Raw genomic sequence first — 57011 nt, 5'->3', positions numbered from 1 at the left:
GCATAAGTGCCTCCAAAACTGCCGCCAGCATTGAGATAATTGACCGGATCGGCCGTAGGCATGTCATAGCCTTCGAGTTTTTGGTCCATTATTTTTTGAAGTAAGAATGGGTCTGATTCCATTTCGGATTTATTAACGGTAATAACGCCATCATCACCGATGGTATATTGCCTTTTAATATCTAGAGTTGACTGAAACGAAGCGTCATCGATCAGATTCATGCCCTTCGCGGCAAGTATAATAGTGTTCTTTAATTCATCAGCGGAGATCATGCCTTCACTAATGCGCTGAGCTGATGTCCCATCCTTTGAAACCAGGAAAATTGTAGGTACCTCTCGAATTTTAAATTGATCAATAATTTGTGCATTGGGGATGTTAAAATCCTGAAAAAGGCCATTATGCAATGGCCTTCCATCCATACTGATTGGAAGAATATCTACCGAATAATAGTTCTGCATAAATTGAAGTATTTGGCTCTCTTCGTGGCAAAACTGGCAAGTACTCTGGAAAAAGAAAAATAAACCTGACTTAGTAAAGATATCTTTCATTACCGTTTGCTGATTTTTTTCAACAACAGTGCGGTGAGCATCCAGTGCCACCTTTTCCACTGGTTGCCTGCGTTTTTCAGACATCATCGGGTTTTTAAGAAAATAATCTTTTGATTTGTCAGAAAAACGCGTACTGATATCCAGCATTAACCTTTGCGCCGTGTAATAACGTGATAGATTTTCTGCGGTAGGGTTATCCATTGCCTGCGTTAACAGTCGAGGCATATTCTCTTTTAGCCATTTTGAATTTAAATCTACCTTTTCCTCTTTTGAAGGCGAGCTAGCAGCACCGGTTGGTGGCAAAACCTTTTCTTCTTCAGCTTCGCTTTTTTTAGCAGGATCGTCATACCAGAAGAAACCCTTCTTATAAGCCTGGCCTGATACAAAGGGCGTATCTTTTATTAGGGGTTGCTCAGGGCTGGCGTGGGCACCAGTAATTACCAAAGACATAAGCAAAACCATCTTTGAAGGCGCTAATGCAATACGAGTCATAGACCGTTCTCCTTTTCTGATGCGGTTATGATGGCATACAAAAAAAAGGTTAGAGCTCGTATAGCATGGTCGTTTTTATGTTGAAAAGGACGGAAAAGGAGTGCTGACTAAGAAGATAGTCTCGGTGATGGAAAGATCATCCATCTTGCACATTGTGAAAAATCCGGTGTAACAAAAACATGGTTTTATCGAATATCTAAAAGCAAATATTGCTTTGAAAACAGGTGTATTAAGAGCTGAAAAAAATCATCACCAGTAACGCTGTTTCTATATTTCAAAGAAGGAATAGCTAAGGATCAAAGAAGCGAACTTAGGCAAGAATATAAAATATATTAATTGAAAGCGATTAAGAAGTCGTCATGCATAGAAGGTTTTAGAGAACCTAAGTAGTTTTACGTTTTCAACAGAAAAAAAGGTGAACATTTTTTGGAACGAAGAAAGACTGTATAAAGAAAAATCAAATTATATCTTTACTTGTCAAGAGTTAATATTTAAGTTGTAACTAATATTTGATTGTAAAGCAAACAACAGAATTTGACTTAAGTCAATATTTAGATTCAGACAAGGCAAGTTTCGCGATATCTTTTTTAAATTTAATCTAATTCTTCTTGAGAATACCTCTCTATGGCTGAAGCAGTTGAAGATAATCTGCAACGTGGACAATAAGCATCATTTGTCACTGGCACAATGTATGGGCGTTTACATTTTTCGCAGGCACCTAGTTCTTCAATTTCTTTCATAGAAGTAAGGATTTCTATTATTTTATTAACTTCCGGTGCGCATACAAAGTATCCCAGATTATGAAGGACACTCATTATTCGGTTGAAGTCAATTTGCCGAAAACTCGCTTCCGGATTTATTGGATCAAAACCAAAATAGTTAACTGCGACATCAATAACAGCAGAAAAAGCTCGGCGGTTATCTGTGCGTTTGCTCCAGCCCCGGATACCTTTTTTGAGTTTTGTTTTTGCACCAGGCTCAAAATCGATATTTTCAGCAACATGATTACCGTACAAAATTCGTATTGTATTTTTATTTGCCCCAAGCGACATAGTCCTTGCTGCTCGCAATAGAGCATTAGCTTTTGTTTGATCGACCTTTGCCATATTAATAATCCTTTAACATAACTTTATTTGTTAAAGTGTTGAACACATCCTGACGGTGACTGGTGAACATAGTGTCATAACGTAATAGTTCCATCAAATCATCACTAACTTTTCCTAACCGGATGTCAGCAGACAATTCATAAGCCCAGGCAAAAACTTTCGTTTTAAGTGAAACACTCTCTTCAATATGCCCTTGTGAGAAAGCAATTGTACGTGGGAAAAGAACGACATCGTTAATTGTTTTTAACGATGAATAACCAATGTCTTTAATAGCATCAGCTGTAGTTGGTTTTAAACCAAAGAAAACACTTACAAACTCTGGTGCGAGCATTGAGATAAAGAACACCTGCATAAAGTAGTCATTCTGTATATCAACACATTTAGAACGCAACTCATGAATCTTCTTGGGATTATAGATATCCACTGTACCATTCAGAAAAGTCACTTTTTCACCGGCATCGTAAATACCATAGTCAATATCATTTGTATCATATTCACGAATTACATTGGAATCACCGTCCAAGACCGCAGAAAAAAACCTCTCCCATGTAATTTCCTTTCCGAGTGTACGCGGAACCAAAAAACTACCTGGACGTGTTTCCACTTCAAAAGCTAAATCAGCGGCTGTACTAAATCCTTTCCCAAATAGGCGACGCTGGAGAAGAGGAGTCCCAGTTTGATATGCAGAAGATCCATGCACAGGCAATAACATTAAAAATGCACGGTAACTACGAATAAGCGAAATCTCAGTGCGGAAAAGTTTACCGAGTAAGCTACGAGTTAAATTATCAGATTCTGACATGTGCTGATTGTCCTTGCGCCATTACAATTGTTCAAATCTTCAACATGGATTTTTTGTTAGGTGTTCGGTAGGGTGAAAAGTAACTTTTAGTATTTTCTTAAGGCTTGAATAAGCCTTAAATCTATCCCTTCAACCACACCGCTTACTTGTAACACTTTTTAACCAAACTGACCAGAATTTTATCAAAATTTCTTCGCATGCTAACGAAATGTGAAGCGATTAAAAAAAAACCTAAATCCAGCCCCTCCCAACGTTGGATTAGAATAACGACGTCTTTCACTGACCGTCATAAACTGACATTTTTACTTTTCATCAACCTCATGCTTACATAGGATCACTAAACAAAGAAAAGTGACCCTATGAATACCTCACATAGGGTCACTTATGTTTGAAAAGTGACCCTATGTAATGTCGTCATAGGGTCACTTTTTATAAAAGTGTCACTATGGACAAAGTTCCATAGGGTCATTTTTTTTGGAAAAGTGGCACTAGATATATGTATAACTTTAATAGAGCAATGCACATTATCAAAAGCAATAATCCACAATGGTCATTCCCTCAAAAGTAACTTTAGAGGGTAGCGATGGAAGTGAGGCTAAACTCGCTGTTACTGTTTCTGAAGGCCCCTCCCGAATGGGGGAAACAGCGAGTGCATTACATCTGTTCAATTCCCTCATCAAAGAGCATTCAAAAATCTTCTGTTCGTGAAAAAAAACGGAAATTTCCTCCGGTATAGTAATTTCACATCAGGAGGCGTCATGAGTAATTCGAATCTTATAAGTTCTATAGAGCTAACACGTAAAAATTTACGTGCTCAGATTGAAGGTTTGCGTGTTGAGGCTGAAGATCTCATTACAAAATACTGGATCAAGTGGAAGGAACGAAACCACCAAGAGATTAACCTTACCCGACATAGCAAAGTTCCAAAGAGGGAGTATCTGGGTTCTTACGCACCAAAAGTTGAGCTAATTGGTAATGCCAGAAAAGTAACGATCACTTGGCATCAGTTCAGCCCTTATAAAACAAGAGCGCCTAGTCACATGTCAAAACGGGTGCAACCAATGAAAAGTGGAAAATATTCTAAGAACTGTTTTGTAAACCATGCCAGCTGGGAATACGAAATGATTTCTGAAACGGAAGCATTGCTGGAGCCTTACAGAGAAATGCTTGAGCTCTATCATTCAGCATATATCGAACTTGGACGAAAAATCCGTCAATACTCAAAAACTAAGGTGGCACAATGACCGACGCAATTATCACGGACAATGAGCGTATTAACATTGAACCAAAAGATGTAATGGTAAAAGGTTCAAATAAAAAGCAAGGCGTAAACGCTCAAACTTCTACTCAACGTAGACCAGAGCACCAGGGTATGGCCAAAGTTATTATTAACCCCGGCACCCCAGATTTTAACCGGTTTTTAACTGCCAGAAATGGAGCAGTCATCAGAGGTTTTGATGATGTGAGTATCGCTATTTCCTCTCTCTTTAAAACGGTTGATGCAGTTAAACATCCTGACCTTGTTCAGGCTATTCAGGATTGGTTCAACGAGCTGCATGAAGAAAACAATAAGATGAAAGAAAATCTTGTTGCTTATATTAAGTCAATTGAGTTCGACAAGAATGACTCATTCATGTCATCAACTCAGTTTGTACCTTTCAGTTTTGAACCAGTACAACTCAACTTCAATAACCACAACACCATGAGGTTTTACAAGTACATCTTCGAGATGAACCAGCTCATGAACACAATGTATGAGTACAACTCATTGGGTTTACTGGCTGTAAGCGACTATCCGGTTATGTCTCACAACATTATAAAGAGTATTAATTTATATGTTGAGAATGTGAAAAAGACTCTGAATGTTTCTCGCCGTAAGGATGGGCCATACAGTCCAGCAGAGTTCATCACCAAAGTAATGCAATATAAAAGTGTGCAGGCATACATTGCAGCCGAACTGTCAGGCAAACGTCGATAAGGTATGATGATGAATTTCAGGGCGCTGTATTTATGTATTAAACGGATTTTGGGGATATTCTCATCTCAGGAGAATGATGCAACCTCTGTAATGATTGAGGATATATCAAGCCTCTCTCCTTTTGCGCAGATTCTAGGAGATCAGAAGTACACTGTTCCTGATCATCCAAATCCAGAAGTCCTGAAATTCATCGAGTATCCAACTCGTCCGACGGGCATACAGACATTTAATGAACAGTCAATCCTGTCTCTGTATCGGGAAAAGCTGCACTCAATTTCAATGATGTTAGCTATCAGCGATAGCGACATCAGGGACGATGCATATACATTTACTAATTTAGTATTAAAGCCCTTGGTTGAATATGTTCGCTGGATACATCTTTTGCCAGCTTCCGAAAATCATCATCATAATGGTATTGGTGGGTTACTTTCTCACAGCCTGGAAGTGGCCATACTCTCTTTAAAAAATGCGCATCACTCAGAACTGAGACCAATCGGATATCAAGATGAAGAAGTAGTCCGTAGAAAAGTATATCTCTATGCTGCGTTTATCTGTGGTTTAGTCCATGATGCCGGAAAGGTTTACGATCTCGATATTGTAAGCCTGAATTTAGCTAGTCCGATCATTTGGACGCCAAGCTCACAAAGTCTTCTTGACTGGGCACGTGAAAATGACGTGGTTGAATACGAAATCCACTGGCGAAAGCGTATTCATAATCAACATAATATCTGGTCCAGCGTTTTCCTTGAGCGAATCCTAAACCCGGTATGTCTTGCATTTTTGGATCGGGTAAATAAAGAACGTGTTTATTCAAAAATGATCACCGCCCTAAACGTTTATACTGATGGGAATGACTTTTTGTCTAAATGCGTGAGGACCGCTGATTTCTATTCTACTGGTACAGACCTTAATGTTTTACGTGACCCTATCATGGGTCTGCGTTCTAATGATGCAGCAGCAAGGGCCATTAGTACCATCAAGCACAACTTTACCAGTATCAATATCAACAATTACAATGCTAAGCCTATGCACATCATTATCGTAAATGGTGAGGTATACCTTAACGAGAACGCATTCCTTGATTTTGTTCTCAATGATTTCGAATTACATAAATATAACTTCCCTCAGGGAGAGGCTGGTAAGACGGTATTGGTAGAATCCCTAGTTCAACGTGGTTACGTCGAGCCCTATGATGATGAGCGTGTCGTTCACTACTTCATTCCGGGTATCTATTCGGAAAACGAAATATCAAACATCTTTAGAAATGGGATAGGGAAACTAGAATTCTATAACCTTCTTAAGCTAAGGTGGATTGGTTTAATCTTTGATTCCTATAAAATCCCTGACTCAGTGCCGGGTCTTTTTAGCGTTAATGCCAATAAAGACTTTATTTACATTGACGAGCAAAAAACAGTTACTGAATACAGAAGACCAGTGCCCGGTCGGGACGCTATAACTAAAATTACTGATACTGTTGAGACGGCTGTTCTTAAGGTTAATGATTTAGGCCGCTCCACTGCCTCTATTGATGTTGATATACATTCTAAGAAAAATGAAGGCTCATCCGACGATTTTGAGAAGAAAGCCGAAAGTGATAATGAAATTGATAATGACACGCAGATAGTTAAATCTGAGGGTGAGGAAGCAGCTGATCCTGTCATTCCTGATATAGAAGAAAGTGAAGATGAATCGGCAAAGGACACGGAATCCCATGTCCTGGTCAACCAACTTCATGAACTCCTTTTAAGCGCTCCACTTTCCAATGACTATATAGTGTGTGTAGATGCTGTCCCCTACCTCAACATAGATGCCACTATGGCATTGCTGCCGGGATTAGATGAAAAAGCATTTAGTGAAGAGCCCTATTTCCAACTGACATTCAGAGAAGGCTCTCTCGATGGAATGTGGATAGTAAGGGACATTGACGATCTGCGTTTAGTCCAGCTCGGCGATAACTGCGCCGGGTTCCAGCTCACCTATCATGAGCCAAGAAGGCCAACAACTTTAAAGTCACTTTTCAATACTTCTATGTATCAGGCATTAGTGATTAATGATGAGTCTTCTGTTGAAAACTCTGCCCCACGTCCAAAGCAAACGCTTGAGCTGCCTCCCCCACGTGTAAATGCAGTCGAAGAACATTCTGGCGACGTGGAATATCATGGAACCGATAGTGCATCCGCGACTGGTCCGCTGAAAACTGAGGCTGTGGAATATGAACATTATCAACATCTTTTTGAGGAAGAAGATGAAGAGCATGAGATCATTGATTATACCGATTTCACACAGCTTAGTGTTTCTCGGCCAGAAGTCGGTAGTTGTGCAACAAGCTCTTCGGTCCATAATGAAAAGCTTCTCCCCGAGCCGTCAGAATTACCAGAACTTAACCGAGAACAGAACGCTGATCCCCAGGGTACGATTGAACGCTCTATGGATGTTTCTGTAGGACAAGAAAACTCAGAACCAGATACTGAGGGTAACTGCCCACCACCAGCTGAAGTTGTGTATTCCCAGACCGAAGCAGCCGCAACCAGTGTGATGGCAAGTGAAGAGCCCGCCTTACCTCCTGTACTTGAAGAATCAAATGGAGAGCATGCGCCCACAGACGCTAAGGGGCATCATCTTTCGCCAGCACTGGCCAGACTGTTCGCCCCAACAGCACCGGTAGAAAAACAAAATCCCAAGCGCAACCGGAATAAATCATCGGACAAAGCAGAAGTACAAAAACCAGCATCACCTGTTTCTGGTCACAATCTGAACAGTAAAGTCTTTGCAACTACTGAATCAGACCAAAATGGTGAATTCTCGCTTATAAGCGAAGGTGACGTTACAGAGCTTGAATTTGTAGAAATTGCGTCAGTACTGCATCAAATTCTGTCCAAAATGGAGGTGGCGTTTAAAAGAAAGCGCAAAAACAGATTTATGGTAAGTACTCCTAATACTCTCTATCTGACCCAATCTTGCGTGGAAAAATTTGGGTCGCAGTTAGAGGCTCAAGATCTTTTCAATAAGCTTCCTCAGTACCTCGTTAATTCTGGTGCTGTGATCAATACAAAATGCCATGCATTTAACATGCCTACTTTGCTGGCCGCATCAGACCGGGCGAAAGTGGACATTGAACGAATTATCAATAACCTGAAAGAGGCTGGGAACCTATAATGTCAGATTCGAAGAGGACTAACCTCCATGCACAAGAGAATTTTTATCGGCCTATTCTTGAGTATCGTAGTGCCTCAATACTTTTGATTTGTTCGGTTTCTATGCTTTATATGGGACTTTCTTCAGACGGACTGGACATCGCCCCAATAGTTCTGTTCACCTCAATATTGCTTTTTTTGCTGTGCCTTTATCGTTGCAAAACAGCAGCGCCATTCTTGATGGCTCATTGGCGTGTATTCAAGCGACATTTCATGTTCGTTAGTCTTGATTCACTGCGTGTAATTAACAAAAGTAACTTTTTCTCCAATGAGCGAAAGTATCGTCAACTGGTTCAGGATTATCAAAATAAAAATAAGGATATACCCGAGCGAAAGTCCTATTTTTGTGATGGGTTTGAGTGGGGCCCGGAACATGCGGATCGGGCATATCAAATAGCTAACCTCTCCAGTGATAAACGTGAGATCGAGTTGCCATTCGTCTTCAACCCAATTAAGAGACATTTTGACGCAATGGCTCGTAAGATGGGCGGCAGCAATGCAATTTTTGCTGTGGAACGTAGGGAACCCATATTTGTAACTGAAGACAATTGGTTTGGTCATACTCTGATAACCGGAAACGTGGGTACCGGGAAAACGGTGCTACAGCGTTTACTAAGCATTAGCATGCTTCATCTTGGTCATGTTGTTGTTGTCATAGATCCAAAGAACGATGCAGAGTGGCGAGAATCTCTAATGGAAGAGGCTAAGACCCTCGGTCTTCCTTTCTATAAATTTCATCCTGGCCAGCCAGCATCTTCGGTCTGTATTGATGTCTGCAACACCTATACTAATGTTTCTGACCTAACATCTCGTCTTTTGAGCTTGGTGACAGTTCCCGGTGAGGTTAACCCATTCGTTCAGTATGCCAAGGCTCTCGTTTCCAATGTGATTTCCGGGCTTTCTTACATAGAGAAAAAGCCTTCTATTTATCTGATTCACAAGAACATGAAAAGCCACATGTCTATTGTGAATCTTACAGTCAAGGTAATGGAGTCATGTTACGCGAGATATTATGGTTACGATGTCTGGACCGAAAAAGTTAAGTACGTCGCTAACGAAACCTTGCCGGTACGTTTCAAGCGTCTCGCTGAATGGTTTACGGCTCATTTCATGAATTACGAGGGGTCCGAACAAATAGACTGGTTAGATACTGTTTCCCAGCTTATTGATTACTCAATGTCCGACCCAGAGCATATGGCTAAAATGACCGCAGGTATTATGCCTGTTTTCGATATGCTCATTGAAAAACCTTTAAATGAGCTTTTATCTCCTAACCCGAACTCAGTATCATCAAGAGAAATTGTAACAAGCGAAGGGATGTTCAGCACTGGCGGGGTGCTATACATTTCGCTTGATGGCCTTTCAAACCCCGATACAGCAGCTGCTATTTCTCAATTAATAATGTCAGATCTGACCTCCTGTGCCGGTAGTCGCTACAACGCTCAGGATGGTGATATGTCAGCTAATTCCAGGATAAGTATTTTTGTTGATGAGGCACACTCAGCCATTAACAACCCTATGATTAACCTTCTGGCGCAGGGTCGTGCAGCGAAAATTGCACTGTTTATTTGCACCCAAACCATCTCCGACTTTATTGCTGCGGCAAGTGTTGAAACTGCCAATCGAATTACGGGGCTCTGCAACAATTATATAAGCTTGCGAGTCAACGATACTCCTACTCAGACGCTTGTTGTAGAGAACTTTGGTAAGAGTGCGATAAGCACAAATATGGTCACTTATACGACCGGTTCAGAAACATCTTTGCCGCATAATAACTTCTCAGGTTCAATCTCAGAAAGAAAGCAGACAACTTTAGAAGAGAGTATTCCAAAGGATCTCTTGGGTCAGGTCCCTATGTTTCACATAGTTGCCAGGCTTCAAGATGGCAGGAAGGTTGTAGGCCAAATCCCTATTGCTGTTGCTGAGAAACAAATGAAGCCAAACACAACTCTGTCGGAAATGCTTTTCAAGAAGGCCGGAAAAGTTACTTTGCGTCAAAATCTCGATATCAAAAATCTTAATAAATTTCTAAGGAAGTTGCATTGATGGATGAAAAAATTGTCCTGACGCGCCAGCAAATTTTAAGCTCTGCACTAAAAGTCAGCAAATGTCGCTCGCTCGTAAAAAGGCGCTTTCAGTCTTTGGGTTTAAAGTACGCAGATTCTCAGGAAGTTCGAGATCGGCTAACTAAGATAGAAAAAAACGCGTTTCATCATTTGGGAAAATTTTGTCAGAGCAACGATATCGATTCCCTATTCTCCATGGCAAATACCCTGTCTGAGCTTTTCCTTTTAAAGGGAGAGTTGATCACGACTGATCCCTTTGGGGACCGTGAAACCAGCTACTGGTCGGTACCACAAGGTTCATGCCATGAATGGATTCAATCGCTGACCACCAGCGAAGGTCCTGAACGTAAATTCGTTAGTTTCCGTATTTCTTTCGATAACAATGACGAACGGTGTGATCTTGTAAAGAAGAATGCCCGTATGCTTGGTTGTTATCTTTTGCCTTATTTCGTCGATTTGACACGCACGGTGGGCGCATTCATTAATTTGCCAGGTAGTGTCTCTTTTAAACAAGTACAGCGCATCAAACCCCAGATTCATCCAGAAACAACACATAGTCATATAGTTACTATTGAGGACTCTCCCTTTCTTTCTCGGTTAAAATTTAAAATCATTACTGCCATAGATCGGCTTCCTGACCCTAATGGCCTTTATACAAACACCTTTAACAGCATTATTGACCGTGCACTGCTGACTCATCTCAAAACCGAACAGGAAAAAATAGATAGTCCAAGAGTCTGCAAAAATGTGATTTCGGCTTTTGCCGACTCAACTCTTTCTCTGCCGGTGTTTAACATCGGCCTAAACGAGCAGTACAGATACTGGACGCCGTGGGGCATCAACTTTATAGAATTTTCCCGCCAGGCCGCAAAAGCAAGGACCGCTGTATTTGTTCCTGATGTGGGACAGATCGAGTGGAAAAGCGCAGAGCATAAAGAACTGGCGGAGTTAAGCCTCATCGACCAAATCATACCTAAACAGTACCACTGGCTCCTGGGTATCCCGACGATGTGGCGTAACAACTATTGCAATCACGATCAGAGGCTAGCTCTTTTTCGTGAATGGAGGGAAAGCAATGGCTGCGGATAATACAAGCAGAGCAGCAGTGCTCAGAACAATGCTTTTTTTTGGCATGGTCATTTATTTTGGTTACAGCCTGGCTTTCCAGAATACTGAGGAGCTCAAATATCAGATTACTCAGGAGGTTAATGCAAGCCGGTCCATCATATCAAATGACCGTTGGAAGTCTGTTATTGCAAATAGTGAAGCGACTTTAAATTGGTTGGTACATGACTATAAGTTAATTGACTATCTGAATACTATTCTGATCCCTGACACCAAAAAACCAGCCAGAGGTATTAACATTGTTGCTGAAAAATTTACCTCTATTAATTACACTATGGCCAAAAACATACCCCTCTTACTTTATCAGTCCATTTTCCGGTGGAACTTAATCCTGGGGTGGCTAATCGTTTTTCTGCCCTATCTATTTGCCATGCTAGCAGATGGAATGTACCAGTGGAAATTGAAGAGGTACGTATTTGGTAAGGTTACAGTTCAGTTTTATCGTATTTGGTTTCGAGCATTTTGGGTGATCAGTGCTTTAACGATGGTCTACCTGGTCATGCCGAATATGTCACTATTTAACAATATCGCTCAACTTTTCCCACCAGTCGCTTTATTGATACTGGGAATTGCATTGAATCGCTTGTGGTCTAACTTTCAAAAACTCATGTAAAGGTGGTCAGATGTTAAGCAGTAAAAAAAGGAAGTCCCCTACAAATATCAAAGAATCGCTCAATGATAACGCTGACCGTTTTTATAAGATGTTTCGCATTCATACCACGGCAAAAGTTGCTATGTCGCTAATTGCCATGACCGCTGTAGGGTTTTCTTTCTACAATCTTTACGAACAATGGCAGGACGCTGAAGGGAAGAAAGACCATATAGCTGTAATACGGATTTCTGGCGAGATGGGTACCGGCTCGGAAACGGGCGATGGAACAGTGATCGCAACAGCTCTTGCCAAAGCTTACAATAATCCCCATGCCAAAGCAGTTATTATCGAGGCAGAGTCAGGTGGTGGTGGTCCCTCTGACGCCATCATTATTTACCGCCAGATAAACGCGCTTAAAAACCACCAGCCACAGATTGAACGCGTATCAGATGCCGGTTGCTCTCTTTCATCTGTAGCCGCTGACAAGAGTAACAAAACCGGGAGCACAGAACGTGGCGATGAAGCACGGTCGAAGCAAAACTCCCTCGAAGTACTCTCCAGCGGTACCGGTCGTTTTTTCTCTGATATCGCAGACTCATATAAACCAATCATCGTTAGTGTGAAAGGCATATGCGCATCCGCATGCTATTACGCGGTATCGCCCGCTGATGCAATTTATGCCGACAGTAATGCCCTGATCGGTTCTATCGGTGTGCGTATGGACCACTGGAATCTGTCAGAGATCATGAGCACAGTAGGCGTCAAGAATGAGCCCCTTACGGCCGGTGAGTTCAAAGATGCTCTTGACCCCTTCCACCCATTGTCCGATTCAACGAGGGAGTTCATGCAGAAGGAGATCCTGAACACGATGCATGAAAAATTTATAACTGATGTTGAACTTGGACGGGGTAAAAAGCTTCTCTCGCGTCATGATGCCGATGCTGTTTCTCTCTATTCAGGCCGTGTATGGCCAACACCTCAGGCAGTTAAGTACGGCCTGGTGGATGGAGATCTTACGTCAGTAGAGATCCGTACACGTCTTTCAAAAATGTACTCCACTGACACGTTCAAAAACTACAATGAGCCTCATCGTAATCTCCGTTCTGCACTCGGCATGCTGATGAGCCTGTCTTCAAATATTGAGAGCCTTACCGGTACCACTACCCGCTTGGTAGAATCTGTTAATGCCACCAGCTACCCCTCTGTGAGGTAACATGGATGCTTTCAATCTGCTGTGGAGCATTACGGGGGTAGCTTTCATTATCCTTATTTTCGTCGTGTTGCTGTGTCTGTTGGGTTTTATGACCTCTGCCATAGCGGAACGGCGGACTGCAAAGGCAATTGAATCTGGGCTTCCTGAAGAAGCTCAGGGGCTACTTAGTGATCTCACCTTTCAGTTGTCGGCTCATAGCACTACTCAGGTTGATCACATTCTCGTAGCCCCACATGGTATATACGTCATAGAGCAGAAAAACTACGTAGGCAAGCTCTACGGTACTCTGGAGGAAAGCCACTGGCGGAAATGGACTCAGTCCCGAACCCTCAAGTTGCAGAACCCGTTTAAGCAAAACCAGGGGCACATCAGGGCTATTCAGTCTGCTCTTAAGGCTAGAGAACTGGAATGTATCAATGTCGTCATCATAAACGGACGTTGTAAGTTTGATGGCATCAAGCCGGAATGGTTATGTATGGGGATGGACGATTTTATCCATAAAGTCAAACAACGACGAGGGCTACGGTTGTTCACACCGGAGTCTGTTCAGCACATCTGTTCGGTGTTGAAGTCAACAAGGAAGTCGCCAGGGCTCTATACGGACCTTACTCATATTCACAACATAACGACAAAGTACAAAGCCCCGATGAAATTCGAGCAACGAGTAACATACATTCTGCTCAACTTTATCCATTATCTGTGGGCAAGTCTGTTCACTAAGCAGAAGCCTTAGCGCTCTATCATTGGTAAGGCTGTAAAATGTCTGCAAAAGGCCCCATCGGTAAATTGTTGGGGCTTTTTCTTTGCGTAGTTCTGATACGGTTTATCCTGTGGAGCATTATGGCCACCAGCCAGCTGGTGACTGGCCAACGCTTTGTATGACGTAGCCTACTCAGGGCAGGCTATTTTAGAGGGACCGATTTTTATCCGGGCTAATTTAGAAAGAGATAATTTGAACTTAGGCGGGCTGACCACCAGCAGAGAGGTAAATCACTAGCCGGTGATATTGACAGAAGTCGTCAGGGGTTTAACGCCGGAATATTTTGCCAGGCCTCCTGCAAGGTCTGCAAGACTTCTACAAGTGATAGTGACGGCCACAGGACTGTTTCCGTCATTATCACTCCAGGTGGCTCGCACTCTACTGGTACCAGAATTAAAACAACACGAGTTCCTTTTACCTGGTAGGCAAGGTTTACTGCCGGTTGGCGGTAGGAGGCCAGTACACCCTCACCATATTGAGCAGGGTTACTTGCCCAGTTCCGCACCATTGCATACACCTGAGGCATATACCGACTATCCAGATCCCCTTTGGGCCGTCTGAACGGCACGATTTCTTCTGAGCGGTAGGTGGTCGTTGTTGTATTGGTTGTCATCTTTGTCACCTCCCCTGTTCGTCCATTTAGAGTTTTAAGCTGCTTTACACATCACACTCAACTGATTATTTAAGCTGGTCATCGTCTCTGGCCAGCATAGCCCAACCATTCGACTGGTTTTCGCGGGAGTAAGGATTCATTTCAAAATAACTATCTACCGCGTCGCTGTCCGCAACAGAACTGTTGTTAGCTCTCTTTGAACCCTGAACCACTACAGCATCAACCTCTGCGGCTTTCCCGTTGCGCTGTACCAGGATTTTAACCGTCTTGGGCTTACGTCTTGCGAGCAGTTTGTTGGCGATAAAAAGCACAACAATCCAGGCCAAAAGCACGTATAAAAATTTATTCATAATGCCCTCCTTTGTATGTGATTATTATACCTGCTTCCATTGCAGGCCAAACAGGTTCGGTGTATGAAAAATAGACTTCTCTCCGGCGTATAGCAATCTACTTACTGATCTGTTTTCGTATCAAACTGTATGGCATAACCGAGGGGCGTACGTGGTGAGTCAGAAAGTTACTTTTCCGTAATAGTTAATTTCAGATCCTTCTTCCAGTTACGCTTCAGTATAAAACCGATACCCTCTAATTCAGCATCCTTCACGTTTAATACGCTTCACTTTAAGGCAGGGCTTTTCGGTTGATATGAATTCTTTTTCCGGTTGCTGGACATGGGTTTCATCCTGATAGTTAAAATTGCAGGCTATCAGTCACCACCACCACCTCCTCCTCCTCCTCCTCCACCGCCACCATCACAACCACCAGCTATGCTATTTTCACCATTACAATCACCTCCGAGGGGGTTCAAATGGCTGCTCCCCTGTAGATGGTGTCCTTGCCAGATCGAACCCGAACCAGCGCCTCCTGAGCGTCTTTGCTTGCCCTGAGGCAATTGTGCAGGCTCACCAGCACCGGCGGTCCCAAAAATGTCCCGGGCAATTTTATAAAGAAGGTAAAAAGGTACGCCCAGCATCATAAAAAAGATTACTGAAAATATTACACGTTCCATTGATGATCTCCTGTCTTGTGAGAGACCAGTTATATCAGGGTGATTCAGTATTTCCGTTTAGAAAAGAGTACTAATTTGGCCCTGTTCGATCTTAATTTGCCATCCGGGAAAAAGTCATAGGGATAGGCCTGCCAGAGTCAATAACTTCCAGTGATCTGGAGGAGACCCCGGCTCTCTGAGCCCTCATGGATGGTACGGCTTTACCCCCTGTAAACAGATTCACGTTCCGCAGGACAAACATCGACTACTGACGTCTCATATTTGCTGACGCTAATCCGACGTCTCATTGCCGTCTGCTTGTTTTCTTTAAAGGGTGTATTAGACGAATATCAAATCGGAATGGTAGGGGATGTGTGGGCACCATGCCCGGCCCTCTTTGAGCATCTGAGAGATTGGAGACCTAGCCGGGTAAGATAGCTACTTTCTTACGGGTTACCCTTCAAATCCAAAGACGAAACGGACGCTGCCGTTCTCCACGTGGAGACGCTTTACTTCTTCGACAAATTCCTGGATCACCTCTCCGGCGTTATCGGGTGGTATGGCTGACAAAATTTCTTCCGAAGTCAGCCATGAGTATGAATGTTCACCGAATAAATCATCATCTTCGGACGGTATATCATCAGGTAATCCGCGTAATGCGTGGATAAAAACTGCTGATGTGCTCGCCCTTTCACGATCTACATCAAATCCGAGCCAGGCAAAGTGGAGATATGATCGGTCCCCTTTATAATTGCTTGATAAATTAATCCATTTACCAGGCTTTTCTTCCCTTTGAAATCGCCAGCAGATATCAACGCCCATTAAGAAACTCCATTACTATCGTTCGTATGAGATAACTATCATTTCAGAATACTATGACTTCTTCCCGTATAGAACTAATCGCTCACGCCAACTGGGCGAAGCCAACCGGTTCCGCCACTTCGCTCATTGGTTTTTAGGCGTAAGCACTGAAGCCAGTCTCCATGCTAACTGGCGAGCCTGCGAAAGTCAGACTCGTTGTTATAAAGCGGCATATCGTAAGCGGTGTCTGAAATGAACATGCGGATCTGCTCAAGCGTCATGCCACAATGAAAACGGTTTACGCTCACATTGGCCCGGGGGAAGTCAGCACAAAACGCATTCAAAACATTTTCATGGACAATGCCAATGTTGATCAACGCAGCTGGCCCGTTGTCACGGAAGGATACGACACGGAATCCCCCATACCAGCCTGAATGGGAGAAAAATGAAAATGCGCCGGATGCCAGACCATTAGACAGGTCATAGCGCAATTTCCCGCACAGAGACTGGCTGTCTTTGCTGTACACGCGATTAATGAAAATACCGGGACCAACTTCTACCGGCTGCTTGTTGCTTGCTAAACACGGAAAGCCCACCAGCGAAACCTCCCTTTCTCCTGACCAGTTTACCTGATACCCGGCAGTGAGAAAGTCCGTCAGTTCTACGCCAGAAAGAGCATTAATGGCCGCGATATCGGTAGTCAAAATATTTACGTTTTTCATATTCATCTCATCTTTATTCTAAAGTGCGTTTTTTGTCTATCAGCCCGAGGATTGAAAATTTGAATATTTAATGTGACAGATAAATACCTGTCACTTTTTCAAAAACAGCCTGTAATTGAATATCGAGAGAGTTCATTTTAAAATCCACCAGCTCAGCTTTATTATCGCAAACCAAATAAAAATAGGAGTCAAATGCGTCTGTATCTTCATCTTTAAAAATACGGAAGGAATTAATTTTATCATGCCCTTCAAATTCGGCATGAATACCATAGCGAACCGAGCCGTCATCGAACTGAACAACCCGTCGTACAGAATTAATCCGGACGTACTGTTTTAAGGCCCTCGCGAAATCGGCATTTAACGCCAACGCTCGTAAGATTGAATCAGCGGTTTCATTCTGCTTTTTACGATCGTATTCAAATATCCCACAGCCGGTGTTACGAAAGACCGGCTGAAGAGCATTAACCAGGTTGAAGGAATCCACGTTTCTGTCGTTTCTGTACATGAGATATCTCCTGCCCCTCCGCTATACGAAGGGGCTTGATAGGGTTACTGCCAGGCTGCGATCACTTCTTCGCACTGGAAATGAGATAAGCACTGCTGGAGTAGAAGAGCCAGCACCGCTGTGTTAGGGACGCGATTGTTACACCACGCGTTGAAAAGCAGCTGCCATGGACCGGCATAATACCCGGCCAGTTTCTTTTTTTGTTTAGCTGTACGGCAGCGGGAAATGGCCTGCTGATAAAGGCTTTCATTCTCATCACCAGCCCGTTTTTGCAGAGTGCGATAAATATACGAATAAAGACTGTCAGAACAGTTTGAAGCGTACGCCAGTTGTTTTTTCATAATACCTCCTGTTTAGAAGTATTATATGTAAACAGCCTCAGCGGCTAATAACCCGTAGCAATATAATTTGCATTTTTTCTATTTCTGAAGACGCTTTTTAAATTAATATTTACTGAGTTATCACAACTTATTATTCTTCCCGTCTGCTGTTTTATTAATCCCCCAGTTAGTAATCACGCCAAGTCGGCGCAATTTTTCACGTTGTTCATAAATAAAAAAATCGCCAAGGCAGTCTTTTAAAACTTCACTATCCTGATATTTTATTTTTTGAAGCATCCTCGCAACTATGGCGCGTTTCAGGAATATGGCTGCATCAGACTCAAGCATTTGTGAGGACTGTCTGACGGTCTCCTGCATGTCGACGATACTGCTGAGCTTTCGTCTGACCACGCTTAGCATAGTGTCCGGGAACCGCTTAGCGGCTGAATGTAACCCGCAACAACGTTACGCATTGTTTTACTCACTGCAATTTTCCATTTAAGTCTGTTTGTTCCACCAGCTGCTAACATCAGCGTTATTCATCCTGAGGTTTCGCCCGCGATTGACAGATCAGAGGCAGCATGGATGAAATTGCCAGAGTAGATCACTGCATACGCGAATAGTGGTTTGTATTCAGTTCTGCGTTTGCCTGCTTTTCCAGTGCTGTCATAACCCGGCGGAGCATCGCCAGAGCCTGAACAGGCGAGCTCCCAAACTGCACTTTCACTTCAGCCGTATCATGATCCTGAATCAGGTCGAGTATATTCACTTCGATCCCTGCCCCGTTTTCATCTTTTGCCGTGCACTGAATACTTACCCGGGTCACCGAATCCGTCAGGACTGGCAGTGGGTTAGTTTTGTCTACGTTGATAACAGCCTTCTTCATTGCCCTGTTTCCCCTTGTCCTGAAAAAGTTACCGACCCGTCCGGATGGAGGGGTCGGTCAGAAAATCATGACTGTCCCTTGTTCATCTTATCAGCATGCTTACGCAGGTACTCTTTCAGGTCAGCATGAGCGTTGATGATATCGTTCATTTCATCATTGGTCAGAACAAGCGTGTAAGTATCAGTACTGACAGATTCACCTTCTTTAAGCTTGGCTTCTTCAGCAATACGTTCAAAAATCGGGATCGCGGTGTCTGCAATGACGGTCACAGTCTTTTTGTTCAGAACGCTGGACATGGAAGGTGCTTTACCTGCCGGGTTCTGTTTAGGAGCGCTGTCCTTTGGAGCTGGAGCCGGTTCCTGTACCGGTGGCGTATCCAGCGTCTCCGTATTGCTTTCATCGTTCAGTTGATCCGGTACCGGGGTGTTATCGGTAGTATCATCTGCCGGTTGCTCAGCACCGATGTTTTCCGGAGTCTGCGGATCTGCCATGCGCTCTTCTACCTTGGCAGCTTTGACGAATTTCAGCGTGTTTTTCGTCGCCTTGCCATAGATGGAGATCGCTTTGTTGATGTTATCTACCGCATCCTCACCGCTGTACATATACTCGTCCAGTGCAACGTACATGCTCACCTGATCGCTCACAAGCATGGTCTGTAGTTCAGAAGGCAGGTCCAGTACGCGAACCATCTGGCGAAGATGCTGCTCTGATTTACCACGTTTTTTTGCCAGTTCCGCAAAGGTCTTAGGCTCTTCTTTATCTTCAACCAGACGCTTAATTGAAAGCGCTTCAGCTACGACAGACAGCGCCAGGTTGGAGTTGCCGGTCAGGGTGAAGAGTTCTGCTTTTGAAGCGCTACCGCGAAACTCTTCGCAGCGAATACGAGTAATGCGTTCACGCCCTTCTGCTTCCAGCTGGCGGTTTGCAATAGCGATGGAACGGATACGGCAAGCCCCCTGACGCAGTACAGGTACGCCATTAACCATCTGAACAACGATAGGCGTCACGCTGAACGGGTCTTCCATGTAGGCATCGGCCAGGCTGTTCAGGTGTTCCACAACGTGAGGCATTGAATAGTAGAGCTCGCCCATACCGGCCGTGCGGGTGTTAAAGCCTTCCTGCTCTACAACAACCGAAGGGTCAATGATAAGGCCGTTGCCTTTACGGGCACCGTTACCAGTGCGTTCCAGGTAACCACGAAGGCTGATTTCGTTGCTGTTGTTTTTTACTTCAGTTTCGATTGCGGACATTTTTGTTCTCTTTTTTGGTTGGTTGTTTAACTGCGCTACAACACAACAATACCAGGTTCGACATTTTTCCTAATAGGTTGCGGAGAAGAAAAAGTAACTTTTTTTAAAAATTTTCCTGAGGCAATACTACTCGATCCGTCCGTTTTAAATCTTCACAACAGTGGGCCGTTTTTACGTTTAAGCAAAATAACTGGTTCAGAAGGTGACTCAGAGAGAAAAGTTACTTTTCCGGTTGTCTGGGCCAGTGATGGGAGAGTGGCAGGACAGGAATGGCTAAACCGGTGCGGGTCTCTTGTAAGTCGCAGGGGATTCAGGAGATATAGAGGTAAACTGGTACGTTCAGTTTTTGGATTGAGCCGGGCTTTTGGCCCGGGCTTAAGGAAGCAGAAATTTGAACGAACTGGCAGGTAATGCTTTATGCCGCCGACAGCTGGCCGTCAGTGCTTTGCTGTTCTGGTTTGACAGTTGGGGGATAACCGGCAGTTAGCCGCTGGCATTCCGCATCACAGAAAGCCCTGAGGTTGCTGAAGACGGACTCCATGAAATCAGCATGAGCATACGAGTCTACAGGACGTGTCTTGTTATCTTTCATCTTGTTCTCCTCAATCATTATTAAAACCAGCGGATTTAGTTTCTGGCGCTCCATCTGCTGACCGGCTTTCCCAGAGAGCAGCGATGTGTCGGGTTCTTTTTCTCATTTTATCGTTTTCATCGGGCCCATCCGGGCGTATAAGAGACCGATTTGGCATGTTTAGGAAACGTACTGGCGTAATTAAAAGCTGAGGTTGGATTTGGAATAAAAGGATGCTTTTCCCGTTTGTCGGGTCTTTCGCCACCGCTGCACGATGATTCTGTCAGGCATTCTGCGCCCTCCCAGGCTGCACATCTGGAAACAAGCGTTGGGATGTTCCCTTCCCCTGCTCACCGTAGAAAGATCGGCAAGTCCCGACGGTCGTTCCGTACGAGCCGGGTCCAAATAATGAATAAATAAAACGCCGCTTCAATTGTATTGACAATAGAAGTCAGGAGGATCATAGTGTCATTCATGGTGCGGCTTTCGCACCACCGCCCCGGCGGTACCGGGCAGAACTGGAGTACCTCATGAAACTTTCCCGTCAGACGACTTCTGATACTTCTGTTGATGGCCGTTCACGCGCATATGCCTGGGGCCGTGTCCATTATTTCATTATCGAACATGCACCAATGGCTGAGCTGGTCGCTATTGACGAGCTGCTGGAAAAAGCTGGCTGGAGCAATGACGGCTGTCCGAACTATGAGAAAGATGACGAGTTTGGTAATGCTGGTTACAGCTGTGGTTACTGGATCGATATTGACAGCGTGGGAAGCTTCAAGGCTGACTACAAACGTCTTAAGGGGGAGATTAGTGCGCATATCGCCTCAAAGGCGGCAGAGGTGGAGATCCGCGTACTGGACTCGATGTCCGACAAAGAATGTAAAGATGTTGCCTCGGTGGCATCTACTGTTCGCCGTGACTTACGTACGCAGTCCGAATCGCTTCATTCACTGCGTACAATCGTAACGGTTGATCATTACAATCCCTATGTGACCACCAGCCGCCCGCTGAGCATTTCCGCCTGGACACTTATCCACGACTGTCTGAAAACAGGCACCATCAATGACGTCTGTTCACGGTTGAGTTCATTAATCCTGCACTCTGAAGCCGCGATTGCCCGTTGTAAGGGAAGCTCCGACTACTCTTCGGAACACGCTCAGCTATCGTTTTTTGCTGGTAACGACTATGTCACCAGACGCACCCTTGTTGATGCAGCTCACGAAGAGGCTCTGCGAATGAACCGCCGCTTTGATGAACGCATTGCAATGAACGCGGATTCTGATGCCAGAAGGCTCCAGTGCGAATTCAACCTTAGCAACCATGTCGTACAGCGTAGGACCGTTGAATCTGCTCATATCCAGGCACTCAATGAAGACGTCACCCGTTCACAGGCGGAACCACGCTGCCCTGGAAAGCTTCTTCTGAATATGACCAGTCATGAGGAAGTGCGGGACTCACTGAGCGCCTGTTAGTCCAGCGACACCCCCTGCGGCTCTACTACCGGGCCGCAGTCTGCTCCTGCCCAGATGGTGCCAGTGGTGTAATGAATTTGTTTAATAAGGCTAAGTATGATGAATAAAGAACAACTAATCGACAAACTGGAACGCGTGGTATGTGGTCAGTACTCCTACGAAATGCAGGAGCTTGCGTATTCGGCCCTCTGCTGCATTAAAGGCACCCCGGACGACTGCGCTAAGTTCCCTGTTACGCGTCCGCTGCCTGACACCTTAGTGGACGTATGGGACGAAATCGGGCAATACCTTGGCACAGGCAAAGCCATTGAAACTCGCAGTTGCGGCGTTTCGCTTCTGCTTCATGGACACTGCTACGATTCAAATCATGTGCTTTACTGGCGCAATGCTGGCGCACTTCCAGCAGCTTGCGATACGCCACTGGCTGGTGGGTCTCGCAAACTGTTCACCTGCTCAGCCTGTGGAGTGGACGGTCTGGATGAACCACCTGAAACCAGTTGCCACTGCTGCACAGAGGGGGCCCACTGGGTTGAGAGCAGGCTCTTCACCTCCGGGCAGGCAGACCCTGAAGAATTTAGACCCGTGGCGGTCGTGAAAGAGTGTGCAGGCTCAACGCCGGATGATCGGCTCATCTGGAGTGTGATTGAACAGCTCAACGGCGAACTGGCGGAAGGCGATAAACTATTTAAGCGACGCTGACAGATCACGGCAGCATTTATAACAGACGAACTCCAGAATAATTTAAAGCAACCATGAACATGAAAAAGCCCAAAGCTGCATTACAGAATGCCATGAAAGAAGATGTGCCAGCTGTGACACAGATTCAGATGCGATCTACGGTTTCCAGAAAGGTTCGCTATGTAAAACAGGCAAATCGAGAGGGTCTGAAATTATCTGAGTGGATGTCGCGGCATCTCGACGCTGTCTGTGATACCGCAGATGAGATTCATAAAGGCAAACGCTCAACTCCGGTTGCGCCTGGGAAGATTCCCCCAGAGGTATACCAGGTGATATACGATCAGTGCGGCGGGTTCGTGGAGTGTGATGCTAATGCCCAGGTTATCTGGGAAGCCTGCCGTAATGCCATTCTTAACGGAGACAAAGGGTAAACGGCAGGTATCGCCTGTCATTTTACCCTTGTGAGGACAATACTGATGAACCATGAGAGCCGAACTGTATACCTGAACACGGCCATTGAGGCCCTGCTGAAAGCTGAGGCGGCTCTGAACGATCTGGCATTAGCCTATGAGCTTAAACCTGATGAAAAGGCAAGCGCATGCCATCCCAGAACCGGCACACTTTCCACTGCGTCCCAGGTAAAAAAACTCCGCCGTGTCCTTGAGAAGCAGAAGGTATGAAGGGCTGCATCAGCCAGGCCCGGATATAAATACATGCTCTGCCAGGTGAGTACCACTGCCCGGTAGCCGAATGATAAGTTTTGATTTCACGGTTGCAATTTCTCCCTCTGGCATCACTGCTCCACGATGCACCCCGATCAGCTTAGCGTCTGAAAATGAAGATGCACCGGACCTGCATGAAGCGGAACGGTGCCCAGCTGAGTGTTTGTGGGCACAATGAACCGCAATTTCATGATGGGAATGAAAGATGGCTGGTGGCCCGCTGATATGAACGCTTACCCTGCATAACGTTACTAACCACAATCTTTTCACTAAAAGAAAAAAGGGTTCCTCCGCTTTAGAGGAACCCTTTCAAAAGGTGCCGATGGCATACTAATCCACACCCTGAAAAGAGGGGGGTTGCCCCCCTCTTTGTCAGCTACTTACCGGATTCGTAGGCCAGGATAGCAAATACCTCCCTTGTTCCGTCTTTCATCCGCAACTCGCAAAGCGAGTTTCGTGTGAGCCAGGTGAATATCAACAGCGTTAAACAAACTATTAATATGCACAAAACAATGGGTTGGTTCGGCATTTTCATGGCCTTCTTCTCCTTGCATTTAAGCAGGCAAGAGGCTACGCTGTGTGTGACTAGCATACAGGGGCCTCGGGTTGTACTGACCCCAGAAAGTTGGACAGTTAAACACGAGGCATATAGGTCTGATTCCGATATTCAATTGGAGTCAGACCTTTTAATTTCAGGCTAATTCTTCTGCTGTTGTAGTATTCAATATATTCCGTAACAGCATCCTTCAGCTCGCTTATATTACTGAACTCATCAAGATAAAAACACTCCGACTTTAAGGTTCCAAAGAAACACTCCACCACAGCATTATCCAGACAATTGCCTTTTCTGGACATGCTTTGTTTAATACCATGTTCTTTAAGGATATTTTGATATCTTCTCATACGATACTGCCATCCCTGGTCAGAGTGCAGAACAGGATGCTCGTGAGGATTAAGCTTTTTGAATGCCTGATCGAGCATATTCTCGACCATGTTCATCACTGGTCTTTCCGAAAGGCTGTAAGAAATAACTTCGTTGTTGAAGAGATCTATTACTGGAGACAAATACAGCTTGCGCCCATTGACTGCAAATTCAGTAACATCGGTAACCCACTTCTCGTTTGGCCGCGTAGCCTTGAAATCTCTTTGGAGAACATTGGGGGCGGTTTGCCCTACCTCTCCTCTGTAAGAGCGGTATCGCTTGACCTTAATCGCTGCCTTCAGTGAGAGGATTCCCATCAGGCGCTGAACAGCTTTATGGTTAATCTGTTTCCCTTCTCGATGAAGAGACAGCGTTACCCTACGGTATCCGTATCGGCCTCTATTCTCATGATAAATCTCACCAATACGCTTTTTAACGTCCGCATACTTGTCAGGCTTGCTGAGAGCCTTTAGATGGTAATAAAACGTACTGCGCGGTATCTCCGCAGCCCTGAGAAGCTCATCAAGAGGATAAAACTGCCTTAGCTCGTTGAGTACTTTCACTTTTTCGTGGGATGAGCTAAGGCTTTCAGCTTTTTTAGATACACAAGCCGCGTTTCAAGAAATCGAACTTGCCTTTCAAGATCCTCAATGCGTCGGTCTTTTGACAGCTCCAATGCTGATGCCGCTTTTTCTGGATCAACTGATATTGCAATGTTTCTTTTGGTGCCAATCTTGAGCGCGCGTAAACCAGCTTCTCCGCGCTCTTCATAAACCTTCAGCCACCTGGCTACAGAACCACTACCAGCAAGCATAAAGTGAGCAGCAGCCTGATTAAGGGACATGTGCTGCTCGATCACCGCTTTCACGACCTTAATACGCAACTCAGGATCAGCACTAACACCTTTAGGTTTGGGAATTAAACCTTTTTCTCCATGTTTTTCATAGAGGGCAACCCATGTCCTGACCTGGGTTCGGGGGACACCAAAACGTGCCGAGATGATCCTGTAACCATCATCAGTAGTGAAGTAGTGATTCACGACTTCAAGGCGCTTTTCAAAAGGGTATTTTGGCTTTGACATATCAGGGGCTATTCCATTTCATCGTCCAACAAAATGGGTGCAGTACAGGTTAATTGAAAAATTACTCGGGGCTTTCTGCTTTTACCACAGTCAAACAGTGTTACCGCTGGCTGGGGCAAAAGCCTCCAGCACCAGCGTCATTATATCACTCTGCCCTGATCAGCCAAACACCCTGCCTGCATAAATCATTGATTTATAATTTATTTGACATGAGTCACTTCCGGTTGTCGGAGACAGTCTTTTTACACTAAAGAAAAGGGTAACGGGCAGCTGCTTGGTCGGAACATACAGTGCAGTTCCTGCCCGTTTAATTTCCGGATGCAATGGTAGGATCAGGAGGCACTGGTTCCGTTGATTAGGGAAAGCTTATGTGCCTGAATACGGCTGTATTCGAGATGGGATGGAATATTACAGATGCGCTCCAGTCGATCATGCAGCCTCGTGTAGGTCAGTCGATGAATACCGGACATTTCATCAAGTAGCCAGCGCTTGATGTAAGGGTTACAGGAAAGCCGGGCAAGATCGTCGTCATCCACTTCGTCAAAGAACCAGTACTGCTCCATCGGGACTACCTGAAATATCCACGGCCGGGGATAGTCCCCTGTGACAACCAAAAACCATGCGAGAAAGCATAGACACAGCTCAACGATCATCAGCATCGAAAATTGCGAATAACTTAGACCAGGCACATAGGGTGAACTATCCGCAACATACCCCCTGAACAATTCCGCCACAAGGTAGCCCAATAGCGACAAGGCCAGCATCAGGGTCAGGATTAATCCCCCATTAAACGCTACCGAAGCCTTTTGAACCCGATCAGGTGCTGTCCGGCTGCGATAGTTGGTCACTACTCTTTCTACAAGTGCCCTTATGGCAGCCTGTTCTTTACTGACATCAGCTCCGGAAAAACCGGACGGGCTTTTATTTAATTCAGTCATACCCCACTCCTGTTATGTGCTCTACTGAACAAACACGTAGATCATACAGAGCTCACGGACGCACTCCTGCCAGATAAAGGAGGGAATTTGGCTGTAAGACGGTTAGCCAACAGTTCAGGTTATGCGTGGGATCCGGCCAGTCAGAAAGGATTCCGTTATTAACAGGCAAGGTTAAAGGCAGATGGACGTTGAAATTGTGGATGCTAAAAGGGGTATTACTCTTTTTCCTGCATAGCGGCTTTTTCAGCCCGGGTGGCCAGGCGAGCATTTCCGAAAGGTTCACGGACAAGCAGGGGCTTCTCCTTCTTCCAGCCCCTGATAGCCGTTTCTCCAAAACGACGTGGTGCATTGCCGTTCCAGCGAGCAATCACATGATTATCATGAATTTCTATAATGACAACGGGGTGGACAATGACCGTTGTAATGGTGGTATTTCCCATTTTGGTACGGGTTACAGACCAAACCTGCATCCCGGATTCCAGCTGGCTGATTTTCATATTATATCCTTAAGCCAACACGAACTGCGCCACAAAAATTAATGTGGCGCAATTTACCATAAACAATAAACATCAGATACCCGTGAAGAGATTTCCCTTTATTTTAAAATTCTTCTGGAGAAAAAATGATATTTCCAGAAGAAGTCAGCGAAATTCAGAAACGGCCATCACAATGGTGCTGCGCTGACGCTGGCGTTCTGCCTTGCGCTGCCTGCGGCGATAGATCTATTTTGCGCTGACGTAAGGGCAGTCCTCACGGGTATACCAGCAGCAGCCGCAAGGTTCGGGCCGGGGTTTTCCGGCAAGTCCAAATGGTTTCATCAAGTCACCTTTTTAATATTTTTAATGGCAAGATACTTCCCTAACACATTGTTTTATCGCATATAACGCTGTTGCATAAACAGATACAGATAACCCTCAGGAGAAAACATGCAAAGGTTATCAGTGATAACCGCATCCAGATACCGAGTGTCAGTCTGTAAACGTTTTATCACCAGAAAATGTGCTGCCGCAGCCTTAATGCCAGAACTACCGTTTACAACATTATGTATACCCGCTTCGAATAACGAACGAGCATGAATTACCTTTTCCCGGGCCGCTTCGATCTCCGCATTAATAACGCATTGCCGCGCCTGGATGACTGCCTCTCCGGTTAAATCGCGGAAATTCATTAGAGATGTGATCATGATTAACTCTCCAGATTATGTGGAATCATTATAACAACTGGCATCCCGCCACAAATAACCTGAGAAAAATTCTTTGAAATATTCCTATATATAAGGAATTACAGTCGGAAAAGAAACGATGAAATAGCGCCGACCGCTTAAAATCGATAAATTAAAATGGACGGCACTGGAATGAAAAACTGAAAGTAGTAAGACCGTAATTATCCTTCACGGATGTAAGCTTTATAAGAGGAGTACTGGCAAAGCTTTGCCAAGTACTTCGGCGGTTGTGTCTACGATTTTACGGATGTCATCGATCTGCGAAGGCTTATTCAACACCACCGTAAAAAGCTCTCCTTCGTTATCAGCCTGCTCGCAGTTTCCGTATCGGCTCCCGTCGTACAGCTGCACAATACGTGACATAGAAGACTTTGTTTGTTTCATGGCTTTGCACCTGCTTTTAGGCAGTTTGGTTACTGGTTATCAGAAGCTGGTTTCATGCGCTTCCGGCTGGGACACGAACTGGTATTTGACGCCGCCAGGCACACCTACTGCTTCGGCAATAGAGTCGCAAAGCCGCGATAAATCATTTAGTGTCATCGGATATTCAATATCTACAGAATATAAAGCACCTGCATTTTCAGCATCTTCGATGTTTTTATACTGGGCACTAAATATAGCAATGGTCTGAATTTCGTGGTTATGCATGAACCGGTCCTTATTAAATTATAAAAGCCACCCGAGAGTGGCCTGAGTTGAAACTTAAATCTGTGAAGTATTTTTGAGAGATTTTTTGCGATCCAGATGCCGGGCAACAATGGTTCCGATAACAAGTAGCATGATGACCGCACTGAAGAAGGTGCTGTCAGGGACGCCCTGGAAAAAATCACTGAAACTGTAAACAATAAAAATCAATGCGCAAAAATAGAAAACGATACGAACATAAGGGGTAAAAAACATTTTCATCGGTTGCCTTCCATTCAGGGAGAATTCTCAGTAATTACATCACACCTGAAGAGAAACTATTTTCGTATAAATGAGCATTTTCGACATATCAGAGGGGGGGTTTACTCATAAATGAGGTAGTAAGGGTCACACTTGAGGTGAAAGTTACTTTCCTGGCTGCGAACGAACTATCTCAAATGTTAGAGGTGTGCGTTCGCCTTGAGAGCCTCATGCCCTGAGGAGCTCAACTTGAGCCGATAGTATAAACCTGGCTCCAGATGGCTTGCTGGCTGGCATAACTCCACGAGGCCGAGCCGGAACAGGACCGGAGAGCTCCTGCACGTCACATCATCAGGATTCCCCATAAACGTACGCCGTTCTCTGGCCCGTCTGAAATTGCCAGAGATATCATAGACCGTGCCGGATGCCATCCGTCGTAACACGTAAATCTGTGCCATTGTAAGCTTCTGGGCGGAACTGCTTAAACCTGACATACCTTCCCCTCCTTATATAAAACAATCCGCCAGCAGCTCGACTGGCGGACAATGTTTGACTGGCAACAGCAAGGACATACTATTTAGTGACAAGTTTGATCTTGGTTTCACTCATTCGAAGTCGAAACTCCTGAAAACCCTGCTCTACCGCTAACTCCAGCCACTCAACGGGAATGGTATAGCTACAATCAGACCCACCCAAAGCGGCATCACAAGCGTAATCCCAGTCCTCATCCAGTTTTGGATTCATCCCCTGGGCGTAAGCCACAGTATCGCGGGATGCGGGAGAGCCCTCAAGCTCAGCATTAGTGATCAGGTATACACCATGACTGTGCGCGAGAAGCACTTTTGGCACCAGATGTGTGCTGGCAATTTTTGAGGATGAGGGAAAGAAAACCCTACCAGCTTTACGCGCCTCTTCTTCAGTCTGTCCCTCAGCGTTAAGGAGGGCTCCCCCCGGATAGCATGCCGGGTCATAGATCTGATCTGCGGTGACCGAAAACGTTTTTGCGGTGCGAATTTCTTCGATCAGTTTATTAATATCCGCCATTTCAAATACGAGAGTGGTCACAGGCTTACTCTCCCTCTTCAGTGGACAACATCAGATACTTTGTTGCCAGCAGAAGCTCTCCCACATCCTTGAGGGACAATTCAGCTTTGCCTTCTACGGCAAGCTGCAAGCGCTGTCGAATTGCATGAACAGAATCTGAAGATAAAGATGCCATTTTGCGCAAAACGGCATTAGCCTTTTCTACAGCAGGATACAGAATTTCTGAGTTGGTATTATCTTCGTCATTATCAAAGATAATTTCAGAATCCATATTGATGTTATCTTCAAGCCAGCTTGAAAGCACTTCAAGTAATGACATCACCTTTTCAATTTGCATATCGCCTCCTCTGTTAATGTGAAACAAATATAACAAAGTGGCTTACCCGGCTAATAACCTGAGCAGAAAGTTTTCGCACTTTGTTTGAAAACAACTTTTCTGCTCAGGTTAATGTTAAAGTCGCTGTGTAAAAGATAAAGGGCACTAAAGATGATTTAAGCATCAAACAGACTAAATCGGATTCCGTCTTTTATATCGCTTTTAAAATAGAATGAATGAAATATAAATTTAGCGTTTATGATTGAACGCTGTAGAGGTTGATTTATCCAGTGATATTCAGTTTGGGGCCTTAAAAAGGTTTTATTTTGGATTCGAATTACAAAGGGAGCACCGACATTTTTCTGGGGGCTCCCGCAGAGAAAAAGCGGTGAGGCTATGAAGACGAAGAGGAGGTATTCGACGAAATACTGTATGGCCACAGGAGAGCTTCAGCACCCATATCCTGCCGTCTCGCTCGCCTGTAATGATTTCAACATGTACAACGTCATACCACGTAGTTGTATTTCTCACTTTGTTTATGCTTCCTGACACCGTGTGAACGCAATCTTCGTCTGGATGCGTTCATAGATGGAAAACTGCCTTTCAATGGAACCGGCATTAGACAGTAATTCATGAAGCTCAGCAGAGTCTGTATCGGGAACGATAGCTACAGAAACTCCATATCTCCGTCCAATTTTGATTAGGTGCGCAAGCTGTTCTTTTTCGGATTCTGTGAGCATTGCCAGATCTCTTCCGGACACCTGCTCTATAAACGAACCAAGGTTTTTGGGAAAAAAGGGTTCGGCATCAGAGTTATGTGCTGGGCGCGTCTGCGGCTTATCGAAGCTATTGGGCATGAATAGAACCTATACAGTTAGAGAACTGGAGAATGGATAAAGACTCTATGAAAATCAGTTGTGCTACACTCGAATGCTAATCAAGCTTTATGATGGCTTTAGTAGGGATGGCCGTCAACTTAAACCGATAAGAAGGGAGCCATTTATCGTTAAAGTAACTTTCCCGGATGATGCTCTTTTTACGAAATAAGTTTCTCACACTCCTGTATAAGAGTCGCCCTGGAACGAGATCGACTGGCTTTGCTTAATGAAGAGCGTAGTTGATGTTCATCAACCCCATCAGCGATAAACTGACCGATTTTTGTTTCAAGCCGCTGCATTGCCTCGTAAAGCTTGGCATCCGCATTATTTTTAAGAAACCTCAGTATATAATCAGCAATAATTTGGACGGGAGTGAACTTATACATTATGTATCCTTAAGACGTTGTGTTAAATGATTCAAAAAAATTTATAACCAGACGTAAATTATTATACATAAGTAAGCACTTTAGCTAACAAGCTGGAGGAGTGAATTTCGGTTAGCAACTATATTTTAGAAGCTGATTGCTGAATAGACAAAGCCCGGCTTACCGGGCATTCATTTAATTAGATGCTAGAAATCTGACCCGTCGTCTGACTTTTATTCCAGGCAGAGTTAGGAACTAATAATGATGGCCTGGTCAGTTTGAGGAAGCCGGTTTCCTCTGATAAATGCAGGGTGGTTTAAACGAGAAGAAGAAATGGTCATCGCCAGAAATGTCTCTTCACGCGAACGCAGAAATTCCCCCCATGAATAGGTTTCCCATACGTCGTGAGAAAGGTCGGATTCCTTTATGTACCGGGATTGCATTGTTGGCTCAAAATCGACAGGGGCTAAACTGTCATAGGATGGATGAACACGGTACCCCAATCCCTCCTCCGTCTGATGGTATGCATGTGCCAAAAGGACATCGTGGGAGACCAGGTCATAGTCGTTGTCCTGAACGAGCGTTTTTACGGTATGACTAATTTCCCCAAAGCCGTCTATTTCCCAGAGCGTTATCATTGTGAACTCAGCTAAAGTTCGTGGGCTCTTTACCAGAAAGCCATTTAATGCTCGTCGCCCCTTCAGCATGCCAACGTGGTAGGTCTTGTTGGGATAGGGTTTCATTGCCACCAGCGAATCAGCTTTAAGCTCAAGTGACAATTCAGGGACAGACACGGACATGAGAGTACACTTGTTTTTCATATGGTGAAGAATACGTGGCACAAGATGCAGATACATCATTTTCTCCTTTTATGGATATAACTGGCAGATCCTCAGCAGCATCAAAATAGTTAATAGACTTTTTTAATTGGTTAACCACTGTTGATTGACTTGTTTTATGTCTCTGAGAAATTATTCGTTTTGTTTCTGTTCGTTATACTGCTCAAACCAGAAGACGACCGGTTTTACTACAATATGAAGCAAACCAAAACGTTCTGCGGTACGGAAATTCACGCTATATGCGCGAGCCCGTTCAACCTGTTTGGTAATTTCATTTCTCATTCCTTCAACACTAAAAGCTCCTTTAAAAAGGTTGCAGGGAGCGCATGATGGAAATAAGTTTTCTATTGCATGCAGTTCAGGGTGCATAACCTTACCCGTACTTCGGGCAACATGAGTTACGCCGCTGCCGACCGGGGCTCTCACCAGTTCAAAGTCGCGTCGAACAGGCTCAACATGATCGGCATGCCACCCTTTTTCAGGAAGCTTGCAACCACAATAGGCACAACGCCCCCCAAATTTCATTCGCAGCTCAGCTCGCTGTATTTTAGAGATCTTATTTTTAGGTTTTGAGAACCTACCATCAGGTGATTCCGCTTTGGATAACTTTGCTGAGGGCTCAGGTAACTCAACTAAATTCCCGTTGATATTTATCACCTTGACCATATCATTTTCCGCCTTTACTAATCTCACGGGCACAGGAGCTGGCTTAAGTAACCGCTGAAGTTAACAGCCACTGACTGCCTCTACCCAGACCTTCTGTTTATACTCAATAGGCCACCCCTCTTTATCTGCCCGGATGACGCAATCATTTACCGTGGTGCGTGACCGGATACGAACATCAAGCGGAAGCGAATCGTTATCCACACGAGCCTGTGCCTCATTTAAAATGCGTAAAAACATCTCTTTGGTCATTCAGATACCCCCTCAACTTTGCGAATTTTGATCAGATGAGGGCGATTCAGTTTACAAAGTTGTTCTGTCGCTTCATCAATCGAATTGAACCGATGAGCCTCTTCGATATTTAAAGTCCAGTATTTCGCTTTCCCTTCTCCCAGATCGGACTCAAAATAATTTCGCTTTACATCCATTTTTTTAGGCCTGCCATTTATCTTGACGACATTATGTCTGTCATCAAAAAGAAATTCGTCCCCCTCAAAAGTGATTAATACAAATGGCCCCTCAGGCTTGGAAGTCCGGGGACTTCCCATTTTCAAAGTCATACTTCAGCCTCTCGATAGAACTCATGAAACCTCAAATTAAAATGGACTCACACCACACTGATTCAGTATTCCTCCTGAACCCCATTAGGCTCTGTTGTGATTTCATATTTAATACCGCCAGGTGCTCCCACAGCGTCCGCGACCGACTCACACAGCAGCGAGAGATCGTTGAGGGTCATTGGGTGTTCAATGTCCAGCGTGAAGAGTTTCCCGGCTTGCTTGGCGGCTGTCTTGTCAGCATGTTCAGCATTAAAAAGGTATACGGTGTGTTTTTCCTGAGCGGGGGTATTTTGATTTTGCATTGATGATCCTTTTGTTTAGTTCCCCGATTCCGGGGGTGAGTGAATTAATTTAAATTTATATTTGTCTGGTTTAATTAGAACGTTTCCAGGCTATGCGTAAACAGGTAATGCAAAGGCTGTATCAACAGGATTAAAGTTACTTTTCTGGATGCAGCAACGCTTGGACATGATGTCCACATTACATCACGATCAAAGCTAAGTTTTTTTTGTATAACCCCTTCATTTTCGTGTGTTTCGCGTTTCAGACGCTTATACGACCTGCCTGACCATCCTCATCAGAAGGCGGTTTAACAGTCCTTTCGCTGTCGGGCGATTGCTATCGACATAGTAAAAACCTGTTTTGGTCGTACCGTGAGCACTGCTCAGCACCCTCAGTTCCCAGATAACGTCACGGATAACGCCGCCATTTTCTGGCTTAAGGCATTCAGATAAATGGCGCATGAAACGAGCTCTTACGGCACGGTAATAGCGGAACTCCTCTGGCTGGTTAGTATTTTCTTTCACCCGGAGTCGCTGGTTACACAGAGTTAGAACTGCATCCATCATTCCCGCCTTCAGCTTCGCCTGGATCGCACCTTGTTGCTGTTCCCTCTCACCTTCGAGTAACGTTAAGATTCTTTCTCCGAGTGCCGTCTTGTTGTGTACGTGCAACTGTACACAGGCAGCTACGCATGCCCAGAATCTGAACTTTTTTATCTGTCCACGCAATTTCCGGGCTACAACCTGACGGTATGCAGTATCGCTGAGTATTTTAAAACGCCGACTGGCAACCAGCTCTGGAAGCGACACTCTTTCGCCTATCCCCAGGCGGGAAAAGGTTTGTCCCCGTTGTGCGAGACGATGATAGACAGCGCCCTTCCCTTTTGAAATTCGGACCGCGCCATAACGAAGAAGATACTGAGCAGCAGTCGTTGGAGTAAACTCACCGTCAGCGATGCTCTGGCGTAACCCGTCGTATTCATGCCAGATAATCCAGGACGCCGTATCTTCTTCAACAGTCAGCTCATCCTCTTCCTCGAATGCCACGACGACAGAACTGCTCTCTCCGGTCTTTAGGCTACGTGAAGCCCTGGGGTCAGCCTGCCCGTCAAAATAGGTCATCAGCGGCAACGTATCAGTCAGTCCATCATAAGCTGTACCGAACCGGCCTCCGGGCAGTTTCATCCAGAGTGGAGCTGGCATTGGTGTACGGGCCACAGGCAGCATGTCAGGCTCATCCTCAAGAAGGTCCAGATCGGCCTCTTCCCAGACTCTGCGATAGATCTCAATTGCCCGAAACGGGCGAGGGTTGAAACAGTGCAACGACCAGAGGAAATCAACGTGGATCACGTTTGCTTCATGTACAAGCCGAAATTGTGGCTCAGCCATACGACGGTTATAAGCCGTATCGTCCACCTCGCCGGAAAGTAGCTTTCTGCGATGCTTTGCCGCACGTCTGGCTTCAACATAATCAAGGCTGCAACAGACATGAAAAAGACGTTCAGTCAGGGACGAAGAAAAGATATTGGGTTGAAGACGCACATACCCGCCTTCGAACACTTTACGACCGATATAATCCCGCAGGCTCCAGTCGTACTGGATCTTAGAAAGAAATCGCTGAAGACGACTTAGGCCTGCCTGATAACCATATTTCTCAGGGTCAGTGCGAAGGAGCGTTTCCATTGAATGGTCAACCCCTACGGCTGTGCAAAGCGAGCACCCATATCTAGCCCCACAAGCTGAGGTTCGCGTGGGTTTCTCCGGCGACCAGATACACTCTCCGGTGGCGTCTTTATAAAGCGTTGCCAGGCTGAAGTTATCCGGCATAAAGCTTGGTAAAGGGAAGCGGGATTCGGAACCACAGGCCATTAGAAAAGACCAGATGTCCTGAGTGCGCCACTCCTTTACTGGATAGAGTTCACCACCGTGCTCAGTCAGGGTTACTTTCCTCGCCTGCCCTCCCATTTTGAGGATATTTCCGGCCCTTCGGGCACTTTCATCATCCCTGGAGCCCAGCATCAGGCATACCCTGCTTCGTACGGATGCCGGGGCGTTTTTTAGATAACGAGCTTTGGCCTTGCGCAGGGGGGCGATTTTGTAGTCGGTTGAGCACTGACGGGTTGAAGAATTAGTCCAGGTCGGAAGTCCACGTCCAGTCAGAATGCGGCCTACCCAGCTCTGCGTAAGAGACGGTTGGGCGACAAGGACTGTGACCGGTAGCTGGTGTTCAGCAATGAACATTCTAAGCTGGTTGAGAACCTGTGAAGCCTGATAGTGCATCTCAGGGTTTTCGATCAGCGTATCGGACATCTGAATGAAATGATGTTCGCTGATATTTGTGCCGTTACGTACTGCCCTGATCAATGCCATCAGAAATAGGTGAAGAAGAGAATGGGAGTCTTTACCGCCACTGTATCCCACGCACATCGTCCATCCGTCCGTAATAGCCTGATAAATAGCAGATGTGGCTGACGTGACCAGAGAAGAAAGACTCACAGTCTCCTTTTCATCGGTATAGTTCAGATCGGCATCGGTTGTCAGGGTCTCCCAAACATCAGCCCATTTATCATGTTTCAAAATGGCAGCATTAGCCGCCTCAGGAAAAATAACTTCTGAGGGTAATTCAAGGAATGAGTCACTTTTTTCAATAAACATATATTTTCCTGAACCACGGCATATGCTGCATCACTGATATTTTTATTAGAACTTTAAAATAACTACAGCGCAACCATTTAGCGAAATTATATTAAATCAAAATCACGCAAATTTAATTCTTAAATAGATTTAAAATAAAAACCCATTGTAATTTAATCTCCCAGCACAGCTATTAGATATAGGTTGGTGGTGTAATAAAAGCCGTGACATTTGTTTTCAACTCAGACAGCGGAATTGAAGGAGTGTTAAGAGTCATGTCATCACCACAATGGCGTGGTAGAGCAGAAAGCTGAAATGAATCTTTCATCACCCTAATAACCGGGCATTCCGTACGTGCTGATGGCATTACTTCCCGCAGCATCGCTTCCTGCCTTGTGCTATCGCTATGCTTATATTCATCCTGGTCTGTTATTTCTTGAATTTCATCTTCACCACAAAATGACCAGTTAGCGTCATAGAAGTAAAACTCAGTTAACTGAAGATCGTTTTTTTTCACGTATGTCGCCAATTTGCGGATACGCTGTTCAAGCATTGTATCTATCCGTAAGGAAACACTTTGCGGAACATCACTTGCAAAGTCATTGATGCAAACAACGGTAGATACTATGAATTTATTGGTCATGGCAGGCTCCAGGCCACCGGGGGAACCGGTGGCTACGGTTATCAGGCAGGCTTATGCGCCGCAAAGGGTGTCAAGGGAAGGAAGAAGCTTGCTCAGCTTGTCGTAATCGAGCGGAGACAGTTCTGTAACGAGTTCGACCGAAAGACTGGTGTTGTCTTCTTCACTCAGAATATAGATTCCGTCTTCTGGCTCTTTTCCGGCACATGCCTTCAGTCGTCTGTTAACGACCTCCTGGGCTGAATCCGCTACGTCGCAGCTCAGGACATAGCTTGCCACATAGCTGCTCTCACCGTGGTAATGCGTCACTTTACACAGAGCATACTGGATACCGGCTTTGTGAGCCTCATTCATGAGACGAGAAAACTGACAGCCATCCTGGTAATAGTGGGTATCCTTTGTGACCAGAATAGTCATACCCCCAAATTCATCTGTCCGGCTTTTACTGCATGTAAATGCAGCAGTAATTGTTACCATTTCCGGGAGGTCGAATACCGACAGCACGGCAGTTGTGAGGCAAATTGCATGGTCAAGATCAATAGTCTCTCCATGAAAAACTGACAGCCCACTGCTGTTAACTTCTGTTGCGAACGACAGTTCATAATTACAGTCTGGGCAGGATGGTTGCCCAAAGCTCGGCTCTGAAGGGTCATACTCAGGGTGGTTCTCAATAATACTGAGAATCAGCTTCTCAGTCAGAGAACAATCTGCCAGTGGCTTATCAAGCAAACGCTCACCTTCTGCAATTTCTGCTTCGGTAACGAATGTGATTGCTTCTTGTGCCATTTTAGCCTGCTCCTGAGTGCAGGGAATAATAAACGACGCCAGAGTATAATTATCTGCCACAGTTGACTCCTTGATTATTTAATTAATGTATTTGATGAGAAGATCATAACAAACACACTACTACCAACTAATAACCTGAAGTCGTTTTTTTAGAAAAAATATTAAGAAGAATATGAACACCACCTCATCTTAAATTAATATTGTTCAGGATTAATATTCATTTTTGCAAATAAAAACCGCCAGACGGCGGCTTTTATAAAGAGGGAAATATCATTGGAAGCTGAAATTACTTCACGGCAGGCCGACAAATTACGCGACTGCTGTGAGCTGAAGCGAAACTTGTAGAGGAAACTATAATCACCTTTTCTAAGTCGTCGGCACTGTCGGCAATATGATGCCGAAAAGCCTCCTCTGCATCACCAGGGGAATCGGCTTCGACCGGGTAGGCCTGATCATCATCATCAAACATAATGCGCCCGGAAATGAGATAAAGTCGGCTCAAATCTGGCGTCGCTGCGCTCGTGCTTCGTTCGTTCAGATTCATTTTTTCTCCGTCTGTTGCTCGTAAAAAGAATGACGCCGGTTTAAAAGGCGTCGCCAGGGTTCAGGCTAAAACGCAGGGTTGCCATCGAGGAAGCTCATTGGCTGGCCAATAGCGGATGCCACCCTGAGAATTTCACCTGGTGTGGCATAGCGCAGCATTTCTGAGCGTCCAAATTTCTGATACTCATCTACTGACATCTTTCTCCACTCGGGGTGAGGATCTTTTCCGCACAGTGACCAGTTGCTTTCAGAGGAATCACGACGGAGAACGTACACATCAAGCGAGGCTGTAAGCCCGCTTCCATATCCCCGCTGCGCTACAATACGAACCTGAGAACCATCGTCGCGTTGCAACGTCTGGGTTAATTTCGTGATAGGATCCTGAGAATGCATGCCATTTACCTCGTTTTTAAAAGAATTACCGTAAGTAAATGATACCGAATCGAGAATTCTGGCTAATAGGTCAGAAGAAAAAATATTGCATATTTTTGAAGTGTAGGATAATGATTAGAATAAAATGGCCTGAATAAATCGTTAGCTTTAACTCTGCTTATTTCAGAAAAACTCTGAATTAGTAGTGATGGAAAACGACGCGGTGAAAAGTAACTTTTACACCGCAATTCAGAAAAAAGTTTCAGTTAGTCACATTACGAATAACCCGGCTTACTTTCGCATGTGCGTTCCCCTGCATGTTAAAGTAAAGCCCTCCGGGCAGACTCGTCGCCCACTTAACGCCTCGCTCAGCCATACGCTTCGGTGTTTCCAGCCAACCACGAGGAATATTGCCCGGAACGTTACCGATAACCCGTCAAATGCATGCTGCTACCCGGATGCCGCCGGGAATATCGCATTTGGATTCAACAATATGCATGACCTCAGATAAAGCACCATGCCGCTGGACATGATCGCCAATGTGCAACTCGATAGGAGAAGCCATTTCTGAATCTGACTTCATATCTGTCCACCTTTAATTTAGAAACCGTCTAAATTACCAAATTAGTTAATCCAACAACATCTGTATCACAACCATCAATTTGTTTTTGTTGGGTCTATATCGTAGAAACAAGTGAATAATGAATACACTCGTTAATACAGACAACCGGAAATGAATGACTACCTGATTATCTCAGCGGTATATGCTAAGCCGTTAATATTGCCATTCTCTGGTGGAACCACTGCTAAATGAATAAACCGTTTGTCGCTTCAAACCACTTTATCAAAACCGTTAACTTGCATTAAGTCCGATACAGTTCGGCGAGCTCATCCAGCATGGGGTTACTCTTATATCCCGGTGCGGCCGTAAAAAGGTTTCGGGAAATCGCCAGCCACTCCATGATTTTGTCCGTCGCCAGCCAACGTCTGCCAAGTCGCTCGGCTGCGATGGGGACTTTATGCAAGCCAGCGAAGGGATCTACAACAAGATCTCCCGGCTCTGTCAAAAACTCAATCAGAAACGCTGCAAGCCTGGTAGGAGACGTTGCACCGTGCAGCGGAAAACCGAGCTCGCGGGCAATGGAATGGCAAAATCTCGTATCAGCGCAGCTATTGCCGTAAAACAAAGTATTCTTGGGGATCGTTCCTTCTGTTTTATTTCCAAAGGAACCGCTTTTAAGCTGGTACGCCCCATCACCATAAAAGGTCGTGCGATTTTCACCGCCTGCTGCCTGCAATTTTAGATGCTGGTCTGAATGCGGTTGTAGTACACGTAAGTTGTTTGAACGAACCTTACTCGCATCATTGGTAAACCACAGCACAGGCTCATACGATGAGCAGAGCTGCACCCGTTGCTTACATGCCCAGTGCGTTGGCGATGGGGGCTTACTGCGATTCACCCACTGAAGCCTGTCCATGAGCTCAAGCCCCAGCTTGTCACATAATGCCAGTGTCAGACGCTCCAGATACAGAGAACGTGAAGGCCTACCCCTATTAAAGCTATCTTGAGTGATATTCAATGCCACACTTGCGCCCGGTACAAGCTGTTTCACGATCGGTTCGAGGATACGCAGAAGCCAGTCAATATAAGCCTGCTCGCCACGCCCCCCTCCGTGCCCGTAGTCTCTTGAATTTCGAAGGAGGTAAGGTGGCGAGGTCAGGCAAAGATGAATTTGCTCGGTGATATTGCTGAAGAAGGCATAGGCGTTTCCAAAAACCGATGCCCCAAGAGAAGTTGAGAAACCGACAACACAGAGCTTTTCCCATGACTCATGCAGGTTTGTTTTCGTCTTAGAGGCGTATCTCCAGACGCCCCGTTTTTCTGGAACGCGTTCGATGACCCCGGCCTGACGGAGAGTCTGCTGAAACCAGCGAACCTTATGTTTGACGCCGCTGGTTCTGGTTTTATCTGACCCAAATTCTTTCAGTTCGTGCAATTCGGCATCCGACATGCCAGTTTTACGCTGCACTTCGCGATAAAGCTCGTCGTTGGTCAACGGCGATTCGGAGGCAGCGTAGATATGCGCAATTAAGTCCGTATTAATCGTACTCATCAGCCATCCTAATGGGGATACAGTTATTATATCGGCCTGATGGTTGGAAGTGAGATTACTAAATCAGACCGATCTGGTTTGTTGAAGACTTTGCCAAATCATGCAGCACAGCTGGGCTTGCACAGAGCGAGCCGGGCTCCTTTAGCGGAGACACCTTCGCAAGTTGGATTAATCAGCCTCAAGATTCTGGAACTCAATGAGCTTTTGCTCACACTCCTCCCTGCCCCACGATCCCTGCCAGTCACAGATGTCCCGGTACTTACTTTCCAGCTTATCCATCTGTGCGAGATTAGCTGTTGCGAAGTCTGTCCATATGTCATGCCAGCAAGCGTTGTACGTAACGCCAGCTGGTGGACAATACTCCATTGCATCAGCATTAATAATTTCAACGCGAAGATCGGTTGCAAACGAGGCTGCAACGAGGTTAATAACATCCTGTTCTTTTTCGATTACCGTGACATGGGTTACATCGTCTTTCTGAAGAATGGCGTGGAGCACCATACCAAGACCAAGACCATTAATGAGCACCCGCCCGGTGGCTCGCTCTATAAAATCCTGGCAGGTTCGGATCTCCATCGGGGTATTGGACATCACCACATCCCAGCCGTTGGACAAGCGGCGATATCTACCGGGCGGGATAAACTCATCTGTATTACCAGTACACTCGGCACGAAGGGCGAGGGTCAGCGCCTTATCTGTGGTAATTTCGAAAGTGTCCAGTTTCCAAGTTCCGGACTTGCCGTCTTTAACGGGTAAATCAGAAAAGCAGCTCTTCATCGAGGCAACCAAAATTCCAGTAGTTTTGTTACGCTGAACCTACCACAAACCCGCTCTTAATGAAGGCATCAGGAGCGATAGCGATCTTTGAGGCATCGTTTAAAACAGCGGCATCCTGTAACAGACACCCGATATTTTTTTTAATGCCGCAGGTGTTAAAGGTAGCGTTGCAAAGTTGCAACATCTTCAGGGGCAACCTCCACGCAGCTCCTGACACTGTAGTGATTTTCGCCGTTGTAGTCATAAACCCCACCGTCTTCAAAACTCAGCTGTTCAACCTCGCCAGCACACTCGGAAATCAGTGCCGTCTGGCAAGCATTTTTCTCACAATCGCTGACGAGTATACGAACATAGCTTTTCTCATGGTCGCCGTTACGGTTCTGGATCTTTACGATAAAGTGTTTTTCAGACATTTGTGCCTCCAGCTCAGGTTGAGGTTAATTTAGCGTTGCCCCGGTTCACCGGGGCAAGAATAAATCAACCCTTAATGAAATTGTGCCCCCAGGTGTTAGGCTTAAATGCCTGCTCTTTGATATATGTTTTCATTACCTTGCAGGTTTTTTTCAGGGCTTTGGTATTGGCATCGGTTACTGGGATAAAATGGCGAGAATGACGGTTTTCCCGGTACTGCTTATCAGCGTTTGGGTCAATTGCTTCGCTTTGCAGGAGCCCTTCGTGCCTGCCAATTACTATTACGTAGTTCATTTCACCTGAAACACGATCCGTGAGTAATTGAAGGGAAATATCAGCTGCTCGCGTGGCCTGGCTTGCAGATATTTTTGCATGCAAGAAAGCCCCCTTTCTGAATTTGGCCGGAGTTAGCCCTGTAATATCCTCAACACTAAAATTAAGTGAGGAAAGAATTGAAAATAAGTCGCAGCTAATGACTTCAGTATTATTAGGCATTTTACCCGTCCCCGTCCATATTCATGATACGGTAATGATACCAGGTCGATATCATTACCTAATAACTTGGTGAAAGAAAATCTGTAATTTTTAGTTAACTAAAATTAATAGTCTCAATACTGCTCAAGAATTCTTTTTTTACGTCCGGTGTAAAAGGTATACGTTCAATGTATTTATAAAGTGTCGCAAATGTTTTGGGTTCAATGTTTCGGGAGATAATGTCATCAATCGGATCTTCGAACATATTGATAAAGATATCGACATGCTGCTCTCCGCTTTCTGATGCCTTTGAAAGAAGACTGACCACTTCAATGTAGCGATTATCCTGCTCTGCAATGAACAACCAGTGCCCTTCGTTAAAGGCGGGTGCAGCGCTGTAGCGTTTAACAACAATTTCTGAAAGATTATATCCTGCCTGATTCAGCAGATTATTAAAGTTGAGTTGAGTTGAAATCACGTCTAACGTTTTCATAAAACCTCCTTTTCATCTGTACTTATTATACTGTTACCCAACCCCCAGCTAATAACCTCCCAGCAAATTTTCAGAAAAAAAACACCGCCTTTTATTTAAGATTGAACACATCCTTTTTAAATACCAACAATGATTATGAAACCACAATGTAAGTGAAGCGCCATTATGGAAAAGTAACTTTTGTGCAGCTCATAAATTTTATTTATTAGTTACGTTCCTTTGTCTTGTGGTCGAAGTTCATCAGGCGAGGCCTAAGAAGAATATGTGTGGTTTCAGCCAATGCGGTGATCGGGCATTATAATTTGGTCGGGCTATTATACGTGGGTAAAGGTAGTGGTAGGGAGAGGATCAGGTTAAATTGCATTTTCCCGGTTGCCTTCCCTGGCCTACCGGTTTCAGGTCAGACGCTAAGACCAGCGGTAATACTTAAAGTAGTCCTCATTTACAGCCAAAAACTCCCTTAAACCGTTCATTAATCCCTTTTCAAACGCTGTAACGATAAACCGGTATCCGTCCAGTGTTTCAATGTAGTAGATCCCGCCCGGTGTTATTCCAACATGCAACACCTCGGCTGTCATCATAAACTGGCCTTCCGGAAAATCATGCGACAGGTATATAAAACCCGTCGTGGCCGGTGCGGGTGTGGCATTCACTAAGACACCGTTAAACTGCTGCCCGTGCCTCGCCGGTACAAGCTCACTTCCCCTGGTTGACTTATCGAGCAGCCCCTTAACATCTTTTTGCTCTTTAGATGAGGTATAGCCCCGCACATCACTCCCATCACCTGGGCGAGAGCCGGTGCCGACATGTGCAAGACGACGGTAAGCGCTGCGCATATTGATGTGGCAGGATGCCCCGGCTCTACCCTGAAGCCTTACGCCAAAATCTTCGCAAAGTAATAAAATCTGACGTAGCTGGTGTTCATACACGGACGCAGAAAGTGAAAGGTTGAAACTGGAAAAGGTCAGTTCTAAAACCTTTTCCCGTTTGTCATTGAAATGTGCTTCCAGCCTGATGATTGGCTTTTCCGACATTGCAAAAGCTTTGTCCGTTGCTCTGTACCGGCATTCATCTCCGAAACATTCTTCAACAACGCTGGCTATAACCGTGTCGTGATCGCCATCTTCCGGAGCTGGCACAAAGATTTCAAATTGTGCCGGTGTCTCCGGCTCCAGCAGAACGGGATATAAACGCGGAGAATTAAGCAATGCGCATTCAGAATTAATGAGCTTAACCCAGGCGCTTTTGTCGTCCGGATCCTTAAGCTGCTGTCCAAGGTTATCGCAAAAGTCTACTATCTGACGGGTATGCTCATCCGTGACTGCACAGATCAGGTTAAGACCATGCGTGGCCATACTCAATTCCCGGGTTCGGGACTGGGAATTGATCGACCAGGGGTTAAGTGAAAGCGAAATAGGGCTTATGGAAGGGACGACCGTCTCATTCTGCAAATCTGTAAGCTGGCAGTTCGCAGTAGGCTTCGGGGAAAGGGTACTAAATATGTAACTTGCCTGTTGTTTAGTACTGGCCTGGATATAAAACATCGCGTCCATGCTTGTATCCCGGGATGAAATTGAAAATAGCTTCATTTTTAACCTTAATGGATGAGCGATTTATAGTCATGTGCTGACAAATGGACATTATGTGCGCCATCATTCCATTCAAAGAATAATCGATACTTAGAGTTTACTCGAATGGAGGAATAACGGTTTGACGTCATTCTTAAGCGTTCATAACGCAAGCTGTTGGATAATAACTCCCGCTCACTCTGGACATTATCCAGCGTTTCGAGTCGACACAGAATCGCGTTAATAATTTCAGAAGGAATACCTGCCGTTGTTTTTCCATTACGGAAGAACTTTTCAAGCCGTCTGTCTTTAAATGAATGGATCATAGTTCCTCCGTAATAATTGACCTTAAAATTAAATTAAAAGGGCTTTGAATTAATGAATCCCTAAAATGCGGGCGGCGACTGCCAGCTGCTTATCACTTAACTGACGCTGGTGGGTTAAAGAAGACTTAAGGCTTTCCAGAAAATTATTACTGCTGGATTGCTGGGTGATTGCATCAACCATTTTTTGATGAGATCTGCACCATGCATTGAACGCAGAGTTGTGGGCGTTTTCAGTCCTCAAACGCTCGTTTTGCAAGGATGCTGACACTTTGCGGGCAGCTTGAGCATTAATGCGGTACAGCGCATTCAGCGTGTAAGCAGTGCGGGTCGTTTCGAGGCTGTAACCCGTGGCTTTACAAGCCATACAGCGACTTCTATAAAAATGCTTACGCTCTCCCCGACCATTGCATTTATCGCAAAGAATACGAAAAGTATATTCCGCAGTACCTTTTACAGAATCAACACAGCGGATTTTTGCGCTGGAGATTTCAATTCCACTGCGATCATAATATTTGGTCATAATGTGATTCCTCCGGTTAGTTCTGGAGTAATCATGACAGAATGAATCTACTGGCTAATAACCTGAGAGTAAATATTTTAAAAAAACATTGAGAGAGGGTCTGCAAATTTATACACGAAGGATTCAAATATAATTTTGTTTAAAAAATTAAGAGCATTCTGAAGTAAAAGTGCATCAAAAAGCATTCATGGATAAATCATGTACTGGTGCCAGCCATTTAAACGCGGGCATTGTTCCGGAGTGATTAAACGGTTTAGCATCATAGATTAAAACCAAAAGGAAGGCGTCCTTCCCGTCTCGGGAATATTACTTTCCCGTTTGCAATTTAAGAGCCACTTAATGAGAAAGTAATAATTAAGTCATGCTCAACTCTACATATTACATTGAGGATGGCGTAACAGGGTACGGCATACTACCGCACCCTTCTGAAGAGCTTATGTTTGAGGGAATTCTATAGCAAATGTGGCCGTGCCAGATTGACCACTTACAGCGGGAGTAACGGGATACGTGCGCTCTTCACCATTACCAAGATCCAGTGACAGCGATTTAGTTTCACCAGGCTGGACCGTAACTCCGGCAACCGTAACGCCGAACTGGGCATTTTTCTGAACAGTCAGGGTTCCGTTTAACTGTCCGGTAATGATAGAACCGTCCTGACGCCGCAACACACTGGTTCGGATGATGGCCAGCGGCGTGTTGTCCGTTGCTTTCAGTGCTACGGCTGTGGCCAGCGTCTTGAGATTATCCAGCATAATCAGATTCGCAGGCTGGTAGGTAAAATTAAGCGTTTTAGTGGTCCGGTTACCTGATTCGTCAATAGCCAGTGCCTCCAGATGATACATCTGTCCCGATTCGTCAGTGTTGGGGAAGATTCTGGGGTATTCCGGAATAAAGACATCCTTGGATAACGGCGTGAATGCCAGGGTGACCTTTTCAGAGTTAGGTCCACCAGCGAGCTGAAGCGATGTCAGGGAAGCATCCCCAGAGGCATCAGTAACGCTTATGCGAAGGTTCTCAAGCCCTTTAACCAGTTTTCCTTCTGCGTCTGCGCCATTAAAACTGAACGCGATAACCGGAAGCGTTGAGTCAATTTTCAGCGGTGCATTAAGCGTTTTGGTTCCGGTGTTTCCAACAAGATCCGTGGCAGAGACGCTAACCACCGTATAATCCCCGTCCGGTAGACCAGCGTATGAGAAGGTGGCGTTTTTGGTTTTATAATCGCTTTCACTGACGGTCACAGGCTTCAGCGTGAAAGGTTCCCCCCGGGCATTTTTAAGGGTGGCTTCGAAAACTTTGGTATCCCAGTAGCTGATGTTCCAGGCGTTGACGCGATCATTATCGGTGGCCGTCATAGTGATTGTCTTGGAGGCCTTGTTTACCTGAGCGACATTAACCACCGGTGGGTTGTTATCCCAGATAACCGTAAAATTACCAGCAAGCGCATCGAATATGCTGTCACCATCTTTTCCCGAGTAAAGGTGCAGATACTCAAATCCTTTGTCACTGGTGTAGTTGAAGTTAACCGTCATCTCGCATGAACTTTGTCCGATAGGTATAGTGCAGAACCAGGCTGCATTTTTTACCGTTCTGAACTTTTGCACGTATGGTCGGGGTTCAGCGGTTACCTTTATGCGGCTAATGGTGGCGGTTTTAACGCTGATTGAGGCCTGAGTTAACCACTCACTGGTATCACTCCGGTACATCTCTTTAGCCACTATCTTCGGGGCTATTTCCATCGCCGGGGCTGGAGTGAAGTTGAGGGAGTTATGATGAATTCGTCTTACTCCTCCTGCCAGAGTCTGGAATTCATGATAAGTATCCCCCACATTGGGATATATGTATTTGAAAGTATAAATATTATAAGTGCTATCGGACGTCTGGAAATTCGAGTCCGCCCAGCCATATTTGGAACCGTTAACAGCAGTAAAGTCACTTTTTTTCCTTAATACCCGTACGGAAATAGGGTTCTGGAAGACGGTCATGCCAGACTGATAAGTGACCCATGATCCGGTAGTGGCGTCCTGCACCTGGATGATATCGTCAGGCTTAACCCGATCAATTACGCTTCGGCGGCTTAGTTCGATCCTGTTTCCCGCTTTGTCATAAAGGTAGATCCCCACTTTATATTCAGAGCGGTTTTCCGGTGCCAGGGCATTGCTGCTTGCGTCGGCGACTTGAACGGTTACGCTACCTTCCACTGTATTAATTTCCGCTGGCTTTTTACGCTCCACTCCAGCGGCATCGGTTATGAAATATTCAGCATTAGCAAGCCCGGAACCTTTATCACTCAGTCCATTAAAGACCAGTGCCTGGACGCTGGCGTACTGCATACCGGCTGGTACTGAAGTGAAGATCGCTTCGCTGCCAAAGTTCCACCCGTTTCTCGTATAACTTATGGTACCCGTTGCCGGAGGCGTTCGGTCAATTGCAAGCGGGTAATCCTGCCGGGAGACCTCCTTCCCTTGCAAGTCGGTAATCACCTCTCTGAGGGTGAAGCTATCTTCTCCCATCGCTGGTACGGTCAGAGTCTTGCCGTAATAATCAAAGCCTGTCGAAGATGTGGTACGGTCATCTACGGTAACCAGGCTGCTTTTCGTGCTCCAGATGAGGCTCCCGTCACTTTTCAGCAGACTGAGCGTAATATAACGGTCCAGACCGGAAATAACGGCAACGTCAAAGCTCGTTACCGGATTAATCCATACGGATGCAGGCGATACGGTCTTTTTAACGTTCAGGGTATCTTTAAAGCTGAATTCTGCGATTTCAGCGGAAGCTCCTGCGCTGAAACCTGCAAATGCAATAAGCAGGGCTAGTTTGATTTTCATGGGTTGTCTCCTGATCAGGTTCCCCATGATACTTTTTCAGTGTTCGAGATCTTTTCGGGAAAATAGCTAATTTTAATGTTTTTCTTTTCTGCCCGGCGGGACCTGTTTTGTTCCATTTTTATCAGTGAATGTAATGAGACCGATTCGTCCACTGTTAACAGTGTAAAAGCGAGGTTGAAAGCCAGCTTTGAGAAGGTTTTCAATAGCTGAAAAAAAATCTTTTTTGAGCATTGGTTTCAAGATGGTTTTCCTTTTATGCCCGGTGCCGCCGGGACGGTGGCATTAAATATACGCCATGTAAGTAAATTAATTTTTACCCATTTGATTGTCAATACAAACAAAAAATAAACCATGTTTATTATTTTACCAGCGATGCTATTTTAAAGTCCGTCTAAAATAAAAAACCAAAAAGTTAAATTTGAAGCCATCCTTCCTAAATTCATTTCTTGCGCATATTAGCCCCTGCTTTAAGTATATAATTTTTGAAAAAGTTGTCTGGAGGTTATTAGCTCGTGCATCTGGATTGTTAATATAAAGCCAACACAGAAAAGGAAAACAAAATGTATAAATTAGTATCTCCTCGTGAACTGACTGAGATTATTACCGGTTTACTGCTTAAACCTGAACTCCTTGGTGAGCTGGACTCACCAGAAAAGCATCGGATGTTTATGGCAGATTTAGGCCGGGTGGTGGCAGAACATTGTGGAGGTCTGGTAAACAGCGTCGTCTTGCCAGGAGCTGAAGTTACAGTGCCGGATGGGTTACCGCTTAACGGCCAGCCAGTACGTTATCTCGGAATCAAAGAGAGCATCCCTCACCTCCTTGTAGAGCCTGATGCTTCCTTACCTTCGCTCGCTAAAAACGTCTGGATGTATGCAGATCCTGAAGGCTGGAAAGAACATTTTGGAGCTGAGGAAGACTGCCTTACTCATGAAATGATGCAGCTGTTCCGTAAAGGTATCCAGGCTCTTCAGAAGGAGCATGATACCCCTGAAATTAGCCTCACACTTCAGGACTGGCGCCTGGAGGAGGAAACACTGAGAGAAGAGGACAGTCAGGCCTATCAGGTCAGCGTTACCGGCCAACATAACATCCACTGTGAAGTTGTTAACAAGGAAGGTAACCCCTGTTTTGGTGTCATGTTCGAAATCGATCAGGGTGTGCCTGCCTTACACATCAACACCGGCGGGGATATGTTGCTCCACATTCATTGCGCCCATAACGGACTCGTTCTGACCCCTGATGCAAGCGGTCAGCGATTTGAGAAGGCTCCCGTTGACCGCTTCGCTTATAACAGCCCATCCCTGCTGTTGTCTGCCGACTAACCAAGGCCAAATCTGAATTGTCCTGTTTAAGTAACCAACCCGCTGCCGCCAGGCGGGTAAATCCTCTTAATGGAGTTTTAATGCAAATCTCAACTGAAGTTCTGAACGTCTTATCTCGCTGCCGTGCTGAAGGGAACTTTCTTTTCCTGGCCGACCAGCTCGACCGCAGCATTTATGTTAAGACAAACAAAGTGCTGGAAGCTGCCGGTGGCAAATGGAACCGAAAAGAGCAGGCACATATTTTTACGGCGGATGCAGCTGAGCGTATCGAGCAAATCATTCTGACAGGTTCGGTCGACATCCCACGTGATTTGTTCAATTTCTTCCCTACCCCTGAGAATTTAGTCACAGATATGGTTCTACGCGCTGAACCAGCTGCCGGGGAACGTGTTCTGGAGCCTGAGTTTGGTGATGGCCGCATTCTGAAAGCCTTAAAACTGGCGGCTCCGGATGCATTGATTACCGGGATCGAATTGAACGATGAGCGATTCCTTGCAGTGAAGAACGATAGTGTCCTTAGCACAGGGGCCGAGCTGGTGCATACCGACTTTCTTGGGTACCAGCCCGATGAAACTTTTGATGTTATCGTTATGAATCCACCATTCCTTAAACGCTCTGACGTTAAACATGTCATGCATGCCATCGCAATGCTCGCTAAGCGAGGTCGCTTACAGGCCATTCTGTCAGCTGGGGTATTGTTCCGGGAAGACACACTGACAAAAGCGCTCAGGGAGCGAGTCAAACAACTTGGCGGACAAATTTCGCCTCTTCCGGATGATACATTTAGGGAGTCCGGAACAAAGGTCAAAACAGCCCGCCTTGAAATTGATCTTCGCCGCTAACTGACAAGCAACCGGAAAGAAATCTTAATACGAGTAGCCGGTTAAAGTTACCTGACCGGCTTAACTGACTAAATCAATAAAGAGTGAACAGAAATGACGCATACTGCCGTTTCTCAGGCTAATAGTGCTTTGCAGCTACCCACGCTGGAGCATGTCTACGCACTTCTGAAAGCAAATTGTAAACCTGACCGCTTTGACGGGCGTGACGGACCCGTGTGGGGCCAGGAATACTCGTGGAATCTGGCAAAAGATCGCTTACAGGATCTGGAGAAATACGGTAAGGCATATGTCTCCCGTCATGAAGACCGTATGGGGGAAGGATTTAGTTTTGGTCCTGACCTGTTAATTATTCGCTAACGCTCTTAAGGCCTGATGATATGGTAAGCACAACTGGAAAAAATATGTTTTCAAAGCCTATGACCACTTTCACACCAGAACGTATTGAACAAATTTTGGAATTTTCCGAGGGTAGTAACCCAAGCGAAGCAATGAGTCTTAGAGCTGACGAAGTTGCTGTACTGGCACGTATTGGAAAGGCAGTTATGTCGATTGCGCCTGTTTATCAGTGCGAGTTTTGCCACCATGACGCAACCGGGCAACTTCAGTGGCACTGGGAAGATGTGAACAAAGCTTTTTATGATAAATACGATCCAGACAGACGCGGAAGACGTCGAATCCTCTATACCGCCCCGCCGATGCCTTTAGTTTCGGCTGACCTGCTTAACATGGCTTCATCTGCTATTGAAGACTTGCTCACTAACAAAGACAGAAGTGGTGCGGGAATGTGGAATGACATTCCAGAACAGCTACGACGCGCAGCAGAACTGGTAATGGATAATAGCCGGGCCGCTGAAATAGAAGCGATGCTGATGCGTCTTTATGTAGAATGTGACACCGGTGAGCGCAGAGGCAACGGCAGTCAATCTGGCGTAGCAATGCCTTCGTGGCAAACCGTTGAAGAGGCACGTGTGTTGCTGGGGGTGAAATGATGCAGTTCTCGCCAGGGCAGTTTGTAATTCACAACAAGAAGCGCCTTGCGGAACGAAGGTAGACGTACTGACTGAGGTTCACTCCCCTCTCGACTGGTGGCGTAATACCGCCAGGTTTTGATTCATATATGCCGTCCGTTAACGCATTTATATCTGTCATACCTAATTTATCCTGATTCTTTTTTACACAAAGTAAAAGCATCACTTAATGCGATATGTGGATGCCGATAGTTTCAGGCTAATGTTATAAGTTTTGCAATCGTTGCCAGTTTGGATACCACAGCAATGTCAGATGTAATTCCAAAAAGAAAGATTTACGTCCTGAACGCACAATAAGGTTTGTCGAAAGGCAAATTATAGATTTGTAATTTCGAGCACCATATGGAGAAGTTTTTTATACTTTTACGAACATAGTGACCTTTAGGAAAAGCTTAAAATAACACCAAACCTAAAGGGGAATAAGAATGAAACATCTCGCTTTTATTACTGCTGTAGCCGGACTCGGTATGTCTGTTCAGGCCCCAGCTCAGATATATGAATCGGCCTTTAAGGACACGAACGGTATTGAGATCCACGCCCCGTCTTCTCGTCTTATGCTTAATCCGGCATCACCGGTAACTTTGACACTTATTTCAGGTCTTGATCGTTTCGTTAATGTCAAAGTCACGAAAGACACTGGAACTGTCATTCTTAATACTACGACTACACGGACGGGTGTATCAGACCGACTAACAGCTGCTGACGGTAGTGAGTTCTACGGCAAAAAAGTAACTTTGCCTGCTTTGGGTGAAGGCAAATTTGTCGTTCAGATAAACGTGTTAGATCTCAATCAGAAGCCTGTAGCGACCTATAACTATAACTGGCTAATTGATGTCACCCCTCCAGCGGCAAATGCTCTTACCGCTAATACTGGTTCTGGCTCTACCGCTGGTGACGTGTGGAAGCTTGGATTAGAGGCAACGGGGCAGTATGACTTCACCTCTTCGGGCGTAAGTGATGCAAATGGTATTGATAAGGGCCTAATATATATTTACAGGCAGGACGGTAGCCTCTACAGCACTACACAGATGCAGTATGACGTATCCGGCCAAAAGATGTACCACACTTACTCTAAGAATTCAGTTAAGGGAACCGGAATACCAGACAGCAACCTGGATGAAGACTTTACTGCAAAAGTTGTTATCTTCGATAACGCAGGTAATAGCCGAACGCTGCCAACTCAAAAATTTCGCTACGACAACACGCTGGGTGAGATGACACTGTGGGCCGTTCATGATCCAAATACGTCTTCCAGCGTCGTACCCGGGGTTTCTAATTATCCGGCTTACAAAGCCGGTATGGTCGTTAACGAAAACCCTATTCGATTAGTCTACCGGATCCCAAAATCTAACTACCGTGCTTATTCAGAAGGTGGGCTTCAGTTCATCAATCAATATTCCGCCCCCAAAGAGATAGCTGTAGACAGCACTTATGCTTATGTTGAAATGACTCTTCCCTATGGCTCAATTAATGGGGATATGGCTCGTATGGCGAACTTTGGCCAGTGGGGAGGGTATTATCCGTCATACAGCCTCGTTCTAAACCCATCTGCAAACCAAACGCCTGCATTTGCGGGTACCTGGGTAGATTTCCTCGATGATAAGGGGAACTGGGTTAAGTGGAAGGATTTTGAGAGTGTGGCTTCATCACGACTGCCAATTAAAATTTCCCGACTTCGTTTTAACGTTGAAGCCCGGCCCTTTGCACAGGAGATCGGCGGTAAGGCGACCTGCACCATTCCGGCAGGAAAAACCTCGTGTGAAGCGCCTGAGACGTTTGATATGGCCTTGGGTACCCAGGGCTACAATAGAATCCTTTACTTCGTTCGCAGCATCAGCAATCCCATTTTGCGGTCTGAGCAATGGATTATGACACGCTGGAACAATAAACAACTGCCGGTAATAAACTCGATATCATATGACGAGACTAACAAGCAGCTGGATGTACTGGCGTCACTTGAAGGCGATGGTAACTGGTTCGACTCGGTCTCATTGAGGGAATTTTATCTTTCCGATAAGAACACCGGTACCCGGATGTCACCAACAGGCGTAATCAAATCTCGTATCTCAGGTAACTACACGATTGCTTATGATTTATCCCGTCAGTCTGAAGGAAAATACAACGTTGAGGTCAACATCAGGGACTTCTTCCAGAACCAGACCAATAAAACTTTCGGAGAAATTGCTCTGGATAACACTCCTCCGACAGTGGCCATAACATTCGACGGAAAGCCGGTAAAAGACGATACGGTAGTGTACGGCCTGGAGAACCTCAGGATCGCTCTGGCAGATAATCTGACAACCCCGAGGATAACCCGTCTTCAGCTCGTAGGTGGCCCCACAGCTGATAACGTTGAGCTTACGTGGTCACCGGCAGGCAAAGATACATACATGCCTGAGTATCCGAGGCTGTTCCCAAATTTCGAACCATCTGAAAATTATTCAATTAGCGTAACAGTTGCCGATAGTCAGTCGAATACCAAAACCTATACTCAGAAGTTCAGTTATCTACCGAATAACCTTGTGCAGTTACATAATCTACGCACATTGTCGGTCAGTTCACCTCTCAAAACGACAGATGGCGTACCACTTGCGTACCTGTCCACTAACGTTCTGCGTAAGACAAATGGAGAAATTGCTAAAGGGGTCCAGAACGCAACGCTGACTGTGCGGAAGGATGCAGCCTTCGGTATTAAATTTAATGGGGCACAGGCGGCTCCAGGCGAGTCAGTTGAGGTGCAAATAGATATGGGCCAGGGGGATAATCTTCTGTTACCCGTTTATCCTTCCGAAAATGGGAAAGTTGGCACCTCAGAATTCATGATTCAGATCGACGAGTTGAAGTAACTACCCGGAGCCGACAGTAAAACTGACGGCTTCAATTTTACTGCCCTCCTCGACTCCGATCAGCCAGTACGTCTTCAGAGATTCGCAAGGAAGAACCGAAAGAAAAGTTACTTTAATCGTACGTTTCCAGCGATGCTTTCAAAAGACAATGCATACTCGTTGATTACGACAATGGGAGTGAGTGTCGAACCCCTTGAGTAAGGATACCTGGTAAATATACAGCCCCGGGGATTCTCTTCCTTCAACCGGGGATGACAACGGGAGTGAGTCCGGCAACTCACACCTGTTGTCACTTCTCTGACATATCGTCATACGAGCTTACTCAAGCGCATCCACAAAGATGGGATCGTTTTGAATCTAAACTGGTACTGGTTAGCCAGTCACTTGCATCTACTCCCCCGTCGATATTTAAGTGACAATTGTAGTGATCTGCAATACTGGTGTCTCAGAAACACTGACGACGGTAGAGACTCAATACCCTAACCCCTGACAACAGAAGTGAGCTTAGAGGTGTTACGCTGCTGTCACCTAATGCTTGGGAATTGCCTGACTCACAACCATTGTCATCCGGAGCTACTGATTAACGTTGAACCGCTGGACTTTAATGACAGTGGTAGTGATGGATAGGCTCATTTCCATTGTCGTCATTTTATCGGACAAGCCTCTTCGTCCTACAGGTTTAAGCTGACAATGGTAGTGATTGGATGATCTCACTACTGTTGTCACTCAGTTCTTTGAGCGGACCCTTCCCTCGGTTGGTCGGCATTAACAACGGTAGTGACTCGATTGGCTCACTGCCATTGTCATCGTGTAAATGACGTACCTTATCAGCTCAGCTGAAAGCAATGACAACGGTAGTGACTCTAATTGCTCACTGCCATTGTCGTCGTGTCTATTGAGAGCCTTATCAGTGCACCTGAAAAGCAATGACAACGGTAGTGATTCTAATGGCTCACTACCGTTGTCACCGTGTGTATTGAGAGGATGGTCCACTTAACTGGACGTATATGACAATGGTAGTGACTTTAATAGCTCACTACCATTGTCGGTGTGTGAATTGAGAGGATGAGCAGCTCAGCTGTACGTCCATGACAATGGTAATGACTTAATGAGCTCACTACCGTTGTCACCCTGTTAATTAAGAGGCTCATCTGCTCTTCTGGAAGGCTATGACAACGGAAGTGACTTGCTGGGCTCACTGCCATTGTCGCCGTATGAATTGAGAGGATCATCCGCTCTTCTGGATGGCAATGACAACGGTAATGACTTAATAGGCTCACTACCATTGTCACCCTGTGAATTGAGAGGATGATCTGCTTAACCAGACGGCCATGACAACGGTAGTGACTTTCTGGGCTCAATACCGTTGTCACCCTGTGAGTTAAGAGGTTGACCCGCTCTACTGGACGGCCATGACAACGGTAGTCACTTTCTGGGCTCACTACCGTTGTCGCCATATAGAATGAGAGGAGCATCAGCTCAACTGAACGGCAATGACTACAGTAATGAGCTGGATGAAGCATAACCATTGACATCTGGCCCAACCGGAAGCCGTATTCGCCAATCCAATCGAGATTCACAATGGCCGTGACTCGCCGCATTAAGTTCCGGTGTCCTCCCAAAGCTGAACGCACACTCGGAGGACAATGACAATGCCAGTAAGGTACACATCATTACCATTGTCACTATAGCTACCAGAGAAGCCGGGATTTGAATGTCGATGGTAGTGAGTGGGTCAACTCACTGCCATTGTCACCCCGTTACGATATTTTCCGTTGGATGTACTGGCCAATGAAGTAAAGCGTAGAAACCGGGTGTTAACAGGTGACTCAGGAGAAAGCGTTGAATTTCGCAATCTCGATCTACATAGGGTGGTAGAGAACAATGACAACGGTAATGACTTTTGACTCATTACCGTTGACGTGAAAGAGCGGGCTGGGACTAACGAAAATCGAAGAAGTAATTTAGCACCCGGAGCCTAAACCGCCGGGTTAACTTTAGCTGGCGTTGCTGTTCTTTTTCTGGCTTCGAAGACTACGAATATAGCGCAGTTCTTCAGCGGTTAAATCATGGACGGTAAGAACATCATCGCCGTCAATCGGGTCAGCTGGTGGGCATAACTCACCTTCTAAAACAGAAGACCCTGAGTTCTCTTCTTCATCTTCAACCACTTCTAAAGGAGGCTGAGTATTGTTCAAATTCAGATCGGGATCCCGCTTATGAATCTGGAAGTATACTTTTCCGTCTTTCTTAATTTCGGTGTACTTGAGGTATCCTATCGATGCCAACTCTTCAAGAGCCTTTCTCACGGTAGCATTCTGACTATTTGCTCGTGTTTTGAGGTTCAGACGATTTTTCAGCCGAGTAAGGGATATCGGTATAGGATTTGGCGGTAATGACTCTATGAACGTATAGAGAGCCTGGGCGCTTTCCTTCTTGGCCAACTCCTTAATTGCCTTCAGCTGCATCAAAACCTTATGATCGTATTGATAGAGCTCGAAAATCTTAGGATCAACCTGAAGGACAACCTGATCTGATTCCGGGTCTAACAGGGCAGACTGTACCAGATGCGTTGTATAGACTTTGGACGAGTTATTACTGGTGAACGACAAGGTAACGGATGCTAACCTGCGTAAGGAGGCGTCTATACGTTTTCTGGACGCTGTAGATGAGCGATAATTTTCAGGCGTACATAGCTTGAGGAATTCAGTGAATTTTAAGCTTATCGTGTCATTGTTAACCGGATGATTGGCATAGGTTCGAATGATGCCCATCCACGTCTTAAAATCTACTGACATATTAAGACGCTCACCGACAATTGAAATATTGGTGAACCCCTCGCTCTCCATTAAAGAGAGCGTCTGTAACTCTTTCGTTGCGTCAAAGCCAACCGTTTTATATTCCCGATTTTGACGCCCCACACTCTTTGGTGATGGGACGAACAGCCCGAGCCGCATCAAAGCAATAGACTGCACCGTACGGTTGCTGTTAGGACGCAAAATGATGTCTTTACCTGATTCTTTCTCTCTAACAGAGAAAGCCCTGGTGACCAGGTCCTGCTGCTCAGTATCTTTCTCTTTAGTCAT

65 protein-coding genes and 2 pseudogenes (2 of these 67 only partly in view) are annotated in these 57011 nt (G+C 45.4%); 17 read left to right on the top strand and 50 right to left on the bottom strand.

The annotated features are described in order from the left end of the window. Window positions 1-4 (bottom strand): annotated as a pseudogene (gene trhH, locus EOS98_RS23465) (IncHI-type conjugal transfer protein TrhH) (its annotated part extends 797 nt beyond the left edge of the window); the annotation flags it as partial. Further along, a protein-coding gene (locus EOS98_RS23460; protein WP_000196728.1) for a thioredoxin family protein crosses the window boundary here: on the bottom strand, window positions 1-1040 show its 5' portion. Its footprint begins 7 nt before the window's first position; the window shows 1040 of its 1047 coding nt (coding positions 1-1040); its start codon is at window positions 1038-1040; its stop codon lies beyond the left edge, outside the window. The gene EOS98_RS23460 and the pseudogene trhH, both read right to left, overlap by 11 nt. Window positions 1041-1633: 593 nt before the next feature. Next, a complete protein-coding gene (locus EOS98_RS23455; RefSeq protein ID WP_001140953.1) occupies window positions 1634-2146 on the bottom strand; it encodes a hypothetical protein in 513 nt (170 codons plus the stop codon). 1 nt (window position 2147) lies between these two features. Next, window positions 2148-2948 carry a hypothetical protein gene (locus tag EOS98_RS23450; protein WP_000004209.1) on the bottom strand — a complete coding sequence of 267 codons (801 nt, stop codon included), beginning with the start codon at window positions 2946-2948 and terminating at the stop codon, window positions 2148-2150. Between the two features lie 758 nt (window positions 2949-3706). Here EOS98_RS23450 and mobI point away from each other — a divergent pair. The 8 genes from mobI to EOS98_RS23410 are packed head-to-tail and all read left to right on the top strand — an operon-like array spanning window position 3707 to window position 13849. After that, window positions 3707-4192: a conjugative transfer protein MobI(A/C) gene (gene mobI / locus EOS98_RS23445; RefSeq protein WP_000071885.1), complete on the top strand. Its 486-nt coding sequence runs from the start codon at window positions 3707-3709 to the stop codon at window positions 4190-4192. Next, the gene (locus tag EOS98_RS23440) at window positions 4189-4926 is read left to right on the top strand and encodes a hypothetical protein (protein WP_000128631.1); all 738 of its coding nucleotides are present in this window, start codon (window positions 4189-4191) and stop codon (window positions 4924-4926) included. The genes mobI and EOS98_RS23440 overlap by 4 nt, the downstream gene beginning before the upstream one ends. A 9-nt stretch (window positions 4927-4935) precedes the next feature. Beyond that, window positions 4936-8082 carry a MobH family relaxase gene (gene mobH / locus EOS98_RS23435; protein WP_001011151.1) on the top strand — a complete coding sequence of 1049 codons (3147 nt, stop codon included), beginning with the start codon at window positions 4936-4938 and terminating at the stop codon, window positions 8080-8082. Then, entirely contained in the window at window positions 8082-10166 is a 2085-nt protein-coding gene (gene traD / locus EOS98_RS23430; RefSeq protein ID WP_001284076.1) for a conjugative transfer system coupling protein TraD, read from the top strand. The genes mobH and traD overlap by 1 nt, the downstream gene beginning before the upstream one ends. After that, on the top strand, window positions 10166-11275 hold the full coding sequence (locus tag EOS98_RS23425) for a hypothetical protein (RefSeq protein WP_000343599.1): 1110 nt from the start codon (window positions 10166-10168) through the stop codon (window positions 11273-11275). Before traD ends, EOS98_RS23425 begins: the two co-directional genes overlap by 1 nt. Next, window positions 11262-11924, top strand: a complete 663-nt coding sequence (locus EOS98_RS23420; protein WP_000718549.1) for a DUF4400 domain-containing protein — start codon at window positions 11262-11264, stop codon at window positions 11922-11924. The genes EOS98_RS23425 and EOS98_RS23420 overlap by 14 nt, the downstream gene beginning before the upstream one ends. A 10-nt stretch (window positions 11925-11934) precedes the next feature. Further along, window positions 11935-13116 carry a S49 family peptidase gene (locus tag EOS98_RS23415; RefSeq protein WP_000952983.1) on the top strand — a complete coding sequence of 394 codons (1182 nt, stop codon included), beginning with the start codon at window positions 11935-11937 and terminating at the stop codon, window positions 13114-13116. A gap of 1 nt (window position 13117) precedes the next feature. Further along, window positions 13118-13849, top strand: a complete 732-nt coding sequence (locus EOS98_RS23410) for a nuclease-related domain-containing protein (RefSeq protein ID WP_000338612.1) — start codon at window positions 13118-13120, stop codon at window positions 13847-13849. Window positions 13850-14135: 286 nt separating this feature from the next. On the opposite strand, the gene EOS98_RS23405 is transcribed toward EOS98_RS23410, so the two are convergent. From EOS98_RS23405 to EOS98_RS24655, 11 genes are all read right to left on the bottom strand, one after another. Then, complete coding sequence (locus EOS98_RS23405) at window positions 14136-14489, bottom strand: hypothetical protein (protein WP_000210769.1); 354 nt, start codon at window positions 14487-14489, stop codon at window positions 14136-14138. A 65-nt stretch (window positions 14490-14554) separates the two neighbouring features. After that, window positions 14555-14839 (bottom strand): hypothetical protein, encoded by a 285-nt coding sequence (locus EOS98_RS23400; RefSeq protein ID WP_001032029.1) that lies wholly within the window; start codon window positions 14837-14839, stop codon window positions 14555-14557. Window positions 14840-15195: 356 nt separating this feature from the next. Further along, window positions 15196-15498, bottom strand: a complete 303-nt coding sequence (locus tag EOS98_RS23395) for a hypothetical protein (protein WP_000442694.1) — start codon at window positions 15496-15498, stop codon at window positions 15196-15198. Window positions 15499-15930: 432 nt separating this feature from the next. Continuing rightward, the gene (locus EOS98_RS23390; RefSeq protein WP_000537761.1) at window positions 15931-16299 is read right to left on the bottom strand and encodes a hypothetical protein; all 369 of its coding nucleotides are present in this window, start codon (window positions 16297-16299) and stop codon (window positions 15931-15933) included. A gap of 164 nt (window positions 16300-16463) precedes the next feature. Then, window positions 16464-17000, bottom strand: a complete 537-nt coding sequence (locus EOS98_RS23385; protein ID WP_000800252.1) for a hypothetical protein — start codon at window positions 16998-17000, stop codon at window positions 16464-16466. A gap of 67 nt (window positions 17001-17067) precedes the next feature. Then, window positions 17068-17505: a hypothetical protein gene (locus tag EOS98_RS23380; RefSeq protein ID WP_000286107.1), complete on the bottom strand. Its 438-nt coding sequence runs from the start codon at window positions 17503-17505 to the stop codon at window positions 17068-17070. A gap of 44 nt (window positions 17506-17549) precedes the next feature. Next, window positions 17550-17846, bottom strand: coding sequence for a hypothetical protein (locus EOS98_RS23375; RefSeq protein WP_000744346.1), 297 nt, complete (start codon window positions 17844-17846; stop codon window positions 17550-17552). Between the two features lie 120 nt (window positions 17847-17966). Further along, on the bottom strand, window positions 17967-18245 hold the full coding sequence (locus EOS98_RS23370; RefSeq protein ID WP_000953953.1) for a hypothetical protein: 279 nt from the start codon (window positions 18243-18245) through the stop codon (window positions 17967-17969). A gap of 184 nt (window positions 18246-18429) precedes the next feature. Next, the gene (locus tag EOS98_RS23365) at window positions 18430-18711 is read right to left on the bottom strand and encodes a hypothetical protein (protein ID WP_000710431.1); all 282 of its coding nucleotides are present in this window, start codon (window positions 18709-18711) and stop codon (window positions 18430-18432) included. 65 nt (window positions 18712-18776) lie between these two features. Continuing rightward, complete coding sequence (locus tag EOS98_RS23360; protein WP_001272970.1) at window positions 18777-19961, bottom strand: hypothetical protein; 1185 nt, start codon at window positions 19959-19961, stop codon at window positions 18777-18779. A 415-nt stretch (window positions 19962-20376) separates the two neighbouring features. Further along, window positions 20377-20553, bottom strand: coding sequence for a hypothetical protein (locus EOS98_RS24655; RefSeq protein ID WP_001371930.1), 177 nt, complete (start codon window positions 20551-20553; stop codon window positions 20377-20379). Window positions 20554-21062: 509 nt separating this feature from the next. Between EOS98_RS24655 and EOS98_RS23355 the strand changes: the two genes are divergently transcribed. From EOS98_RS23355 to EOS98_RS23340, 4 genes are all read left to right on the top strand, one after another. Further along, window positions 21063-22007, top strand: coding sequence for a DUF5417 domain-containing protein (locus tag EOS98_RS23355; RefSeq protein ID WP_000778030.1), 945 nt, complete (start codon window positions 21063-21065; stop codon window positions 22005-22007). 96 nt (window positions 22008-22103) lie between these two features. Beyond that, the gene (locus EOS98_RS23350; RefSeq protein ID WP_001424602.1) at window positions 22104-22706 is read left to right on the top strand and encodes a hypothetical protein; all 603 of its coding nucleotides are present in this window, start codon (window positions 22104-22106) and stop codon (window positions 22704-22706) included. Between the two features lie 59 nt (window positions 22707-22765). After that, entirely contained in the window at window positions 22766-23116 is a 351-nt protein-coding gene (locus EOS98_RS23345) for a hypothetical protein (protein WP_000743060.1), read from the top strand. 45 nt (window positions 23117-23161) lie between these two features. Next, window positions 23162-23365 (top strand): hypothetical protein, encoded by a 204-nt coding sequence (locus EOS98_RS23340; RefSeq protein ID WP_001015182.1) that lies wholly within the window; start codon window positions 23162-23164, stop codon window positions 23363-23365. A 418-nt stretch (window positions 23366-23783) separates the two neighbouring features. Here EOS98_RS23340 and EOS98_RS23335 read toward each other — a convergent pair whose 3' ends face one another. From EOS98_RS23335 to EOS98_RS24645, 34 genes and pseudogenes are all read right to left on the bottom strand, one after another. Next, on the bottom strand, window positions 23784-23903 hold the full coding sequence (locus EOS98_RS23335) for a type I toxin-antitoxin system Hok family toxin (RefSeq protein ID WP_223165953.1): 120 nt from the start codon (window positions 23901-23903) through the stop codon (window positions 23784-23786). Then, a pseudogene (locus EOS98_RS24980) lies at window positions 23851-23961 on the bottom strand (DUF5431 family protein); the annotation flags it as partial. The gene EOS98_RS23335 and the pseudogene EOS98_RS24980, both read right to left, overlap by 53 nt. Before the next feature lie 79 nt (window positions 23962-24040). After that, window positions 24041-25410 (bottom strand): IS3-like element IS150 family transposase gene (locus EOS98_RS23330; RefSeq protein ID WP_087522250.1). Its coding sequence is split into 2 segments (ribosomal slippage): window positions 24041-24930 and window positions 24930-25410, totalling 1371 coding nucleotides; the frame shifts between segments, so codons are not numbered across the junction. 332 nt (window positions 25411-25742) lie between these two features. Then, a complete protein-coding gene (locus EOS98_RS23325; protein WP_000137793.1) occupies window positions 25743-26348 on the bottom strand; it encodes a hypothetical protein in 606 nt (201 codons plus the stop codon). A gap of 215 nt (window positions 26349-26563) precedes the next feature. After that, window positions 26564-26845 carry a hypothetical protein gene (locus EOS98_RS23320; RefSeq protein ID WP_000703843.1) on the bottom strand — a complete coding sequence of 94 codons (282 nt, stop codon included), beginning with the start codon at window positions 26843-26845 and terminating at the stop codon, window positions 26564-26566. 374 nt (window positions 26846-27219) lie between these two features. Then, entirely contained in the window at window positions 27220-27531 is a 312-nt protein-coding gene (locus EOS98_RS23315) for a hypothetical protein (RefSeq protein ID WP_001424621.1), read from the bottom strand. A 222-nt stretch (window positions 27532-27753) separates the two neighbouring features. Next, a complete protein-coding gene (locus tag EOS98_RS23310) occupies window positions 27754-27954 on the bottom strand; it encodes a hypothetical protein (protein WP_000814954.1) in 201 nt (66 codons plus the stop codon). 39 nt (window positions 27955-27993) lie between these two features. Next, entirely contained in the window at window positions 27994-28218 is a 225-nt protein-coding gene (locus EOS98_RS23305; RefSeq protein WP_000551490.1) for a hypothetical protein, read from the bottom strand. A 54-nt stretch (window positions 28219-28272) separates the two neighbouring features. Further along, the gene (locus EOS98_RS23300; RefSeq protein ID WP_000781545.1) at window positions 28273-28476 is read right to left on the bottom strand and encodes a hypothetical protein; all 204 of its coding nucleotides are present in this window, start codon (window positions 28474-28476) and stop codon (window positions 28273-28275) included. Between the two features lie 552 nt (window positions 28477-29028). Next, window positions 29029-29520, bottom strand: coding sequence for a DUF3085 domain-containing protein (locus EOS98_RS23290; protein ID WP_001424592.1), 492 nt, complete (start codon window positions 29518-29520; stop codon window positions 29029-29031). A 4-nt stretch (window positions 29521-29524) separates the two neighbouring features. Beyond that, complete coding sequence (locus tag EOS98_RS23285; RefSeq protein WP_001165367.1) at window positions 29525-29836, bottom strand: DUF957 domain-containing protein; 312 nt, start codon at window positions 29834-29836, stop codon at window positions 29525-29527. A 515-nt stretch (window positions 29837-30351) separates the two neighbouring features. Then, window positions 30352-30672, bottom strand: a complete 321-nt coding sequence (locus EOS98_RS23280; RefSeq protein WP_001133831.1) for a hypothetical protein — start codon at window positions 30670-30672, stop codon at window positions 30352-30354. Between the two features lie 179 nt (window positions 30673-30851). Continuing rightward, on the bottom strand, window positions 30852-31079 hold the full coding sequence (locus tag EOS98_RS23275; RefSeq protein WP_000276410.1) for a hypothetical protein: 228 nt from the start codon (window positions 31077-31079) through the stop codon (window positions 30852-30854). 227 nt (window positions 31080-31306) lie between these two features. Next, window positions 31307-31918, bottom strand: a complete 612-nt coding sequence (locus tag EOS98_RS23270; protein WP_077248242.1) for a DUF6012 family protein — start codon at window positions 31916-31918, stop codon at window positions 31307-31309. 111 nt (window positions 31919-32029) lie between these two features. Next, window positions 32030-32563: an HNH endonuclease gene (locus tag EOS98_RS23265; RefSeq protein ID WP_000241454.1), complete on the bottom strand. Its 534-nt coding sequence runs from the start codon at window positions 32561-32563 to the stop codon at window positions 32030-32032. Window positions 32564-32623: 60 nt separating this feature from the next. Then, entirely contained in the window at window positions 32624-32812 is a 189-nt protein-coding gene (locus EOS98_RS23260; protein ID WP_000159618.1) for a hypothetical protein, read from the bottom strand. After that, the gene (locus EOS98_RS23255) at window positions 32809-33120 is read right to left on the bottom strand and encodes a hypothetical protein (protein WP_000172889.1); all 312 of its coding nucleotides are present in this window, start codon (window positions 33118-33120) and stop codon (window positions 32809-32811) included. Before EOS98_RS23255 ends, EOS98_RS23260 begins: the two co-directional genes overlap by 4 nt. A gap of 62 nt (window positions 33121-33182) precedes the next feature. After that, window positions 33183-33422, bottom strand: a complete 240-nt coding sequence (locus EOS98_RS23250) for a hypothetical protein (RefSeq protein WP_001180999.1) — start codon at window positions 33420-33422, stop codon at window positions 33183-33185. A gap of 249 nt (window positions 33423-33671) precedes the next feature. Beyond that, window positions 33672-36056: a phosphoadenosine phosphosulfate reductase family protein gene (locus EOS98_RS23245; protein WP_000469466.1), complete on the bottom strand. Its 2385-nt coding sequence runs from the start codon at window positions 36054-36056 to the stop codon at window positions 33672-33674. A gap of 172 nt (window positions 36057-36228) precedes the next feature. After that, window positions 36229-36678, bottom strand: a complete 450-nt coding sequence (locus EOS98_RS23240; RefSeq protein ID WP_000182314.1) for a hypothetical protein — start codon at window positions 36676-36678, stop codon at window positions 36229-36231. A 51-nt stretch (window positions 36679-36729) separates the two neighbouring features. Continuing rightward, window positions 36730-37521: a hypothetical protein gene (locus EOS98_RS23235; RefSeq protein WP_000774870.1), complete on the bottom strand. Its 792-nt coding sequence runs from the start codon at window positions 37519-37521 to the stop codon at window positions 36730-36732. Between the two features lie 226 nt (window positions 37522-37747). After that, complete coding sequence (locus EOS98_RS23230; RefSeq protein WP_042634392.1) at window positions 37748-38005, bottom strand: hypothetical protein; 258 nt, start codon at window positions 38003-38005, stop codon at window positions 37748-37750. A gap of 65 nt (window positions 38006-38070) precedes the next feature. Continuing rightward, on the bottom strand, window positions 38071-38397 hold the full coding sequence (locus tag EOS98_RS23225; RefSeq protein ID WP_000556022.1) for a hypothetical protein: 327 nt from the start codon (window positions 38395-38397) through the stop codon (window positions 38071-38073). A 415-nt stretch (window positions 38398-38812) separates the two neighbouring features. Then, entirely contained in the window at window positions 38813-38959 is a 147-nt protein-coding gene (locus EOS98_RS24650; protein ID WP_001426334.1) for a hypothetical protein, read from the bottom strand. A 280-nt stretch (window positions 38960-39239) separates the two neighbouring features. Next, window positions 39240-40490 (bottom strand): site-specific DNA-methyltransferase, encoded by a 1251-nt coding sequence (locus tag EOS98_RS23220; protein WP_000104323.1) that lies wholly within the window; start codon window positions 40488-40490, stop codon window positions 39240-39242. A 168-nt stretch (window positions 40491-40658) separates the two neighbouring features. Further along, window positions 40659-41267 (bottom strand): hypothetical protein, encoded by a 609-nt coding sequence (locus EOS98_RS23215; protein WP_000833773.1) that lies wholly within the window; start codon window positions 41265-41267, stop codon window positions 40659-40661. Window positions 41268-41422: 155 nt separating this feature from the next. After that, window positions 41423-41680, bottom strand: a complete 258-nt coding sequence (locus tag EOS98_RS23210) for a hypothetical protein (RefSeq protein ID WP_001290637.1) — start codon at window positions 41678-41680, stop codon at window positions 41423-41425. 64 nt (window positions 41681-41744) lie between these two features. Continuing rightward, complete coding sequence (locus EOS98_RS23205) at window positions 41745-42173, bottom strand: hypothetical protein (protein WP_001133498.1); 429 nt, start codon at window positions 42171-42173, stop codon at window positions 41745-41747. 94 nt (window positions 42174-42267) lie between these two features. Then, a complete protein-coding gene (locus EOS98_RS23200) occupies window positions 42268-42645 on the bottom strand; it encodes a hypothetical protein (RefSeq protein ID WP_000853477.1) in 378 nt (125 codons plus the stop codon). 407 nt (window positions 42646-43052) lie between these two features. Beyond that, the gene (locus tag EOS98_RS23195; RefSeq protein ID WP_164846946.1) at window positions 43053-44000 is read right to left on the bottom strand and encodes a flavin reductase; all 948 of its coding nucleotides are present in this window, start codon (window positions 43998-44000) and stop codon (window positions 43053-43055) included. A 242-nt stretch (window positions 44001-44242) separates the two neighbouring features. Continuing rightward, the gene (locus tag EOS98_RS23190) at window positions 44243-44539 is read right to left on the bottom strand and encodes a type II toxin-antitoxin system RelE/ParE family toxin (RefSeq protein ID WP_000581857.1); all 297 of its coding nucleotides are present in this window, start codon (window positions 44537-44539) and stop codon (window positions 44243-44245) included. 49 nt (window positions 44540-44588) lie between these two features. Further along, a complete protein-coding gene (locus EOS98_RS23185; protein WP_000170638.1) occupies window positions 44589-45059 on the bottom strand; it encodes a hypothetical protein in 471 nt (156 codons plus the stop codon). 434 nt (window positions 45060-45493) lie between these two features. Further along, window positions 45494-47884, bottom strand: a complete 2391-nt coding sequence (locus EOS98_RS23180; protein WP_000694550.1) for an Ig-like domain-containing protein — start codon at window positions 47882-47884, stop codon at window positions 45494-45496. A 72-nt stretch (window positions 47885-47956) separates the two neighbouring features. Beyond that, entirely contained in the window at window positions 47957-48124 is a 168-nt protein-coding gene (locus EOS98_RS24645; protein WP_000803860.1) for a hypothetical protein, read from the bottom strand. Window positions 48125-48444: 320 nt separating this feature from the next. Here EOS98_RS24645 and EOS98_RS23175 point away from each other — a divergent pair, with 320 nt between their 5' ends. The 5 genes from EOS98_RS23175 to EOS98_RS23155 all read left to right on the top strand — a co-directional run bounded on the left by EOS98_RS23175 (window position 48445) and on the right by EOS98_RS23155 (window position 53925). Beyond that, the gene (locus tag EOS98_RS23175; protein WP_000277497.1) at window positions 48445-49209 is read left to right on the top strand and encodes a hypothetical protein; all 765 of its coding nucleotides are present in this window, start codon (window positions 48445-48447) and stop codon (window positions 49207-49209) included. An 80-nt stretch (window positions 49210-49289) separates the two neighbouring features. Next, window positions 49290-50051 (top strand): methyltransferase, encoded by a 762-nt coding sequence (locus EOS98_RS23170; RefSeq protein WP_001167416.1) that lies wholly within the window; start codon window positions 49290-49292, stop codon window positions 50049-50051. 93 nt (window positions 50052-50144) lie between these two features. Next, window positions 50145-50408 (top strand): hypothetical protein, encoded by a 264-nt coding sequence (locus EOS98_RS23165; RefSeq protein WP_000149861.1) that lies wholly within the window; start codon window positions 50145-50147, stop codon window positions 50406-50408. Window positions 50409-50428: 20 nt separating this feature from the next. Then, window positions 50429-51040, top strand: a complete 612-nt coding sequence (locus EOS98_RS23160; protein ID WP_001572415.1) for a hypothetical protein — start codon at window positions 50429-50431, stop codon at window positions 51038-51040. Between the two features lie 464 nt (window positions 51041-51504). After that, a complete protein-coding gene (locus EOS98_RS23155) occupies window positions 51505-53925 on the top strand; it encodes an Ig-like domain-containing protein (protein WP_000681217.1) in 2421 nt (806 codons plus the stop codon). Between the two features lie 1997 nt (window positions 53926-55922). Here the strand turns inward: EOS98_RS23155 and repHI2 are convergent. After that, window positions 55923-57011: an IncHI-type plasmid replication initiator protein RepHI2 gene (repHI2, locus tag EOS98_RS23145; protein ID WP_176704827.1), complete on the bottom strand. Its 1089-nt coding sequence runs from the start codon at window positions 57009-57011 to the stop codon at window positions 55923-55925.

It is taken from the genome of Salmonella sp. SSDFZ69 (genome assembly GCF_004010755.1).
In the GTDB taxonomy this organism is placed as follows: Bacteria; Pseudomonadota; Gammaproteobacteria; order Enterobacterales; family Enterobacteriaceae; genus Salmonella; species Salmonella enterica.
Note: the sequence above shows the minus strand (reverse complement) of the source record. Positions and strands in the feature narration are given on the sequence as shown.

Coding starts and splice junctions, on each gene's coding strand:
- EOS98_RS23265 (WP_000241454.1), bottom strand. CDS start 32,563: ATGGTCAAGGTGATAAATATCAACGGGAATTTAGTTGAGTTACCTGAG.
- EOS98_RS23455 (WP_001140953.1), bottom strand. CDS start 2,146: ATGGCAAAGGTCGATCAAACAAAAGCTAATGCTCTATTGCGAGCAGCA.
- EOS98_RS23450 (WP_000004209.1), bottom strand. CDS start 2,948: ATGTCAGAATCTGATAATTTAACTCGTAGCTTACTCGGTAAACTTTTC.
- EOS98_RS23410 (WP_000338612.1), top strand. CDS start 13,118: ATGGATGCTTTCAATCTGCTGTGGAGCATTACGGGGGTAGCTTTCATT.
- EOS98_RS23320 (WP_000703843.1), bottom strand. CDS start 26,845: ATGAAAATCAGCCAGCTGGAATCCGGGATGCAGGTTTGGTCTGTAACC.
- EOS98_RS23345 (WP_000743060.1), top strand. CDS start 22,766: ATGAAAAAGCCCAAAGCTGCATTACAGAATGCCATGAAAGAAGATGTG.
- EOS98_RS23370 (WP_000953953.1), bottom strand. CDS start 18,245: ATGCTAAGCGTGGTCAGACGAAAGCTCAGCAGTATCGTCGACATGCAG.
- EOS98_RS23240 (WP_000182314.1), bottom strand. CDS start 36,678: ATGACCAATAAATTCATAGTATCTACCGTTGTTTGCATCAATGACTTT.
- EOS98_RS23425 (WP_000343599.1), top strand. CDS start 10,166: ATGGATGAAAAAATTGTCCTGACGCGCCAGCAAATTTTAAGCTCTGCA.
- EOS98_RS23200 (WP_000853477.1), bottom strand. CDS start 42,645: ATGAAAACGTTAGACGTGATTTCAACTCAACTCAACTTTAATAATCTG.
- EOS98_RS23360 (WP_001272970.1), bottom strand. CDS start 19,961: ATGTCCGCAATCGAAACTGAAGTAAAAAACAACAGCAACGAAATCAGC.
- EOS98_RS23310 (WP_000814954.1), bottom strand. CDS start 27,954: ATGAAACAAACAAAGTCTTCTATGTCACGTATTGTGCAGCTGTACGAC.
- EOS98_RS23250 (WP_001180999.1), bottom strand. CDS start 33,422: ATGCAAAATCAAAATACCCCCGCTCAGGAAAAACACACCGTATACCTT.
- traD (WP_001284076.1), top strand. CDS start 8,082: ATGTCAGATTCGAAGAGGACTAACCTCCATGCACAAGAGAATTTTTAT.
- EOS98_RS23255 (WP_000172889.1), bottom strand. CDS start 33,120: ATGACTTTGAAAATGGGAAGTCCCCGGACTTCCAAGCCTGAGGGGCCA.
- EOS98_RS23405 (WP_000210769.1), bottom strand. CDS start 14,489: ATGACAACCAATACAACAACGACCACCTACCGCTCAGAAGAAATCGTG.
- EOS98_RS23380 (WP_000286107.1), bottom strand. CDS start 17,505: ATGTACAGAAACGACAGAAACGTGGATTCCTTCAACCTGGTTAATGCT.
- EOS98_RS23215 (WP_000833773.1), bottom strand. CDS start 41,267: ATGAAGAGCTGCTTTTCTGATTTACCCGTTAAAGACGGCAAGTCCGGA.
- EOS98_RS23160 (WP_001572415.1), top strand. CDS start 50,429: ATGGTAAGCACAACTGGAAAAAATATGTTTTCAAAGCCTATGACCACT.
- EOS98_RS23275 (WP_000276410.1), bottom strand. CDS start 31,079: ATGTATAAGTTCACTCCCGTCCAAATTATTGCTGATTATATACTGAGG.
- EOS98_RS23315 (WP_001424621.1), bottom strand. CDS start 27,531: ATGATCACATCTCTAATGAATTTCCGCGATTTAACCGGAGAGGCAGTC.
- EOS98_RS23300 (WP_000781545.1), bottom strand. CDS start 28,476: ATGAAAATGTTTTTTACCCCTTATGTTCGTATCGTTTTCTATTTTTGC.
- mobI (WP_000071885.1), top strand. CDS start 3,707: ATGAGTAATTCGAATCTTATAAGTTCTATAGAGCTAACACGTAAAAAT.
- EOS98_RS23400 (WP_001032029.1), bottom strand. CDS start 14,839: ATGAATAAATTTTTATACGTGCTTTTGGCCTGGATTGTTGTGCTTTTT.
- EOS98_RS23155 (WP_000681217.1), top strand. CDS start 51,505: ATGAAACATCTCGCTTTTATTACTGCTGTAGCCGGACTCGGTATGTCT.
- EOS98_RS23210 (WP_001290637.1), bottom strand. CDS start 41,680: ATGTCTGAAAAACACTTTATCGTAAAGATCCAGAACCGTAACGGCGAC.
- EOS98_RS23395 (WP_000442694.1), bottom strand. CDS start 15,498: ATGGAACGTGTAATATTTTCAGTAATCTTTTTTATGATGCTGGGCGTA.
- EOS98_RS23305 (WP_000551490.1), bottom strand. CDS start 28,218: ATGCATAACCACGAAATTCAGACCATTGCTATATTTAGTGCCCAGTAT.
- EOS98_RS24655 (WP_001371930.1), bottom strand. CDS start 20,553: ATGAAAGATAACAAGACACGTCCTGTAGACTCGTATGCTCATGCTGAT.
- EOS98_RS23375 (WP_000744346.1), bottom strand. CDS start 17,846: ATGAAAAAACAACTGGCGTACGCTTCAAACTGTTCTGACAGTCTTTAT.
- EOS98_RS23285 (WP_001165367.1), bottom strand. CDS start 29,836: ATGCAAATTGAAAAGGTGATGTCATTACTTGAAGTGCTTTCAAGCTGG.
- EOS98_RS23325 (WP_000137793.1), bottom strand. CDS start 26,348: ATGACTGAATTAAATAAAAGCCCGTCCGGTTTTTCCGGAGCTGATGTC.
- EOS98_RS23415 (WP_000952983.1), top strand. CDS start 11,935: ATGTTAAGCAGTAAAAAAAGGAAGTCCCCTACAAATATCAAAGAATCG.
- EOS98_RS23220 (WP_000104323.1), bottom strand. CDS start 40,490: ATGAGTACGATTAATACGGACTTAATTGCGCATATCTACGCTGCCTCC.
- EOS98_RS23230 (WP_042634392.1), bottom strand. CDS start 38,005: ATGAATCTGAACGAACGAAGCACGAGCGCAGCGACGCCAGATTTGAGC.
- EOS98_RS23185 (WP_000170638.1), bottom strand. CDS start 45,059: ATGACCAAATATTATGATCGCAGTGGAATTGAAATCTCCAGCGCAAAA.
- EOS98_RS23385 (WP_000800252.1), bottom strand. CDS start 17,000: ATGAAAAACGTAAATATTTTGACTACCGATATCGCGGCCATTAATGCT.
- EOS98_RS23340 (WP_001015182.1), top strand. CDS start 23,162: ATGAACCATGAGAGCCGAACTGTATACCTGAACACGGCCATTGAGGCC.
- EOS98_RS23205 (WP_001133498.1), bottom strand. CDS start 42,173: ATGCCTAATAATACTGAAGTCATTAGCTGCGACTTATTTTCAATTCTT.
- EOS98_RS23355 (WP_000778030.1), top strand. CDS start 21,063: ATGAAACTTTCCCGTCAGACGACTTCTGATACTTCTGTTGATGGCCGT.
- EOS98_RS24650 (WP_001426334.1), bottom strand. CDS start 38,959: ATGAAGTCAGATTCAGAAATGGCTTCTCCTATCGAGTTGCACATTGGC.
- EOS98_RS23180 (WP_000694550.1), bottom strand. CDS start 47,884: ATGAAAATCAAACTAGCCCTGCTTATTGCATTTGCAGGTTTCAGCGCA.
- EOS98_RS23170 (WP_001167416.1), top strand. CDS start 49,290: ATGCAAATCTCAACTGAAGTTCTGAACGTCTTATCTCGCTGCCGTGCT.
- EOS98_RS23350 (WP_001424602.1), top strand. CDS start 22,104: ATGATGAATAAAGAACAACTAATCGACAAACTGGAACGCGTGGTATGT.
- EOS98_RS23195 (WP_164846946.1), bottom strand. CDS start 44,000: ATGGCCACGCATGGTCTTAACCTGATCTGTGCAGTCACGGATGAGCAT.
- repHI2 (WP_176704827.1), bottom strand. CDS start 57,011: ATGACTAAAGAGAAAGATACTGAGCAGCAGGACCTGGTCACCAGGGCT.
- EOS98_RS23270 (WP_077248242.1), bottom strand. CDS start 31,918: ATGATGTATCTGCATCTTGTGCCACGTATTCTTCACCATATGAAAAAC.
- EOS98_RS23225 (WP_000556022.1), bottom strand. CDS start 38,397: ATGCATTCTCAGGATCCTATCACGAAATTAACCCAGACGTTGCAACGC.
- EOS98_RS23260 (WP_000159618.1), bottom strand. CDS start 32,812: ATGACCAAAGAGATGTTTTTACGCATTTTAAATGAGGCACAGGCTCGT.
- EOS98_RS23165 (WP_000149861.1), top strand. CDS start 50,145: ATGACGCATACTGCCGTTTCTCAGGCTAATAGTGCTTTGCAGCTACCC.
- EOS98_RS23420 (WP_000718549.1), top strand. CDS start 11,262: ATGGCTGCGGATAATACAAGCAGAGCAGCAGTGCTCAGAACAATGCTT.
- EOS98_RS23190 (WP_000581857.1), bottom strand. CDS start 44,539: ATGATCCATTCATTTAAAGACAGACGGCTTGAAAAGTTCTTCCGTAAT.
- mobH (WP_001011151.1), top strand. CDS start 4,936: ATGAATTTCAGGGCGCTGTATTTATGTATTAAACGGATTTTGGGGATA.
- EOS98_RS23390 (WP_000537761.1), bottom strand. CDS start 16,299: ATGGGCGTTGATATCTGCTGGCGATTTCAAAGGGAAGAAAAGCCTGGT.
- EOS98_RS23365 (WP_000710431.1), bottom strand. CDS start 18,711: ATGAAGAAGGCTGTTATCAACGTAGACAAAACTAACCCACTGCCAGTC.
- EOS98_RS23440 (WP_000128631.1), top strand. CDS start 4,189: ATGACCGACGCAATTATCACGGACAATGAGCGTATTAACATTGAACCA.
- EOS98_RS23245 (WP_000469466.1), bottom strand. CDS start 36,056: ATGTTTATTGAAAAAAGTGACTCATTCCTTGAATTACCCTCAGAAGTT.
- EOS98_RS23175 (WP_000277497.1), top strand. CDS start 48,445: ATGTATAAATTAGTATCTCCTCGTGAACTGACTGAGATTATTACCGGT.
- EOS98_RS23280 (WP_001133831.1), bottom strand. CDS start 30,672: ATGCCCAATAGCTTCGATAAGCCGCAGACGCGCCCAGCACATAACTCT.